47 protein-coding genes and 1 tRNA gene (2 of these 48 only partly in view) are annotated in these 57,671 nt (G+C 35.3%); 40 read left to right on the plus strand and 8 right to left on the minus strand.

Annotation, left to right across the window (positions count from 1 at the left end):
* On the minus strand, positions 1 to 77 hold the 5' end (the start) of the coding sequence (locus BUC31_RS06520) for a glycosyltransferase family 117 protein (protein WP_073242338.1). It extends 3,247 nt beyond the left edge of the window; 77 of the gene's 3,324 nt are visible here — the first part of the coding sequence; it begins with the start codon at positions 75 to 77; its stop codon lies beyond the left edge, outside the window.
* A gap of 168 nt (positions 78 to 245) precedes the next feature.
* Here BUC31_RS06520 and BUC31_RS06525 point away from each other — a divergent pair.
* Together BUC31_RS06525 and BUC31_RS06530 are read left to right on the plus strand one after the other, a co-directional pair.
* Positions 246 to 316 (plus strand) — tRNA-Gln (locus BUC31_RS06525).
* A gap of 325 nt (positions 317 to 641) precedes the next feature.
* The gene (locus BUC31_RS06530; protein ID WP_244534010.1) at positions 642 to 902 is read left to right on the plus strand and encodes a hypothetical protein; all 261 of its coding nucleotides are present in this window, start codon (positions 642 to 644) and stop codon (positions 900 to 902) included.
* Between the two features lie 46 nt (positions 903 to 948).
* Here the strand turns inward: BUC31_RS06530 and BUC31_RS06535 are convergent, their stop codons facing one another.
* Positions 949 to 2,274, minus strand: coding sequence for a cation:proton antiporter domain-containing protein (locus tag BUC31_RS06535; protein ID WP_073242341.1), 1,326 nt, complete (start codon positions 2,272 to 2,274; stop codon positions 949 to 951).
* 221 nt (positions 2,275 to 2,495) lie between these two features.
* Between BUC31_RS06535 and rimP the strand changes: the two genes are divergently transcribed.
* The 3 genes from rimP to infB are packed head-to-tail and all read left to right on the plus strand — an operon-like array spanning position 2,496 to position 7,088.
* The gene (gene rimP / locus BUC31_RS06540) at positions 2,496 to 2,957 is read left to right on the plus strand and encodes a ribosome assembly cofactor RimP (protein ID WP_073242343.1); all 462 of its coding nucleotides are present in this window, start codon (positions 2,496 to 2,498) and stop codon (positions 2,955 to 2,957) included.
* Positions 2,958 to 2,969: 12 nt separating this feature from the next.
* On the plus strand, positions 2,970 to 4,202 hold the full coding sequence (gene nusA / locus BUC31_RS06545) for a transcription termination factor NusA (RefSeq protein WP_073242344.1): 1,233 nt from the start codon (positions 2,970 to 2,972) through the stop codon (positions 4,200 to 4,202).
* Positions 4,203 to 4,244: 42 nt separating this feature from the next.
* Entirely contained in the window at positions 4,245 to 7,088 is a 2,844-nt protein-coding gene (infB, locus tag BUC31_RS06550; RefSeq protein WP_073242346.1) for a translation initiation factor IF-2, read from the plus strand.
* Positions 7,089 to 7,145: 57 nt separating this feature from the next.
* On the opposite strand, the gene BUC31_RS06555 is transcribed toward infB, so the two are convergent.
* Positions 7,146 to 7,517: an SPOR domain-containing protein gene (locus BUC31_RS06555; protein WP_073242347.1), complete on the minus strand. Its 372-nt coding sequence runs from the start codon at positions 7,515 to 7,517 to the stop codon at positions 7,146 to 7,148.
* A gap of 232 nt (positions 7,518 to 7,749) precedes the next feature.
* Here BUC31_RS06555 and BUC31_RS06560 point away from each other — a divergent pair, with 232 nt between their 5' ends.
* From BUC31_RS06560 to BUC31_RS06600, 9 genes are all read left to right on the plus strand, one after another.
* Entirely contained in the window at positions 7,750 to 9,120 is a 1,371-nt protein-coding gene (locus BUC31_RS06560) for a c-type cytochrome (RefSeq protein ID WP_073242349.1), read from the plus strand.
* 35 nt (positions 9,121 to 9,155) lie between these two features.
* The gene (locus BUC31_RS06565; RefSeq protein WP_073242351.1) at positions 9,156 to 12,278 is read left to right on the plus strand and encodes a TAT-variant-translocated molybdopterin oxidoreductase; all 3,123 of its coding nucleotides are present in this window, start codon (positions 9,156 to 9,158) and stop codon (positions 12,276 to 12,278) included.
* A 32-nt stretch (positions 12,279 to 12,310) separates the two neighbouring features.
* Positions 12,311 to 14,056, plus strand: coding sequence for an NrfD/PsrC family molybdoenzyme membrane anchor subunit (gene nrfD, locus BUC31_RS06570; RefSeq protein WP_073242353.1), 1,746 nt, complete (start codon positions 12,311 to 12,313; stop codon positions 14,054 to 14,056).
* A 2-nt stretch (positions 14,057 to 14,058) separates the two neighbouring features.
* The gene (locus BUC31_RS06575; protein ID WP_073242355.1) at positions 14,059 to 14,589 is read left to right on the plus strand and encodes a DUF3341 domain-containing protein; all 531 of its coding nucleotides are present in this window, start codon (positions 14,059 to 14,061) and stop codon (positions 14,587 to 14,589) included.
* Between the two features lie 2 nt (positions 14,590 to 14,591).
* Positions 14,592 to 15,152: a c-type cytochrome gene (locus BUC31_RS06580; protein WP_073242356.1), complete on the plus strand. Its 561-nt coding sequence runs from the start codon at positions 14,592 to 14,594 to the stop codon at positions 15,150 to 15,152.
* A 15-nt stretch (positions 15,153 to 15,167) separates the two neighbouring features.
* A complete protein-coding gene (locus BUC31_RS06585) occupies positions 15,168 to 16,502 on the plus strand; it encodes a quinol:cytochrome C oxidoreductase (RefSeq protein ID WP_073242358.1) in 1,335 nt (444 codons plus the stop codon).
* Between the two features lie 31 nt (positions 16,503 to 16,533).
* Complete coding sequence (locus tag BUC31_RS06590; protein ID WP_073242360.1) at positions 16,534 to 17,637, plus strand: cytochrome c oxidase subunit II; 1,104 nt, start codon at positions 16,534 to 16,536, stop codon at positions 17,635 to 17,637.
* A 59-nt stretch (positions 17,638 to 17,696) separates the two neighbouring features.
* Positions 17,697 to 19,526 carry a cytochrome c oxidase subunit I gene (locus BUC31_RS06595; RefSeq protein WP_073242362.1) on the plus strand — a complete coding sequence of 610 codons (1,830 nt, stop codon included), beginning with the start codon at positions 17,697 to 17,699 and terminating at the stop codon, positions 19,524 to 19,526.
* Between the two features lie 133 nt (positions 19,527 to 19,659).
* Entirely contained in the window at positions 19,660 to 20,487 is an 828-nt protein-coding gene (locus BUC31_RS06600; RefSeq protein ID WP_073242364.1) for a GIN domain-containing protein, read from the plus strand.
* Here BUC31_RS06600 and BUC31_RS06605 read toward each other — a convergent pair.
* A complete protein-coding gene (locus tag BUC31_RS06605; RefSeq protein WP_073242366.1) occupies positions 20,484 to 22,751 on the minus strand; it encodes an acyl-CoA dehydrogenase family protein in 2,268 nt (755 codons plus the stop codon). The two genes, BUC31_RS06600 and BUC31_RS06605, sit on opposite strands and share 4 nt — an antisense overlap.
* 130 nt (positions 22,752 to 22,881) lie before the next feature.
* Between BUC31_RS06605 and ruvB the strand changes: the two genes are divergently transcribed.
* The 26 genes from ruvB (at position 22,882) to tsaB (ending at position 54,161) form a co-directional block, all read left to right on the plus strand.
* A complete protein-coding gene (gene ruvB / locus BUC31_RS06610) occupies positions 22,882 to 23,904 on the plus strand; it encodes a Holliday junction branch migration DNA helicase RuvB (RefSeq protein WP_073242368.1) in 1,023 nt (340 codons plus the stop codon).
* 2 nt (positions 23,905 to 23,906) lie between these two features.
* Positions 23,907 to 24,827, plus strand: coding sequence for a tRNA epoxyqueuosine(34) reductase QueG (gene queG, locus BUC31_RS06615; protein ID WP_073243796.1), 921 nt, complete (start codon positions 23,907 to 23,909; stop codon positions 24,825 to 24,827).
* A gap of 168 nt (positions 24,828 to 24,995) precedes the next feature.
* On the plus strand, positions 24,996 to 26,315 hold the full coding sequence (locus tag BUC31_RS06620) for an MFS transporter (protein WP_073242370.1): 1,320 nt from the start codon (positions 24,996 to 24,998) through the stop codon (positions 26,313 to 26,315).
* A gap of 118 nt (positions 26,316 to 26,433) precedes the next feature.
* Positions 26,434 to 28,728, plus strand: a complete 2,295-nt coding sequence (locus tag BUC31_RS06625; RefSeq protein ID WP_073242372.1) for an NADP-dependent malic enzyme — start codon at positions 26,434 to 26,436, stop codon at positions 28,726 to 28,728.
* A 73-nt stretch (positions 28,729 to 28,801) separates the two neighbouring features.
* Positions 28,802 to 29,383, plus strand: coding sequence for a Holliday junction branch migration protein RuvA (gene ruvA / locus BUC31_RS06630; protein ID WP_073242374.1), 582 nt, complete (start codon positions 28,802 to 28,804; stop codon positions 29,381 to 29,383).
* Positions 29,384 to 29,388: 5 nt separating this feature from the next.
* Positions 29,389 to 36,567, plus strand: a complete 7,179-nt coding sequence (sov, locus tag BUC31_RS06635; RefSeq protein ID WP_073242376.1) for a T9SS outer membrane translocon Sov/SprA — start codon at positions 29,389 to 29,391, stop codon at positions 36,565 to 36,567.
* Positions 36,568 to 36,702: 135 nt separating this feature from the next.
* On the plus strand, positions 36,703 to 37,083 hold the full coding sequence (gene gcvH / locus BUC31_RS06640) for a glycine cleavage system protein GcvH (protein ID WP_073242377.1): 381 nt from the start codon (positions 36,703 to 36,705) through the stop codon (positions 37,081 to 37,083).
* Between the two features lie 37 nt (positions 37,084 to 37,120).
* Positions 37,121 to 37,468: a VanZ family protein gene (locus BUC31_RS06645; RefSeq protein WP_073242379.1), complete on the plus strand. Its 348-nt coding sequence runs from the start codon at positions 37,121 to 37,123 to the stop codon at positions 37,466 to 37,468.
* A gap of 62 nt (positions 37,469 to 37,530) precedes the next feature.
* Positions 37,531 to 38,235 (plus strand): energy transducer TonB, encoded by a 705-nt coding sequence (locus BUC31_RS06650; protein ID WP_073242381.1) that lies wholly within the window; start codon positions 37,531 to 37,533, stop codon positions 38,233 to 38,235.
* 280 nt (positions 38,236 to 38,515) lie between these two features.
* On the plus strand, positions 38,516 to 39,418 hold the full coding sequence (gene cyoE, locus BUC31_RS06655; RefSeq protein ID WP_073242383.1) for a heme o synthase: 903 nt from the start codon (positions 38,516 to 38,518) through the stop codon (positions 39,416 to 39,418).
* Between the two features lie 2 nt (positions 39,419 to 39,420).
* Complete coding sequence (locus BUC31_RS06660) at positions 39,421 to 40,002, plus strand: cytochrome c oxidase subunit 3 (protein ID WP_073242385.1); 582 nt, start codon at positions 39,421 to 39,423, stop codon at positions 40,000 to 40,002.
* A 96-nt stretch (positions 40,003 to 40,098) separates the two neighbouring features.
* Positions 40,099 to 41,073 carry a cytochrome c oxidase subunit 3 gene (locus BUC31_RS06665; protein WP_073242387.1) on the plus strand — a complete coding sequence of 325 codons (975 nt, stop codon included), beginning with the start codon at positions 40,099 to 40,101 and terminating at the stop codon, positions 41,071 to 41,073.
* A gap of 53 nt (positions 41,074 to 41,126) precedes the next feature.
* Positions 41,127 to 41,510, plus strand: coding sequence for a cytochrome C oxidase subunit IV family protein (locus BUC31_RS06670; protein ID WP_073242389.1), 384 nt, complete (start codon positions 41,127 to 41,129; stop codon positions 41,508 to 41,510).
* Positions 41,511 to 41,635: 125 nt separating this feature from the next.
* Positions 41,636 to 42,265: a thioredoxin domain-containing protein gene (locus BUC31_RS06675; RefSeq protein ID WP_073242391.1), complete on the plus strand. Its 630-nt coding sequence runs from the start codon at positions 41,636 to 41,638 to the stop codon at positions 42,263 to 42,265.
* Positions 42,265 to 42,996, plus strand: a complete 732-nt coding sequence (locus tag BUC31_RS06680) for an SCO family protein (RefSeq protein WP_073242393.1) — start codon at positions 42,265 to 42,267, stop codon at positions 42,994 to 42,996. Before BUC31_RS06675 ends, BUC31_RS06680 begins: the two co-directional genes overlap by 1 nt.
* A 9-nt stretch (positions 42,997 to 43,005) precedes the next feature.
* Positions 43,006 to 43,539: a DUF420 domain-containing protein gene (locus BUC31_RS06685; RefSeq protein WP_073242394.1), complete on the plus strand. Its 534-nt coding sequence runs from the start codon at positions 43,006 to 43,008 to the stop codon at positions 43,537 to 43,539.
* A complete protein-coding gene (locus tag BUC31_RS06690; protein WP_073242396.1) occupies positions 43,529 to 43,744 on the plus strand; it encodes a hypothetical protein in 216 nt (71 codons plus the stop codon). The genes BUC31_RS06685 and BUC31_RS06690 overlap by 11 nt, the downstream gene beginning before the upstream one ends.
* 112 nt (positions 43,745 to 43,856) lie before the next feature.
* Positions 43,857 to 45,104, plus strand: a complete 1,248-nt coding sequence (locus BUC31_RS06695) for an ABC transporter permease (RefSeq protein WP_073242398.1) — start codon at positions 43,857 to 43,859, stop codon at positions 45,102 to 45,104.
* A 38-nt stretch (positions 45,105 to 45,142) separates the two neighbouring features.
* The gene (locus BUC31_RS06700) at positions 45,143 to 46,399 is read left to right on the plus strand and encodes an ABC transporter permease (RefSeq protein ID WP_073242400.1); all 1,257 of its coding nucleotides are present in this window, start codon (positions 45,143 to 45,145) and stop codon (positions 46,397 to 46,399) included.
* 30 nt (positions 46,400 to 46,429) lie between these two features.
* Positions 46,430 to 47,548, plus strand: a complete 1,119-nt coding sequence (locus tag BUC31_RS06705; protein WP_073242402.1) for an efflux RND transporter periplasmic adaptor subunit — start codon at positions 46,430 to 46,432, stop codon at positions 47,546 to 47,548.
* 90 nt (positions 47,549 to 47,638) lie between these two features.
* The gene (locus tag BUC31_RS06710) at positions 47,639 to 48,340 is read left to right on the plus strand and encodes an ABC transporter ATP-binding protein (RefSeq protein WP_073242403.1); all 702 of its coding nucleotides are present in this window, start codon (positions 47,639 to 47,641) and stop codon (positions 48,338 to 48,340) included.
* Positions 48,333 to 49,562 (plus strand): ABC transporter permease, encoded by a 1,230-nt coding sequence (locus BUC31_RS06715; protein WP_073242405.1) that lies wholly within the window; start codon positions 48,333 to 48,335, stop codon positions 49,560 to 49,562. Before BUC31_RS06710 ends, BUC31_RS06715 begins: the two co-directional genes overlap by 8 nt.
* A 1-nt stretch (position 49,563) precedes the next feature.
* Positions 49,564 to 50,820 (plus strand): ABC transporter permease, encoded by a 1,257-nt coding sequence (locus BUC31_RS06720; RefSeq protein ID WP_073242407.1) that lies wholly within the window; start codon positions 49,564 to 49,566, stop codon positions 50,818 to 50,820.
* 44 nt (positions 50,821 to 50,864) lie between these two features.
* Complete coding sequence (locus BUC31_RS06725) at positions 50,865 to 51,989, plus strand: efflux RND transporter periplasmic adaptor subunit (RefSeq protein ID WP_073242408.1); 1,125 nt, start codon at positions 50,865 to 50,867, stop codon at positions 51,987 to 51,989.
* Between the two features lie 67 nt (positions 51,990 to 52,056).
* Positions 52,057 to 53,397, plus strand: coding sequence for a TolC family protein (locus tag BUC31_RS06730; RefSeq protein ID WP_073242410.1), 1,341 nt, complete (start codon positions 52,057 to 52,059; stop codon positions 53,395 to 53,397).
* A gap of 83 nt (positions 53,398 to 53,480) precedes the next feature.
* Positions 53,481 to 54,161, plus strand: coding sequence for a tRNA (adenosine(37)-N6)-threonylcarbamoyltransferase complex dimerization subunit type 1 TsaB (gene tsaB / locus BUC31_RS06735; protein WP_073242412.1), 681 nt, complete (start codon positions 53,481 to 53,483; stop codon positions 54,159 to 54,161).
* Between the two features lie 65 nt (positions 54,162 to 54,226).
* Here the strand turns inward: tsaB and BUC31_RS06740 are convergent, their stop codons facing one another.
* The 4 genes from BUC31_RS06740 to BUC31_RS06755 all read right to left on the minus strand — a co-directional run.
* On the minus strand, positions 54,227 to 55,051 hold the full coding sequence (locus BUC31_RS06740) for a mechanosensitive ion channel family protein (protein ID WP_073242414.1): 825 nt from the start codon (positions 55,049 to 55,051) through the stop codon (positions 54,227 to 54,229).
* 76 nt (positions 55,052 to 55,127) lie between these two features.
* On the minus strand, positions 55,128 to 57,179 hold the full coding sequence (locus BUC31_RS06745) for a thioredoxin domain-containing protein (RefSeq protein WP_073242416.1): 2,052 nt from the start codon (positions 57,177 to 57,179) through the stop codon (positions 55,128 to 55,130).
* A gap of 66 nt (positions 57,180 to 57,245) precedes the next feature.
* Positions 57,246 to 57,446: a dodecin family protein gene (locus BUC31_RS06750; RefSeq protein ID WP_027064938.1), complete on the minus strand. Its 201-nt coding sequence runs from the start codon at positions 57,444 to 57,446 to the stop codon at positions 57,246 to 57,248.
* A gap of 71 nt (positions 57,447 to 57,517) precedes the next feature.
* Positions 57,518 to 57,671, minus strand: partial view of a NifU family protein gene (locus BUC31_RS06755; RefSeq protein WP_073242418.1) — the 3' portion only. Its footprint extends 758 nt past the window's final position; the window shows 154 of its 912 coding nt (coding positions 759–912); its start codon lies beyond the right edge, outside the window — the gene reads right to left on this strand; it ends in the stop codon at positions 57,518 to 57,520.

Raw genomic sequence — 57,671 nt, forward strand, 5'->3', positions numbered from 1 at the left:
TAGTATGTAATAAGTGCTATGAAAAATACGGACCATCCTAATATAGTGTCCCACTTGTGGTAGTTCTTTGAAAACATGAAGCTTGGGTTAAACCTAAGTGGCGAATTTACTAATTAATATAGAAAGGAATGAACTATTTTTATAAACCTTTAACATAGGTAAAGTAGATTTTTTTCATTTTTACTTTAAAAAATGTTTGGTGAAACAAAACTTTGTTTTAAATTTGCAGCCTCTTAAAAAGGTATTGGCCCATGGTGTAATGGTAACACTTCGGTTTTTGGTACCGTCATTCAAGGTTCGAATCCTTGTGGGCCAACTAAGAGAGCAAATATAATCCCGATGTCATTTGATATCGGGATTTTTGTTTTTTATGATTTAAATCATTTTATTTTAATTTGAACTGTAAGACCTTCGCTATTCATTCATATTTAAAAGCTGAATATGTAGAAATGATGAACTGTATGTAAGTATTTTTGTACATTTAGTCCGATAACGTTACAAATTCATCGGAAAAGAAACCATTTCGATCGTGTTATTATATACTTTGGTACCCTAAAGAACTTAACCCTATGAAACTCTCTCCAAAAGTTTTAAAGATATTATTGATTGTTGTTTTGCTTGGATTTGGAATTGGATTCTATATGCAAGACGTAAAACATGAAGAAAGTACGGCTCATGCTTGGAAGGCGAATCGCTATAATTTAGATCGCTTTAATAAAATCATGGAGTACAATAACAAAATGAACTCTTCTAACTGGAGAGTATTAAAAGATAGTATAGATCAGCAGTTAGATACCCTTATGATACTTCGTTTTCGTAAAGAAGTAGATAGTTTGGATGATGCTGAACCACAAGCATACAGCGATCAGGTTGAAGTGCATGCTTCATTTATGCCTCAATAACTCTTTCAATTTTGTATTATAATTAGTACTGCTTTGTAATCCCTTTTTAGATAGTATCCTCAGGGCTTATTTGTTCTGGGGTGTCATTTTTAGGTTCGATCAGTTCTTTGTTTTCCGACTGTCTAATTGCATCTTCAGCTAAATTCCTTTCTGCAATCTCTTCGTCAATTTCATCTAGCATAGTGCCCATTTTTCGTTTATCGCGAATCATGGCCCATGTCATTACTAAACTGGTAGCAATTATTACGAACAGTAGAATGCCAGATTCGAAACCTTCAATTTGTGCTTCCATTGGTATTGCGTAGAATAGTAATACCGTGATCAATCCTCTTGGGGCGATAAATAATTGTGGAAGCATATCCTTGCCAACAAAAACAATAAGTACTAAAAAGCGTATGATATAAATCGATGCTATAATCAGTAAACTGACAATGGCTACGTTAACGCTTAGCAGTGATGATAATACAATGGTGATACCAAATATTACAAAGAAAAAAGTACGGACTACGAATGCTGTTTCTAGAGTAACAATATGAAGTTCATGGTAAATTTGTTGCATTCGTTCATTTTCTAGAAAAATCTTTGTTTTCCCTGGAAAGAACAAATTTACATTCTTAACAATTAGACCAAAAACAAGTATAATGATCAAAGAAGATAGATGCATTTTTTTTCCAATTGCATAAAGAAGTAGTAGAACGGAAATAAGTAAGAATAGTTTGGCTTGGCTTTTAATACGTTGAAAGACTAATATTATGGCGTAGCTAGCGACCAAAGCAATAACTATAGTAACAACCAGATTTATTCCAAAACCCACAGCCCCTGTATCTTCTGCAGGGTTTAGTTTTCCTGTTAAAAAGTAAAACATCATGATACCCATGATATCAGAAAAGGTACTTTCATAAATATGGAATTCTTTTTTCTCTTCGCTCAATCCGCCTACGCTAGGTATAATTATAGCACTAGATAATATGGATAATGGTGTAGCGTATAGCCATGCAGATTGCATGGTCATATTAGGTATAAATTGATTTAGAATTAAAGCGGCGACATAAGCAGATCCTACTAAACCAATTAGCGCAATTGCCATAGATTTTAAAATTGGCCATAACTTTTCTTTCTTTAATTCTAATTCTAAAGCTGCCTCTAAGACAATCATTATTAGTCCTACTGTTCCAAGAATTTCTAACGAACCTTTAAAGTCTGGTATTTCTGGTATAAAAAATTCAAGTCCTATTTTGATGAGAATACCCAAGACAATAAGCATGAGCACAGCCGGTATATTGGTTTTTTTAGAGATGCCGTTAAAAAAGAATGATAATACTACAATTAAGGACGCACCTATAATTAGATTGTAAGATGAAAGAATTTCCATTAGTGTTATTTTGGTTGGTGTTAGGCTAAAAATAAGATAATTTCTAAAAGCGCATATTTTTTGTTGTACTTATTATTTATTTTGATTGTTTTCATAGTGAATGAATTAGGTGTAAATAGACTATTGTAGGAAAATAAATTTATTGTATATTTGCAAAGCTGAAAGGATATAAAAGTATTCATGAGGGGACAATTAGTCCCCTCTTTTATTACTTATTATTTATGCTAAAGGAAAAAGTAAAAGAATTATTGGAACAAGGTCTTCAAGAAGATCCCTCCCTGTTTTTAATCGATTTCACTATGGGTGCTGATAATAGCATTCATGTTGTAATAGACGGTGACTATGGAGTTACGGTTAATGATTGTATAAAAATAAGTAGGGCTATTGAAAATGATTTAGATCGTGAAGAACACGATTTTTCCCTTGAAGTTGCCTCTGCAGGTGCAGCGGCTCCGTTGGTTATGCCTCGTCAATATGTGAAGAATATTGGTAGAAAACTTGAAGTTCGTACAAACGACGATAAGTTTGAGGGAAATTTGACCGCTGTAAATGATGATTCTATTGTTTTGGAGTGGAAAGCTAGAGAGCCTAAGCCGATAGGTAAAGGAAAAGTGACCGTTCAGAAAAAAGAAGAAGTAAATTTTTCAGATATTATTAAAGCAAAAGTTGTATTAAAATTTTAATTGTAATTACCAATGGAAAATATTGCGTTAATTGAATCTTTCTCAGAGTTTAAGGACGATAAGTTCATAGACAGGGTAACATTGATGGCCATTTTGGAAGATGTTTTTAGAAATGCGCTTAAAAAGAAGTTTGGTTCAGATGATAACTTTGATATCATTATCAACCCAGATAAAGGTGATTTAGAAATTTGGAGAAACCGTATCGTTGTAAACGATGGTGAGGTTGAAGAGCCGAATGAAGAAATTTCATTAACTGCTGCTCGTAAAATTGAGCCAGATTTTGAAGTTGGTGAAGATGTGTCTGAAGAAGTGAAGTTGATTGATTTAGGAAGAAGGGCTATTTTGGCATTACGTCAAAATCTTATTTCTAAAATTCATGAGCATGACAATACAACTATTTATAAGCACTTTAAAGATTTAGAGGGCGAAATATATACGGCAGAGGTTCATCACATTCGTCATAAAGCTATTATTTTGTTAGATGACGAAGGTAATGAGATAATCTTGCCAAAAGATAGGCAGATACCTTCAGATTTCTTCCGTAAGGGAGATAATGTAAGAGGTATTATTGAAAGTGTAGAATTAAAAGGTGCTAAACCTACCATAATAATGTCTAGAAGTTCACCTAAATTCTTGGAGCAATTGTTCTTTCAGGAAATACCTGAGGTGTTCGATGGATTAATTACTGTTAAGAAAGCGGTTAGAATACCAGGAGAAAAAGCGAAGGTTGCTGTAGACTCTTATGATGACCGTATTGATCCGGTAGGTGCCTGTGTAGGTATGAAAGGATCTAGAATTCATGGTATTGTTCGTGAATTAGGTAATGAAAATATAGATGTTATCAACTGGACGGCTAACCCTCAATTGTTAGTTACTAGGGCATTGAGTCCTGCAAGAGTTTCTTCTGTTAAGTTGAATGAAGAAAAGATGACAGCGCAAGTTTACTTGAAGCCAGAAGAGGTTTCTAAAGCTATTGGTAGAGGTGGGCATAATATTAGATTAGCTGGTCAATTAACTGGTTATGAGATAGATGTGTTCCGTGAAGGAGTAGAGGAAGATGTTGAATTAACAGAGTTCTCTGATGAAATCGATGCTTGGATTATAGAGGAATTCAAGAAGATCGGATTTGATACAGCACGTAGCGTCTTAGAACAAGATGTTAACGATTTAGTGAAGCGTACAGATTTAGAAGAGGAAACTATTTTAGAAGTTGTGCGTATCCTAAAAGAAGAATTAGAAGATTAGCTATATATTAGCACTTAAATAAAAGAACGGGAATCAGTATTTATGGCAGACAATGCAAAAATAAGGCTTAATAAAGTTCTACGTGAACTTAATATTTCCTTGGATAGGGCAGTGGACTTTCTTAACGGAAAAGGACATGATGTGGAAGCGAGGCCTACCACAAAAATTTCCGATGATGTTTATCAAGTTTTGCTTGACGAGTTCCAGACGGATAAGAGTAAAAAGGTAGCTTCAAAGGAAGTTGGCGAGGAAAAGCGTAAGGAGAAGGAGGCAATTCGAGTTCGATTAGAAAAAGAACAAGAAGATCGTCGCTTGTCCCGTGAGCGAAGAAACGCTGAATCAGAAGAGAAAGCTTTGGTTGGTAAGGTTGAACTTTCCGGACCTAAAATGGTCGGTAAAATAGATCTTAATCCTAAGAAAAAAGTTAAGGAAGAACCTGTTAAGGCGACTCCGAAAGCTGAGGAAAAGGTTGCTCCCAAAGTAGAAGAAAAAGCTGCGCCTAAGGTTGAGGTTAAGGAAACTAGAAAGGTAGTCTTACAGGGTCCTAAGATAGTTTCTCAACCGATAAAGAAGCCAGAGGTAAAGAAAGAAGAACCTAAAGTTGAAGCTCCAAAAGCGGCTGCGCCTAAAGTTGAGGAAACTAAGAAGCCAGAAGTTAAAAAGGAAGTTGCTAAAGTAGAGCCTGTAGCTGAAGTTGCTCCAGAGCCTGAAGCTCCAAAGACTATTGAGACTCAATATCAGAAACTATCAGGTCCAAAAATTGCAGGAGAGAAAATCGATCTTAGCAAATTTGAGAAACCTAAGAAAAAGAAGGAAGATAAAAAACCTGCTGCTGGTGCTGTTGATCGTAAAAAGAGACGTAGAAGAATTGTTACAAAAAATCCTTCTGGTCCTGGTCAAAGTAGAAATACTGGTAACACTGGTGATAGAAATAAAGGTAGAGGAAGATTTGCACCTGTTGCAAAGGTAGAGCCTACTGAAGAAGACGTTCAAAAACAAGTACGTGAAACCCTAGAAAAACTTCAAGGTAAATCTAAGAAGGGTAAAGGGGCTAAGTACAGAAGAAGTAAAAGAGATCAGCATCGTGAGCAGACTGAGAAAGATCTAGAACAACAGGAATTAGAGAACAAAGTACTTAAGGTTACTGAGTTCGTTACTGCAACTGAGGTTGCGACTATGATGGGTGTTTCTACGACCGAAATTATATCTGCTTGTATGTCATTAGGATTAATGGTAACGATGAATCAGCGTTTAGATGCTGAAACATTATCTATTGTAGCTGACGAGTTTGGTTATGAAGTTGATTTCGTTACTGCTGATATTGAAGAAAGTATAGTTGAAGAAGTTGATGCTCCTGAAGATTTAAAATCAAGAGCGCCTATTGTTACTGTAATGGGTCACGTGGATCATGGTAAAACATCTTTGTTGGATTATATCCGTAAAGAAAATGTTATTGCCGGTGAAAGTGGTGGAATTACACAACATATTGGTGCATATGGTGTAACTCTTGAGAATGGAGAGCGTATTGCTTTCTTAGATACACCTGGTCACGAAGCGTTTACCGCTATGCGTGCAAGGGGTGCTCAAGTTACAGATATTGCAATTATTGTAATTGCGGCAGATGATGATATTATGCCACAAACGAAAGAAGCAATTAGCCATGCACAAGCTGCTGGTGTGCCAATCGTTTTTGCAATAAACAAAGTAGATAAGTCTACTGCTAACCCAGATAAGATTAAAGAAGGTTTAGCACAAATGAACTTACTGGTAGAAGATTGGGGTGGTAAAATACAATCACATGATATTTCTGCTAAAACTGGTTTAGGTGTTAAAGAATTATTGGAGAAAGTTTTACTTGAAGCAGAATTGTTAGAGTTAAAAGCAAATCCAGATAAGCATGCTACAGGTACTGTGGTAGAAGCTTTCTTAGATAAAGGTAAAGGTTATGTGTCTACTGTATTAGTTCAGTCGGGTACACTTAAAATAGGTGATTATGTATTAGCTGGTACCACAAGTGGTAAAATTAAGGCAATGCAAGATGAAAGAGGTCATACTGTTAAGGAGGCTGGGCCGTCTACACCAATATCTATTTTAGGTCTTGATGGTGCTTCGCAAGCAGGTGATAAGTTCTATGTGTTAGAAGATGAACGTGAGGCAAAACAAATTGCTTCAAGAAGATCTCAATTACAACGCGAGCAGTCTGTTAGAACACAACGTCATATAACACTTGATGAAATCGGAAGAAGAATTGCATTAGGTGATTTCAAAGAGCTTAATATTATCCTTAAAGGTGATGTTGATGGTTCTGTTGAAGCCCTTACGGATTCTTTCCAGAAATTATCTACCGATGAAATTCAGGTAAATATTATTCATAAAGCAGTTGGTCCTATTACAGAATCAGATGTGTTGTTAGCTTCGGCTTCAGATGCTGTTATAATTGGTTTTAATGTTAGACCAATGGGTAATGCTAAGGCAATCGCTGAAAAAGAGGAAATTGATATCCGTATGTATTCTATTATATATGCAGCGATTAATGATCTTAAAGATGCGATGGAAGGTATGTTGTCTCCTGAAATGAAGGAAGAGATATCTGGTACTGCTGAGATTAGAGAGACATTTAAGATTTCTAAAATTGGTACCATTGCAGGTTGTATGGTAACTACTGGTAAAATATTTAGAAACTCTAATATTAGGTTGATACGTGATAGCGTAGTAATTTACACAGGTACTTTGACTTCTTTAAAACGATTTAAAGATGATGTTAGAGAGGTAGCAAAAGGATATGACTGTGGTCTTCAGATCAAGAACTATAATGATATCAATGAAGGTGATATTGTTGAAGCATTCCAAGAGGTTGCTGTGAAGAAGAAATTGAAGTCTAAATAGAATTTCAATAAAAGAGTTTTTTAAATCTCTTTAAAAATAAAGCAAAAAAAAATCGACCTATTTGGTCGATTTTTTTGGTTTTAATAACATTGCGTCAGGATACTTAATTCGTACCTCATTAAACTTTCTCTCCGCATCTAACTTAGAAGTGAATCTGCCTACTCTTACTCTGTAAGTAGGTGAGTCAAAATCTATTTTTGATGACAAATCAGGAAAATCTTCCTCAACATTTGCTTTTATTCTTTGTGCTTTGGCGTAATTTCCAAAACCAACCTGTATTCTGTAATATTCGTTATTACTTAGTGAGGATTTGTAGATTTCTAACAATTGATCAATCTTTGGGTTTTGTTCAATGTTCACATTTGCACCTTGCGCATAGCTAAATTGAGCAAAACAAGCAAAAACCACGATGGTACTTAGAATTTTCATAACCTATTTTTAATTTTATTTTCGTTATTGACAAAAGTAATTTATTAAGGATCAAACAAATAAATCAGGATCTATTTAGAATATTTCTAAATTGTAAATTATAGATACATTAACATTTTCCAAATAAAGTCTATGTCGTATTTTTGTCTTCGATTTAGGCATTTGGTGGATTGTAATTGGTTTCATCTATGACCAAAATCATGCCAAGATTCCGATAGAAATATTCGATAATATGAAAAAGGTTCCAAACCGAAATCAGTTTTCTAAAATTTTAGGTTTATCCCTAATAGTTTTTTTGCTTTTTGTAAGTCCGTTAACAGCGCAGGATACTCCTGTTGCCGACGCTTCAGCTACTGAGGTGGCTGCTGGTGCTGGGGATGCAAAAAATGGTAAAGCATTGTTCAATCAGAACTGTGCGGCTTGTCATGCGTTGAATCGTAAGATGACCGGACCTGCATTAGAAAATGTAGAAAGTAGATTAAGTGAAGATGAAGGTTTAGATAAAGATTGGTTGTATGCTTGGATAAAAAATAGTCCTGGTGTTATCAAGTCAGGTGATGCTTATGCTAATAAGCTTTATGCTGAGTACAATCAAGCGGCAATGACTGCTTTCCCAACTTTGTCTAATAGTGATATTGATGATATATTAGCGTATACCGCTGCGGCTCCGGCTGCTGCGCCAGCTCCTGCTGCAGGTGATGTTCAAGCTGCTGCTGCAACTACAGGTTCTTCTGGTGTATCTAACGAGATTATATTGGGTGCCTTGGTGCTTGTGTTTGGTCTGTTAGTGGTTATGTTGTTGTTGGTAAATAAAACTTTGCAACGAATAGCTCAGGCAAACGGTATCGTTCTTGAAAAAGATAACGCTGCAAAAAGAACTCCGATTTGGAAAGCATTTGCTCAAAATCAATTTTTGGTTTTAGTTACTGCAATTATCTTGTTATTAGGTAGTGCGTATTTTGCTTATGGTTGGATGATGCAGGTTGGTGTTGATCAAGGTTACGCGCCTATTCAGCCAATACACTATTCTCATAAAGTACATGCTGGTGATAATAAAATTGAATGTAAGTATTGTCACTCTTCAGCTAGGGTTTCTAAGCATTCAGGTATTCCTTCGTTGAATGTATGTATGAACTGTCATAAATCAGTTTATGAGTATACTGGTAATCCTGAAGGTCCTTCGCAAGAAGATTTAGAGAACGGTTACACAAACGAATTCTATACTGGCGAGATTAAGAAATTGTACAAAGCAGTTGGATGGGATGAAGAAACTCAAAGTTATACTGGTGATAGTCAGCCTGTAGAATGGGTTAGAATTCATAACCTTCCTGATTTTGCTTATTTCAATCACTCACAGCACGTTTCTGTTGCAGGTGTTGAATGTCAAACTTGTCACGGTCCTGTAGAGGAAATGGAAATTATGTATCAATACTCTCCATTAACAATGGGCTGGTGTATTGATTGCCATAGAGAAACAAATGTGAAAGTTGAAGGTAATGAGTACTACGAGAAAATTCATGCTGAGCTTTCTAAGAAGTACGGTGTAGAGAATTTAACAGCTGCTCAATTGGGTGGACTGGAATGTGGTAAATGTCACTATTAATAATAATTTAAAGAAGCTAATTACAGATAATACGTATGGCATCAAACAAAAAATATTGGAAAAACGAGGCGGAGTTAAATCCTAACGATTCCATTGTTGAGGCGCTAAAGCAGAATGAATTTGTAGAGCAGATTCCTGTGGATGATTTCTTGGGTGACAAGGAAACTTTGTCCTCTACAAGTACAAATCGTAGAGATTTCTTGAAGTATGTTGGGTTTAGTACCGCAGCTGCTTCTTTAGCAGCATGTGAAGGTCCGGTTGTAAAATCGATTCCTTATGTGGTATTGCCAGAAAATATAGTTCCAGGGGTTGCTAATTACTATGCAACAACTATTGCTAACGGATTTGATTTTGCAAGCATATTAATTAAGACGCGAGAGGGTCGTCCTATAAAAGTTGAGAATAACACCTTAGCTAAAATTGGAGGTTCTGCTAATGCGAGAATTCAGGGTTCTGTTCTTTCTTTGTACGATAGTACTAGATTGCAAGGACCGTTGGCAAATGGCGAGCCTGTTGAATGGGATGTGTTGAATGCAGCGGTAAAAGCTAAAATGGCCGGACTTAAAGGTTCTGCTAAAAAAATAGCTGTACTTACGCAAACATATGCTAGTCCGTCAACGGATCGTTTAATGTCAGATTTAGTTGCGGCTAATGAAAATGTTGTTCATGTTACTTATGACGCAATTTCAGAAGATGCAGCGTTAACTGCTTTTGAAAATAAATATGGAGAGCGTGCTTTAGCGGATTATGATTTCGAAAAAGCTGGACTTATTGTTTCTTTTGGAGCGGATTTTATTGCTGATTGGCAAGGTGGTGGATATGATGCCGGTTATTCTAGGGGTCGTGTACCAAAGAATGGTAAAATGTCAAGACATGTGCAGTTAGAGGCGAATATGTCATTAACTGGTGCTAATGCAGATAAGCGTGTGGCTATGAAGCCAAGTGTGCAAAAAGTTGTTTTGGCTAAATTATATGGAAAACTAAATGGCACTTCGGTAGGTGGTAGCACTTCTGAGTATGATGCCTTGGTTGATTCTATAGCTGTAGAAATAAAGAAAGCAGGTTCTAGTGCGGTTGTTATAACTGGTTTAGATGATATTAATGCTCAGGCGGTTGTTTTAGCTATTAACGAAATGTTAGCTAGTAAGGCATTTGATGCTGCTGCTCCTAAGTATATTAGAAAGGGTAGTGTTAAGGCTGTAAATGCTTTGATTGCCGATATGAAAGCTGGTAGAGTTGGTGCTTTGTTAATGGACGGGGTTAATCCTGTGTATTCTTTGCCTAATGCAGCAGATTTTAAAGAAGGTTTGTCTAAAGTTGACCTTACAGTTGCATTTTCAACTAATTGGAATGAAACTACCGAAGCGGTGGAGTATGTAGGGGCAACAAACCATTACTTAGAGTCTTGGGGAGATGTTCAGATTAAGAAGGGGCATTATAGTTTAATGCAGCCTACAATTAAAGAATTATTTGATACCAAGCAGTTTCAAACAGTAATTTTAGGATTACTTGGAAGCGAGCAAACGTATTACGATTATATAAAAGATACTTGGTCTTCTTCTGTTCTTAACGGGGCTAGTTGGAACCAAGCATTGCAAGATGGTGTCTTTAGTGCAGATACCATGGTAGTTGCTGCTGAAGGTGTTACGCAGAATGTGGCGCCTGTAGTAGAAGACGCTGCAGAGGTTGTTGTCAATACTTCTATGGCTTCGGCTATACGTAGTTTGGCAAATACTACTAGTGATGGTATGGAGCTTACTTTGTATTCAAAAGTAGGTATGGGTGATGGTCAGCAAGCAAGTAATCCTTGGTTGCAGGAATTCCCTGATCCAATTACAAGAGTTTCTTGGGATAACTATGTTACTATTTCTAAAGCAGATGCTGTTGAGCTAGGTGTAGAGAATGTAAATGTCGCTAATGGCGGTATGGATGGTAACTATGTGAAACTTACCGTAAATGGAGTAAGTATAGAGCAAGTTCCTGTTGTTGTTCAACCTGGTCAAGCAAAAGGTACAGTTGGTCTTTCTTTTGGTTATGGTAAGAAAGTAGGATTGAAAGAAGATATGCAGACTGGGGTAAACGCCTTTACTTTGTATGATGGTTTCAGTGCAACACAATCTGTAAGTGTAGAGAAAGTAGCAGGTAACCACGAGTTTGCTTGTATTCAATTACATAAAACCCTTATGGGTAGAGGAGATATCATAAAGGAAACAACTTTAGAGATATTCAATACTAAAAATCATTCTGAGTGGAATGAGGTTCCTATGGTTTCTTTGGATCACCAAGAGGTACCTGCAACGTCTGTTGATTTGTGGGATAGCTTTGATCGTACCATTGGGCATCATTTCAATATGTCGATCGATTTAAATGCGTGTACCGGTTGTGGTTCATGTGTTATTGCTTGCCATGCTGAGAATAATGTACCAGTAGTTGGTAAAGCTGAAGTAAGAAAGTCAAGAGATATGCACTGGTTGCGTATTGATAGGTACTATTCTTCAGAAGAAACTTTTGAAGGTGATAATGCTAAGAAAGATGGTTTTGATGGTTTATTTGGTGATGCAGGTTCTTTAGGAGGTTTTGGTGAGTTAGAAGATCCTTCTGCTAATCCTCAGGTTGCTTTTCAGCCTGTAATGTGTCAACATTGTAACCATGCGCCTTGTGAAACTGTTTGTCCTGTAGCGGCAACATCTCACGGTAGACAAGGTCAAAATCAAATGGCTTATAACAGATGTGTAGGAACAAGATATTGTGCAAACAACTGTCCGTATAAAGTGCGTAGATTTAACTGGTTCTTGTATAATAACAATGACGAGTTCGACTTCCATATGAATAACGATTTGGGTAAAATGGTATTGAACCCAGATGTAAATGTTCGTTCTAGAGGTGTTATAGAAAAATGTTCTATGTGTATTCAAAAAACACAAAAAACTATTCTTGATGCTAAGAGAGATGGGCGTATTATTGCTGACGGAGAATTCCAAACAGCTTGTTCTTCTGCATGTAGTAATGGAGCCATTGTATTTGGTGATATTAATGATGAGAAGAGTAAAGTAGCAGAATTAAAAGCGAGTGACCGTATGTACCATTTATTGGAGCATGTAGGTACTCAACCAAATGTTTTCTATCACGTTAAGGTTAGAAACACCAACGAAGCATAAACAATAGTAGAAAGTAATTATAACAAAAGTCTATGGCGTCGCATTACGAAGCACCTATACGTAAACCCCTAGTTATTGGGAACAAAGGCTACCACGATGTAACTGTGGATATTGCCGCTCCAGTAGAAGGAAGAGCAAACAAGCACTGGTGGATAGTTTTTTCCATTGCCTTAGTGGCATTTCTTTGGGGAGTAGGTTGTATTATTTATACGGTCTCTACCGGTATCGGTACTTGGGGTCTTAACAAAACTGTAAACTGGGCTTGGGATATTACCAACTTCGTTTGGTGGGTAGGTATCGGTCACGCCGGTACATTAATTTCAGCAGTACTATTGTTATTCCGTCAGAAATGGAGAATGGCTATTAACCGTTCTGCAGAGGCAATGACAATTTTCTCTGTTGTTCAAGCAGGTTTGTTTCCAATTATTCACATGGGTCGTCCTTGGTTAGCGTATTGGGTACTTCCAATTCCAAATCAATTTGGTTCATTATGGGTAAACTTTAATTCACCACTTCTTTGGGATGTATTTGCGATTTCAACGTATCTATCTGTTTCTTTAGTGTTCTGGTGGACAGGTCTTCTTCCTGATTTTGCGATGATTCGTGATAGAGCTGTTTTACCTTTTCAAAAGAAGATATATAGTTTGTTAAGTTTCGGTTGGACTGGTCGCGCTAAAGATTGGCAACGATTCGAAGAAGTGTCATTGGTTCTTGCAGGTCTTGCAACACCTTTGGTATTATCAGTACACACCATTGTATCTTTTGATTTTGCTACCTCGGTAATACCAGGTTGGCATACAACTATCTTTCCACCGTACTTCGTTGCTGGGGCAATCTTCTCTGGTTTCGCAATGGTGAACACATTATTGATTATAATGAGAAAGGTGTGTCATTTAGAAAATTACATAACTATTCAGCATATTGAATTAATGAATATCGTAATCATGCTAACAGGTTCTATTGTAGGTTGTGCCTATATTACGGAGCTATTCATGGCATGGTACTCAGGTGTTGAATACGAGCAGTATGCATTCTTGAACAGGGCAACCGGACCTTACTGGTGGGCTTACTGGTCAATGATGACTTGTAACGTATTCTCTCCACAATTCATGTGGTTCAAAAAATTAAGAACTAGTATCATGTTCTCTTTCTTTATTTCTATTGTGGTAAACATAGGAATGTGGTTCGAAAGATTCGTGATTATTGTAACTTCTTTACATAGAGATTACCTTCCATCTTCTTGGACAATGTTCTCACCAACATTTGTTGATATCGGTATCTTTATTGGTACTATAGGTTTCTTCTTTGTATTGTTCTTATTATATGCTAGAACATTCCCTGTAATTGCACAGGCAGAAGTTAAGTCTATCTTGAAAGCATCAGGTGAGAAGTATAAAACATTAAGAGACTCTGGAAAGCCAATGTATCAAATTACAAAGTTAAAAGCAGAAGTTAAGGAGCCAATTACCGATGATGTTTTAATGGGTGAAGTAGTGCCTGCGGTAGGAGATAAAATAGGGGTTTCTGATCTGTTAAGTGCAGTGGGTACATTTGATGCAACCACACAAGAAGCTGATAATTTGAAAAAAGTTAAAGGTATCGGTCCTCAAATGGAGGCTACTCTAAACGAAATAGGAATTTACACATTTGCTCAAGTAGCTAGAATGACCGAGAGTGAATACAATTTGTTAGACTCTATTACAGGTTCTTTTCCAGGAAGAGCGCAACGTGATGACTGGGCAGGGCAAGCAGCAATTTTATTAAATAACAAAAGATAAATATGGCATCTAAAGTTATACACGCTTTTTACGATGATGATGATGTGCTAATGCTTGCCGTTAAAAGGGTTAAAGCAGCAAAGCTTCATATTGAAGAGGTATATTGTCCTTTTCCTGTACACGGATTAGACAAAGCAATGGGGTTAGCTCCAACAAGATTGGCGATTACAGCTTTTTTATATGGTTGTGTTGGTATTACCGTGGCAACTCTTATGATGAATTATATCATGATAGAAGATTGGCCTCAAGATATTGGCGGTAAGCCAAGCTTTAGTTATCTTGAGAATATGCCTGCATTTGTGCCTATTATGTTCGAATTAACGGTTTTCTTTGCAGCTCACTTAATGGTTATTACTTTTTATCTAAGAAGTAGATTATGGCCTTTTAAAGAAGCTGAAAATCCTGATGTTAGAACTACGGATGATCATTTTTTAATGGAGATTGAAATCCATGACAACGAGCAAGAATTAAGAGATTTATTAATTGATACTGGTGCAGTAGAAATTAATGTTTCAGAAAAAAACAGTCATTAAATATGAACAGTTTTAAGAAATTAGCAATACTATTCGGTTTAGCAATCGTAGTGACTTCATGTCAGAGTAAAGGTTCTCGGAATTATCAGTACATGCCTAATATGTATGAGTCTGTTGGTTATGAGACTTATGGTGAGGCAGACTTATTGCCAAATCAATCAGAGGCAATGTTGCCACCTGCGAATACTATTAATAGAGGTTGGTTACCTTACGAAATTGAAAATTCACCTGAAGGGAAAGAGTTATCAAGATTACAAAGTAGTCCATTAGATTCAATAAATGTTGAAACTAACTTGGCTAAAGGTGGTCAACTATATACCATTTACTGTGCAATTTGTCACGGTGATAAAGGTGATGGTAAAGGAACACTTGTAAAAAGGGAGAAGATATTAGGAGTACCTAGTTATGCTGATCCAGTAAGAAACTTGACAGTAGGATCTACATATTATACAATTCATTATGGATTGAATTCAATGGGGTCTTATGCATCTCAAATGAATACTGAAGAGATGTGGCAAGTATCTGAGTATGTAATGACACTGAAACAAGATTTAACCAAATAATAGGTAAACAATACTATGTATACGTTTTCAAATAGACTTAAAATAGCTTCCTTCGTTCTAATGATAGTAGGTGCATTAGGAATTCTTGGAGGATTTGTTATGGCTCCTGGAACTATAGCAGAGGCGAAAGAAATGGTTGCAAGTCATGACGGAGGTCATGGTGATGCCCATGGAGTAGAGGCTGAACATGTAACGAAAGAAAATGATCATGCAGTTGCTGAAGCTCATGGAGAAGAACACGATTCTTCTCATGATCAGCATTTGTTAGATCAATTACAGAATAGACCTTGGGCGGCATTATATGTTGCAGCATTCTTCTTTTTTATGATATCATTAGGGGTGTTGGCTTTTTATGCTATACAACGTGCTGCACAGGCAGGTTGGTCTCCATTGTTATTTAGAGTAATGGAAGGGATTACTTCTTACTTGGTTCCTGGTGGAATTATCGTATTTGTGATATTGCTTCTTTCTGTACTTCATATGAACCACTTGTTTATTTGGATGGATGAAACAGTGGTTGCTCATGATGCTTTACTTCAAGGTAAAGCGGGATATTTAAATCCTACATTTTTCTTAATTAGAGCAGCTATATTTTTAGCAGGTTGGATTGGATATAGAGAATACTCTAGAAAATTATCTATTGCTCAAGATGCCTCAGATGATAATTCAAACTTTAAATTGAACTTTAGAATATCTGCTGGTTTCTTAGTATTCTATCTTATATCTGAGTCTATTATGTCTTGGGATTGGATTATGAGTGTTGAGCCACATTGGTTTAGTACATTGTTTGGATGGTACATTTTTGCTAGCATGTTCGTATCTGGTATTACTGTTATCGCGATGGTTACAATCTACTTGAAATCTAAAGGTCATTTGCCAGACGTTAATAATAGTCATATTCATGATTTGGCTAAATTCATGTTCGGTATTAGTATCTTTTGGACATACCTATGGTTCTCTCAATTCATGTTAATTTGGTATTCTAACATACCTGAAGAGGTAACGTATTACGTAACTAGAATTGCTGACTATAGATTACCTTTCTTTGGTATGGTGGCTATGAACTTCTTGTTCCCTGTTCTATTATTAATGAATAGTGATTATAAGAGAATCAATTGGTTCGTAATTTTAACAGGTATAGTAATCCTTGCAGGTCACTATATGGATATCTTTAATGCCATTATGCCATCTACAGTTGGTGATAACTGGTTTATTGGTATTCCTGAAATTGGTTCTGTATTATTTTTTGCAGGTCTATTTATATTCTGGATATTCAGAGCGATTTCAACACAACCGCTGCAACCAAAAAGAAATCCTTTTATTGAAGAAAGTAGACACTTTCATTACTAGTAATTAAGTAAGTATAACATTTATATATACAATGACGACATTATTAACTTTAGCTGTACTTGTTCTTGTAGCCATTGCCATTTGGCAATTGACTAAAATATTTGAATTATCTCAGCTTAAAACAGAACAGCACCAAATAGCAACGGATAGCGATAATAAGAATAACGGATACATGTTATTCGCATTCTTGGTATTCATCTACGGAATTACAATTTTCAGTTTCTGGAAGTACGGTAAATTTTTACTACCTGAAGCTGGTTCTGCTCATGGTGAAGAGTATGATAGCTTGATGTTAGTATCAATGGTTATTATATTTATAGTACAGACATTAACACAGGCATTATTACATTATTTCGGTTATAAGTATTCTGGTCAGAAAGGTCAGAAAGCATTGTTTTACGCTGATAATGATCGTTTAGAGTTCATCTGGACAATCATACCTGTAATTGTACTAGCCGGTCTTATACTTTGGGGATTATACACATGGACAACCATTATGGATGTTAATGATGAAGATGACCCAATTATAGTGGAGTTATATGCACAGCAATTTAACTGGACTGCTAGATATGGTGGTGGAGATAATGTTTTAGGTGGTGCTAACGTTAGAATGATCGATATAGATAAAGCAAATGTGTTAGGTTTGGATGAATCTGATACTTATGGGCATGACGATGTTATTGTTAAAGAATTGCATTTGCCGGTAGGTAGAAAAGTGAATTTTAAAATGCGTTCTCAAGATGTATTGCACTCTGCTTATATGCCTCACTTTAGAGCACAGATGAACTGTGTACCAGGTATGATTACTGAATTCTCGTTTACACCGATTTACACAACTGAAGAAATGAGAATGAATGAAGATGTAGTGGATAAGGTGAAGAGAACTAATAAACTTCGTGCAGAGAAAGCTGTTAGAACAGGAGAGGCGATTGATCCTTGGGAATTTGATTATATCTTGCTTTGTAATAAGATTTGTGGAAAATCACATTACAATATGCAGATGAAGATAATTGTAGAAACTGAAGAGGAGTACAATGAATGGATGAAAGGTCAGTCAACATTTGCTGAGACGGTAATGAAGGATGAAACTAGTCCTGCATTTAATACTGTAAGTTCAGTTTCAATAGGAGAGTAGTTTTATACTCAAGTCAACAAAGCTATAATAAGAAAATTAATATAAATAAGATTACGATTATGTCAGCAACAGCACATGCACATGTAGATGATCACGCACACGACGATCATGGACATCATCATAAAGAAACTTTTGTAACAAAGTATATCTTTAGCCAAGACCATAAAATGATTGCCAAACAATACCTTATAACGGGTGTATTGATAATGGGTTTTATTGGTATTGCAATGTCATTATTATTTAGAATGCAATTGGCGTGGCCAGGTGAGGCATTTCCAATATTTGAGGCTCTTTTAGGAAAATGGGCTCCAGGTGGAGTTATGGATGCTGATGTTTATTTAGCTTTAGTAACAATGCATGGTACTATCATGGTATTCTTTGTACTTACAGCAGGTTTAAGTGGTACGTTTAGTAACTTATTGATTCCGTTGCAAATTGGTGCTCGAGATATGGCATCTGGTTTCCTTAATATGGTATCATTCTGGTTGTTCTTTGTTTCAGCGGTTGTAATGGTTATTTCATTATTTGTTGAAGCAGGTCCGGCAGCAGCTGGATGGACAATTTATCCACCTTTAAGTGCATTACCAATGGCACAACCTGGTTCTGGTTTAGGTATGACTTTATGGTTGAGTTCAATGGCGATTTTCATTGCATCATCTCTTATTGGATCTTTGAACTACATAGTAACGGTTATAAACTTAAGAACTAAAGGAATGTCAATGACAAGATTGCCTTTAACTATATGGGCTTTCTTTGTAACAGCTATTATTGGGGTAGTTTCTTTCCCAGTTTTATTGTCTGCAGCATTATTACTGATTATGGATAGAAGTTTTGGTACTTCTTTCTTCCTTTCAGATATATTTATTCAAGGTGAGGTTTTACATTATCAAGGTGGTTCGCCAGTATTATTTGAACATTTATTCTGGTTCTTAGGACACCCGGAGGTTTATATTGTGATTTTACCAGCAATGGGATTAGTATCTGAGATTATGGCTACTAGTGCGCGTAAACCTATTTTTGGTTACCGTGCTATGATTGCTTCCATACTTGCAATTGCTTTTCTTTCAACGATTGTTTGGGGTCACCATATGTTCATTTCTGGTATGAATCCATTTTTAGGATCTGTATTTACATTTACAACTTTATTAATTGCGATACCTTCAGCGGTAAAAGCATTTAACTGGATTACAACACTCTGGAAAGGTAATTTGCAATTAAATCCTGCAATGCTATTTAGCATTGGCTTTGTATCTACATTCATAACAGGTGGTTTAACAGGTATTGTTTTAGGAGATAGTACATTGGATATAAATGTTCATGATACCTATTTCGTAATTGCTCACTTCCACTTAGTAATGGGTATCTCTGCATTATATGGTTTGTTTGCTGGTGTTTACCATTGGTTCCCTGTAATGTTCGAAGGAAAACTTTTAAATAAAAATCTAGGTTATGTGCATTTTTGGGTAACTGCGGTAGCTGCTTATGGTGTATTCTTTCCAATGCATTTTGTTGGTATGGCAGGCGTACCAAGAAGATATTATGAAAACACGGCGTTTCCAATGTTTGATGAACTAGCAGATATACAAGTATTAATGACCGTATTTGCTATTATTGCAGGTGCTGCTCAATTAGTGTTCGTTGCAAACTTTATTTATAGTGTATTCTATGGTAAGGTTGGTCCAGTTAACCCTTGGAAATCTAATACGTTAGAATGGACTGCGGAACAGAAGCATATTCATGGTAACTGGGCAGGTCCAATACCAGAGGTTCATAGATGGTCTTATGATTATAGTAAAGTTGATGAGAATGGAGAATATTACATTCCAGGTCAAGATTACATTCCTCAGCATATACCGCTACAGGAAAATGAAGAAGAAATGAGTCATTAACCTTCAATAATTTATATAAGAGCCCAACTAGTAATAGTTGGGCTTTTTTTTGCAATCTTCTTAAGATATTGCTAAGTTGTTTTATTATTACATAAAATTAAATACCTTCAATTTTTAAATAGAAGTTTAAATTATGAAAAAGTTCACCCTACTTGTTATTGTATTATTTATTTCAGTTAATGGTTTCTCTCAACGTAAACCAAAGATAAAAGGGAATAAAAATGTCATTGAAGTAAGAGAAGATTTAGAACCTTTTACAGCGATTGAATTAGTAGATGATTTGGATATCGTGATTCAGAAATCTACTACTGAAGGTTATGCTTTGGAGCTAGATGATAATTTATTGGATGTTCTTAAGTTCAAAGTAGATGATGGTGTTCTTAAAATATCATCATTCTATAATATCACATCAAAGAAGAAACTAGAAATCACTATTTTCTTTCAAGAATTAAGTAGTATAAAAATGCTCAATGGTAAAATTAGCATGAAAGATGTTATTTCTACCAATCGTCTAAGAGTACAAACTTTTGGTACTTCTAGGTTAGAATTAAACGCTACTGCAGATATTATGGATATTACAATGGAAGAAATAAGTTCTGGTGATTTTAATTTAGCAAGTGATTCATTGAATATAACCTTAAAGGATAGAATAGATGTAAAATTGTATAGTACAGGAGCCAGCAACAATATTTACATGTATAAAAATGCTTCAGCGAAAGTAGAGGGTAATGCAGATTACTTAATGGCGAAAATGTACGGTAATAGCTCTTTAAAAGCAGCTGACCTGCAAGCTAACTATGTGCTTCTAATTACTGAAGATTCGCCAGATATTGAAGTCAGAGCATTAAAAACTTTACAACTTAGTTCAAAAGGAGGTACTAGAACAAAATTATATGGTGAACCACAAATTACCATTCTAGACTTTCTAGATACCTCGCGATTAGAAAAGGAGCGAAACTAATTCGCTATAGGTGCTGTCATTAAATGATTAGGTATGCCAAAACCATCTACAAGACTATTTAAATGTGGTCTTAGCTCGGTACATAGACGTTCAACACGTTGGCGTATAGCTTTTGACTTGGTTCCACTAATGTAGCCTTGTTCTAAATACCAAGAAGCATCTTTTCTTATTTCGGAAAGTGCGTATAAAGTTCCTAATTTTTCAAATAGTTCTTTGTATTCTGGGTCAGTAATTGTGCTTGTATGCTCTATAAATGATTTATAAGCCAGTTCGGCACTATATGCCTTGCCTAGAGTCATTAAATGAGTTTGAACCTTTAAAAATGCTTGATAAGACGGAATACCTTTTTTAATATATCCCCTAATGCGCATAGCAATTGTATAGGTAAGTCTTCTTGTTCTATGCTCAAAGGCATGAACATGAAACTTTGGATTGTATAAATGGTCTTTATCTGTCTTGTTCGTGTATAGCGGATTTATGGTAGAAAGCTTATCACTTAGTTGAGAGCTTAACAATTTTAATACCGTTGAAAAGCCTGCGCTATTAAATTCAGCTTTAAAATCTGAAAGTACGCCTTTAGCTGCTAGTTGTAAGAGTACATTGTTGTCGCCTTCAAAGGTGGTGAATATATCTACATCGCCTTTTAGATCTGCAATTCTGTTTTCTAACAGATAGCCTTTTCCGCCACAGGCTTCACGACATTCTTGAATAGCATCGTTAGCATACCAGGTAATAATAGATTTAAGACCTGCCACCTGTGTTTCAACTTGTCTTTTGTCTGGTTGAGTTTCATCGCAGTAAAGCGTCATCATTTTATCTAATGTAATGTGATATACATATGCACTTGCGACCAGCGGAGTTAGACGTAATTGATGTGATGGATAATCCATCAATAAGTCTTCTTGTATTTTTACACTATCATTGAATTGTCTTCTTTTTAAAGCATGTTTGATAGCTACGGTTAGCGCATATTTGGCTCCGCCTAAACCTGCTCTCGCAACACAAATTCTACCACCTACTAAAGTACCCAGCATGGTAAAGAATCGTTTGTTCGGATTTTTAATTTCTGAATAGTATTCTCCATTACCTAAAATGGTTCCGTACTTGTTTAGTAAATTTTCTTTTGGTACTTCAACTTGATTAAACCAAATCTTCCCATTATCAACACCATTTAGACCAAGTTTATAACCGTTGTCTTCAACTCTTATACCTGGTAGTAGCTCATGCTTTTCATTTCTAAGTGGTACTAGAATCGCATGAACGCCTTCATTTTTGCCATTAATAATGAGTTGGGCAAATACAGATGCCATTTTTGAATGAATAGCATTGCCAATATATTCTTTATTGTCATTTTTTCCAGGGGTATGTATGACAATAGTTTCTGTTTTCTTATTGTAGGTTGCTGTAGTTTTTATTCCGCGAACATTAGACCCGTGTCCTGTTTCTGTCATGGCAAAGCATCCTAGTAATTCAGCTTTCCCTGTATCGGTTAAATATTTATCATGGTGTTTTTTGGTTCCCAGTTTTTGAATGCTTCCTCCGAACAAGCCAAATTGTACGCCAAATTTTATAGCTAAGCTTCCGTCTGCCCACATCATATTTTCAAAAATGGTAGCATAGCCTTCCATATCATTGGTGCCGCCATATTCTTTTGGGTACGCCATTGCGCCATATCCTTTATCCGCTAGAAATTCTACTTGTTTTAAAACATGATTTCGAAATTCTTCTTTGTTACGGTGAACTTCCCATGAAAAAATTGGGTCGTTAAGTACAGAAGATCTAAAAGAATCTATAGCTTCTGCATGTTTTCCTTTTAAGATGGAGTCTATAACTTGTGCTGAATATTGTGAAGACTTTTTTTCTAAGTCTATATGTACGTCAAATAAGTGATTGTAATGATTGGGTTGAATGCCCAAGTTTATTTCAATCTCTTTAATTTGATTATTGAACAAGATGTCATTATGATAATGCGATGCTACTTTTTGGCTGAATGCCGTTAGGGGATATGTTTCATGTTCTACCAACTTTACATTGCTATTAATAATCAATTGTTTCCAAGACTTAAATAACTCGTTTTTTGGTGGATTTTTGACATTCATCCATGCTTTAAGTTGTTTTTTATCATCGCCAGATAATGTGCTATCGTTAGAAATAGCATTCTCAATTACATTTAATTCTGATGCCGACAATAGGTCATCTGACCAGATTATATAAAAGACCGGAATATATTGTAAAACTTGTGCAGTGTAATTTTCTTTTGTCATGCCATGAAATTACAATTTTTAGTTAGATTTCTTATATGTATTTAACGCTTCATTTAGGTATTCTGATAAATTCAATTAGCTATTAGTTTCCGAGTAAAGTTATCTCGTGTTTGTCTATCTTTGTTAGTGTATGAACGAGTATTTAGACCCATCTACTGATGGTTTCTCTAATGAGGAACTAGACATTGAAAGAGCATTAAGACCCATAAATTTTGACGATTTTACAGGTCAAGAACAAGTGCTTGAAAACCTTAAGGTTTTTGTGGAAGCTGCAAATAGAAGAGGAGAGGCATTGGATCATACCTTGTTTCATGGTCCTCCCGGTTTGGGTAAAACTACGTTGGCAAATATTCTTGCAAATGAATTGGGTGTAGGGATTAAGATTACTTCAGGTCCTGTTTTGGATAAACCTGGCGATTTAGCCGGACTCTTAACCAACTTAGATGAGCGAGATGTTCTGTTCATTGATGAAATTCACAGATTAAGCCCTATTGTAGAAGAATATTTATATTCTGCAATGGAAGATTATAAGATTGATATCATGCTAGAATCTGGACCAAATGCGCGGTCTGTTCAAATAAATTTGAATCCGTTTACTTTGATTGGTGCTACCACCCGTTCTGGATTATTGACTGCGCCAATGCGTGCTCGTTTTGGTATTCAAAGTAGATTACAATATTATTCTACCGAATTGCTTTCGACTATTGTTGAACGTAGTGCAGAAATTTTACGTGTACCCATTACTCTAGATGCAGCTATAGAAATTGCCGGTAGAAGTAGGGGAACACCTAGAATATGTAATGCGCTATTAAGAAGAGTGCGTGATTTTGCAGAGATAAAAGGAAATGGTTCTATAGATATGGAAATTTCTAAATTCAGCTTAAAGGCATTAAATGTAGATGCTCATGGGTTAGATGAAATGGATAATAAAATACTGACCACGATAATTGATAAATTTAAAGGCGGACCTGTAGGTATTAGTACTTTGGCAACAGCTGTTTCCGAAAGTGCAGAAACTATTGAAGAAGTTTATGAGCCCTTTTTAATTCAGCAAGGGTTTATTATGAGAACTCCTCGTGGACGTGAAGTAACCGAATTGGCTTACAAACACTTAGGAAGAATAAAAGGAGGAATTCAACCTGGTTTATTTTGAGTATAGACATAAAATCTAAGTGGACAAATAGTATTAAAACCGAAGCCAAACGCCTCGGTTTTTTATCATGCGGCATATCCAAATCAGATTTTTTAGAAGAAGAAGCTCCTAGATTAGAAAAATGGCTTAATAAAAATATGAATGGCGAAATGAGCTATATGGCGAATCATTTCGATAAAAGGTTAGATCCGAGATTATTGGTCGAAGGTTCAAAATCGGTTATTTCTCTACTATTAAATTACTATCCAGAGGAAACACAAACTGATGATTCTTACAAGATTTCTAAATATGCCTATGGTCAGGATTATCACCATATCATCAAAACAAAATTAAGACAGTTACAAGAATTTATTACTGAGGAAATAGGTGAGGTCAATGGTCGCGCTTTTGTAGATTCTGCGCCGGTTTTAGATAAAGCTTGGGCAGCGAAAAGTGGTTTAGGGTGGATAGGTAAGAATAGCAATCTACTGACACAACAAGTAGGTTCTTTTTACTTTATAGCAGAGTTGATAGTTGATTTAGAATTAGAATATGATAATGCGGTAACAGATCATTGCGGTACCTGTACCGCTTGTATAGATGCATGCCCAACACAAGCAATTGTTGATCCTTACGTGGTAGATGGTAGTAAGTGTATTTCTTATTTTACGATTGAGTTGAAAAATGAACTTCCAAACGAAATGAAAGGCTCTTTTGATGATTGGATGTTTGGCTGTGATGTTTGCCAAGATGTTTGCCCTTGGAATCGTTTCTCGAAACCACATAAGGAACCATTATTTAACCCGAACCCAGACCTGCTTAGTATGACTAAAAAAGACTGGGAAGAAATAACTGTCGATGTCTTTCAAAAGGTGTTCAAGAAATCTGCTGTGAAGAGAACTAAGTTTGACGGACTCACAAGAAATATTGAGTTTTTGAAATAATTGAAACTTCTCAATCGTTTTCGTTGGTTTTTCTGAATAGTAATGTACTAGAACAATCTTAATTATATTATATTGGTAGTCGTTCAAAATTACATTTTCCGAAATAATACCATAGGTTTTGTGAGAATGTACTAAAATGTATCACCAATTAAATAACAGATCTCGTACATGAAATTCAATAAACCTAGTCTTAGTTTCTGGCAGATATTTAATATGAATGTTGGGTTTTTAGGAATCCAGTATAGCTTCGGATTACAGCAAACCGCTATTAATCCTATTTTCTTATACCTAGGTGCGCCAGAAGATATGCTTCCTATTTTAAATATTGCTGGTCCTGTAACAGGATTAATTGTACAGCCTATAATTGGAGCTATTTCAGATAAAACATGGTCAGAACGATGGGGTAGAAGAAAGCCTTTTTTCTTGATTGGGGCAATTTTGGGTAGTTTATGTTTATTCGCCTTCCCAACGAGTCCCGTTTTATGGTTTGCCGTTGGTTTACTTTGGATCCTTGATGTAGGTAATAATATGGCAATGGAGCCTTATAGGGCTTTTGTTGGTGATAAGCTTCCTGAGAAACAATTAAGTTTGGGTTATCAAATGCAAAGTTTGTTTGTGGGTGCAGGGATACTTTTAGCAAATGGATCTATAGTACTATTCCAATATTTATTTGGAGGTGAATCTGTTGAAGTTGCTGGAACGATACCTACTTGGTTGTACTACTCATTTTATATTGGTGCAATTCTTTCTATTACAACTATCCTTTATTCAGTTTTAAAAACTCCGGAAATTCCGCCTTCATCAGAAGAGTTGAATGCGATTAATACTGCAAAAGCTAAACCGTTAACTGAGCGTATTGCTTTGCCTTTTAAGGAAATTGCAGAATCTATAAAGAAAATGCCCAAATTCATGTGGAGAGTTGGGGCTGTATATTTATTTCAGTGGTATGCTCTATTTATTTACTGGCAATATACTACACCGCTGTTTAAATTGACAATGGGCTACTCTACAGGTGAGGCTGCTTCTCAATCTGCACAAATGAGTTTAACTTATAATATAGTTACCATGGTGGTTGCTTTGGCGTTAGTGCCTTTAACATTGAAATTTGGTGGCAAAAAAATATATGCATTAAGCTTGTTCGGTACCGCTATTTCATTATTTACTATACCGTATATCACTGATCCGATTTTGGTTCTGGTGCCAATGGTTCTTTTTGGTATTGGTTGGGCGGCAATGATGGGTATTCCTTATACTATGGTGTCAAAAGTAGTTCCGCAAGAAAGACGTGGTGTTTATATGGGTATCTTAAATATGATGATCGTAATTCCTATGGGTATTGAGACGCTGACATTCGGACCTATTTATAAATATTTGCTTGGTAACAATGCTATTAACGCCATGTTGTTTGCTGGAGCATTTTTTGCAATCTCTGGTTTTTTAGCATTACGTCTTAATGTGACAAATAAAGAGAAGGTGTCTGAATTGTAATTTTATATGCTACTTTGAGCATATAAAATAGAACAATATATTTTGTTTACATAAATACGGATCTGCTTAACGCTTTCTTACAGAATACCTTTAAATTTGTTTTTTTAAATAGAAGAGTATGAGCAATGAAAAGCTAAGAAGAGAAGCACTTATTTATCATGCAAAACCACAGCCTGGTAAGATAAAAATAGTTCCAACAAAACCATATAGTACACAACGTGATCTTGCTCTGGCTTACTCGCCTGGTGTGGCAGAGCCATGCTTAGAAATAGCAAAGGATAAAGAAAACGCATATAAATATACCTCTAAAGGTAATTTAGTTGCCATTATTTCTAATGGTACTGCTGTATTAGGATTAGGAAATATTGGTCCTGAGGCATCAAAACCTGTAATGGAAGGTAAAGGTCTTCTTTTTAAGATTTTCGCTGATATCGATGGTATTGATATTGAAGTGGATACAGAAGATGTAGATAAGTTTATTGAAACTGTAAAGATGATTGCCCCAACTTTTGGTGGAATTAATCTTGAAGATATAAAAGCCCCAGAAGCTTTTGAAATTGAACGCAGATTAAAAGAGGAGTTAGATATTCCTGTAATGCATGATGATCAACATGGTACTGCTATAATTTCTGCAGCTGCTTTATTAAATGCTTTAGAGATTTCTAATAAGAAAATGGACGATGTACGCATCGTTATCAGTGGTGCAGGTGCTGCGGCTGTTTCATGTACTAAATTGTATAAAGCATTTGGTGCAAAGGCAGAGAATATAGTAATGCTTGATAGTAAGGGTGTCATTAGAAAAGATGCTGATAACTTATCGCCAGCAAAGAAGGAATTTGCTACCGATAGAAAAATAAACACGCTTGATGAAGCTATGGTTGATGCCGATGTATTTGTTGGTTTATCTATAGCAAATGTAGTAACTCCGAATATGTTACTCTCAATGGCTGAGAACCCTATTGTCTTTGCAATGGCAAATCCGGATCCAGAGATAGCTTATGATTTAGCAGTTGCTACCAGAAAAGATATTATAATGGCAACGGGAAGATCTGATCATCCTAATCAAGTAAATAACGTGCTTGGTTTTCCGTTCATATTTAGAGGTGCTTTAGATGTTAGGGCTACTGCTATAAATGAGGCTATGAAGATGGCAGCAGTAAAAGCTTTGGCAGATTTAACAAGACAACCTGTGCCTGAGCAAGTGAATATTGCATACGGTGAAACAAGATTAACTTTTGGTAAAGAGTATATTATACCTAAGCCTTTTGATCAGCGATTAATATATGAAATACCACCTGCTGTTGCTAAAGCGGCTATGGAGAGTGGTGTAGCCAAAGCTCCGATTGATGATTGGGATAAATATAGAGAAGAGCTTATGCTTCGTTCAGGTAACGATAATAAAGTTGTTCGATTGTTGCATGGTAGAGCACGTAGTAATGCTAAAAGAATAGTATTTGCTGAAGCTGATCATTTAGATGTTTTAAAAGCGGCACAAATAGTTCATGAAGAAGGTATTGCTATTCCTATTCTTTTGGGTAGAAAAGATATTATTCTTGAATTGAAGAAAGAGTTGGAGTTCGATGCTGATTTGGTGATTATTGATCCTATCTCAAAAGAATTCGATGAACGTCATATTCGCTATGCTACAAAATATTGGGAAAGTCGTAAACGAAGCGGTGTAACTTTTTACAGTGCAAAAATAAAAATGCGTGAGCGTAATTATTTTGGTTCGATGATGGTTCTTGAAGGTGATGCAGACGGAATGATCTCTGGTTATTCAAGAGCTTATCCTACGGTAGTAAAACCAATTTTAGAAGTTATTGGTAGAGCAAGTGGAGTTAAAAAAGTGGCAACCGTAAATATTATGATTACCGATAGAGGTCCATTATTTTTAGCGGATACCTCTATTAACATAGAGCCAAATGCAGAAGAACTTGCTGATATTGCGCAAATGACAGCAAACGTTGCTTCTAATTTTGGTTTTGATCCTGTATTGGCAATGTTAAGCTATGCTAACTTTGGGTCTTCAACGCATCCTAATGCTAGAAAAGTTAAAGAAGCTGTTCATATTCTTCATGAGACCAAGCCTGATTTGGTGGTTGATGGTGAAATACAAATGGATTTTGCTTTAAACAGAGAACTTCATGAGAGTAAGTTCCCATTTTCTAAACTAGCTGGTAGAAAAGTTAACACTTTAATCTTTCCGAATTTAGAATCGGCGAATATTACCTATAAACTTTTAAAGGAGCTGAACAGTTCAGAGTCTATAGGTCCGATTATGGTCGGTTTAAGAAAAGCGGTTCATATTATGCAATTAGGTGCTAGTGTAGACGAAATAGTAAACATGGCGGCTGTTGCTGTAATTGATGCTCAAGAGCGCGAAAAGCGCAAGAAAGCTAAAGGTTCAAAATAATATTTAATTAAATAATAACTCAAATAGGGAAATTGGTAGACATACTTCTTTCCCTTTTTAATTTTAAAAAACCATGATACATCACTTAAGAGGAAAACTAGTAGAGAAGAACCCAACTCATGTTATTATCGAATGTGGTGGTGTGGGCTATTTTGTAAATATTTCTTTAAACACTTTTTCAAAGCTGCCAGAGCAAGAAAACATCTCAGTTTTTACGCACCTTCAAGTGAAGGAAGATTCTCACACGCTGTTTGGGTTTGTAGAAAAATCTGAACGTGAAATATTCCGATTATTGCTATCTGTTTCAGGTATTGGATCAAGTATAGCCAGAACCATGCTTTCATCTATGTCTCCTTCTCAGGTAAGAGATGCCATTGCTAACGGAGATGTTGCATCAATACAGGCCGTAAAAGGTATAGGAGCCAAAACCGCACAACGTGTAATTTTGGATCTTAGAGATAAGGTATTAAAAGTTTACGATATAGATGAACTTTCACTAAGTATAAACAATACAAATAAAGATGAAGCGTTATCTGCTTTAGAAGTTCTAGGCTTCGCACGTAAACAATCAGAGAGGGTTGTCGATAAAGTGCTTAGTCAAGATGCTTCTCTAAGTGTCGAGAATATAATTAAACTCGCGCTCAAAAATTTGTAATAAGTTTGAAAAACGGGGTAACTAAATTTCTTAAAATTTCTTTTAAGCACATCTTTGTATTCTTTATGTTTTTGGGTTCCATGACAACTGTTGTGGCGCAAGAAACAGAAGAACAGGAAATTGATTCGGTAAAAACAGGGTATGATCTGGGGAGAATTCTAATTGAAAATCCAGAAAGTATTGTGTCTAGGTATATTTATGACCCAGAACTTGATCGATATATCTATAATGAGAGTGTGGGCGATTTTAATATCGGTTATCCTATAATTCTTACACCAGATCAATATTTTAAATTGATTAGGGAAGAAGGAATAAAATCATATTTCAAAGAAAAATCTGACGCATATTCAGGTAAAAAAGAAGGTAGTGAAGAAGCTCGTAAAAATTTACTTCCTAACTTTTATGTAAATAACGATTTCTTTTCAACCATTTTTGGTGGTAATACTATAGAGATAATTCCACAAGGATCTGTTGCGATGGATTTAGGTGTTATCTGGCAGAAAAATGATAACCCATCTTTATCACCAAGAAACAGAACGAATCTTTCCTTTGATTTTGATCAACGTATTAGTCTTAGTATGTTGGGTCAAATAGGGGAGCGTTTACAGGTAACCGCCAATTACGATACAGAAGCAACTTTCGATTTCCAAAATATTGTTAAGTTAGATTATACACCAACAGAAGATGATATCATTCAATCTATAGAAGTTGGTAACGTAAACATGCCACTTAATAGTTCTCTAATTTCTGGTGCACAAAGTTTATTTGGTGTAAAAACGAAGCTGCAATTTGGTAAAACTTCGGTAACCGCTGTTTTTTCTGAGCAACGCTCGCAAAATAACACTGTGGTTGCGCAAGGTGGTGGTACATTAAATGATTTCTCTCTTACAGCTTTAGATTATGATGAAAATAGACACTTCTTCTTGGCACAGTACTTTAGAGATAATTATGATGAAGCACTTTCTTCTTATCCTTATATAAAGAGTCAGGTACAGATTACCCGAATTGAGGTTTGGATTACAAATAGATCTCAACAGACATTAAATGTACGTAACGTTGTGGCAATTCAAGATTTAGGTGAATCAGATATCACGAAAACTAGAGTTGGACAGAATAGCGGTAGTGGAAGCGGTTTCTTTAATAATCCTGCAGATTTAAGACCTAGAAACAACGCCAATGATTATGATCCCGCTTTGATATTGACCAATAATGGTGCGTTAAATGATAATATTAGGGAGATTGCAACGGTAGAAAGCGGATTCAATGCTGGTAGTTTCGCAGGAGGATACAATCCTAATCAAGGTTTTGATTATGCGTATTTAGAGAATGCAAGAAAGTTAGAACAAGGTAGGGATTTCGATTTCAATACACAGTTAGGTTATATTTCTTTAAACCAACGTTTAAGTAATGATGAGGTTTTAGGTGTTGCTTATCAGTATACATTTCAAGGTCAAGTATACCAAGTTGGTGAATTTGCAAATGGCGGTATTGAAGCTACTACAGTTACGCAGACTGTAAATACAGTTATTGAAAATAATACCTTAATTCTTAAACTTCTTAAAAGTAATATTACCAATATCACTGATCCTATTTGGGATTTGATGATGAAGAATATTTACGCAACTGGTGCATATAGTTTAAGCGAGGAAGATTTTAAAATGAATATTTTATATTCTGATCCTACGCCAAGAAACTATATTACTCCTATTGAAGAAGGTCCTGGATCTGGTTGGCCAGAAGGGTTGGAAGAAAGTATTCTTTTGAATGTCTTTAATTTAGATAGATTGAATGTTTATAATGATATTCAACCTGGTGGTGATGGCTTCTTTGATTTTATAAGTGGACAAACTATAGATGTGCAGAATGGTCGCATCATATTTACCACAGTAGAACCTTTTGGGGAGTCCTTGTACGAAAAACTACAGAATGGTAACAGTGGTCAGTATGATGTTACTTCTGGCTATAATGCGAACCAAGAGCAGTATGTATTTAGAGATATGTACTCTTTAACTAAAACAGCGGCACTTCAAGATCCTGAAAAAAATAAATTCATATTAAAAGGTTCTTATAAATCAGAGGGTAGTAATGGTATTTCTATTGGTGCTTTTAACGTACCTCAAGGTTCGGTAACGGTTACTGCAAATGGTAGAACCTTACAAGAGGGTATCGATTATACGGTAAACTATCAATCGGGTACCGTACAAATATTAGACCCTAGTTTAGAAGCTTCTAATGTGCCTATCAATATATCGGTAGAAAACAATGCGGTATTCGGACAACAAACACGTCGTTTTACGGGTGTAAATGTAGAACATCAATTTAATGAGAAATTTGTTTTAGGTGGTACATTGTTAAACCTTAACGAAAGACCATTAACGCAAAAATCTACCTACGGAGTAGAATCTGTAAATAATACCATATTCGGGTTAAATACTAATTTCTCTACAGAGGTGCCTTTCTTGACCCGTATGGTCAATAAATTACCAAATATAGATACTGATGTGCCTTCTAATATTTCTGTTAGAGCAGAGATGGCAGCTTTAATACCTAGTTCACCTAAAAATGCTGATTTTGAAGGCGAGACTACAACATATTTAGATGATTTTGAAGGAGCACAGGCACTGATAGATATTAGAGCTTCTCTTGGGTGGTCTCTTGCTAGTATGCCATTAGAATTTGGTAACTCGGATCAGCCATTTGGTAGTTCACCTGAAGACTTAAATAACCTATTGAACGGTTATGGTAGAGCTAAGTTGTCTTGGTATACTATAGATCCAATATTCTTTACCACACAAAGACCTGCTGAGATTAGCGATGATGATATTTCAACAAACGCTACTCGGAGAGTGTATATCGATGAAGTTTTTCCTGAGACTGATGTTGCTCAAGGGCAAACACAGGTACAGTCTACTTTAGACATGGTGTATTATCCAACCACTAAAGGTCCGTATAATAACAATCCTGATTTTGAAACTCAAGCGCCTACTGATAAGTGGGGTGGTATGATGCGTTCATTAAGCAGTACAGATTTTGAACAAAGTAATGTTGAATTTGTTCAGTTTTGGGTAATGGATCCCTATGTTGATGGTATTGCAAACGGACCAGGTGAATTGGTTTTTAACCTAGGTAATATTTCTGAAGATATTTTACGTGATGGTAAAAAGCAATATGAAAACGGATTGCCTGGAGTAAATAGTAATGATTTTGTTTCACCTACTTCTTGGGGTGAAGTACCAGCAACACAATCATTGGTGTATGCTTTTGATGCTGATGAGAATAATAGAGGTTTACAAGATATTGGTTTTGATGGTTTAGATGACGTACGTGAAGCTGATGTGTATACGAATAACGGTGGTGATGATCCTGCTTTAGATAACTACGGGTATTACCTAAATAGAGAAGGTAGTATTCTAGATAGATATATAGATTTTAATAACCCTCAAGGTAACTCACCTGTTACGGTGACCAATACAGATAGAGGTTCTACTACATTGCCAGATGTGGAAGATGTTGATAGGGATTTAACCATGAATACGGTTAATAGTTATTACGAATATCGTATTTCAATAAAGCCAAATACTACAATTAATGACGAGTATGTAACTGACATTATTGAAGGTACGGCAAGTGGAGATATTAGAATACCTAATGGCGACGATGTAAACTACCGATGGATCCAATATAAAATTCCGTTAAGTGACTTTACTGATGCAGTAGGTGGTATTACAGATTTTAGGTCTATTAGTTTTATGCGTATGTATATGACTGGGTTTAACAGTCCTACAATTTTACGTTTTGCTACTTTAGATTTAGTTAGAGGAGATTGGCGTACGTATACTAGTACTTTACAAGATAAGAATATTGATAGTGACCCATCTGATGATGGTACAACCTTAGATGTAAATACAGTAAATATTGAAGAGAATAGCAGTAGAACGCCAATACCTTATGTATTGCCACCTGGTGTTATTAGGGAACAATTAAATAATAACAATACCATTATACGCCAGAATGAGCAGTCTCTTTCGTTAACGGTGTCTAATTTAGAATCTGAAGATTCGCGTGGAGTATTTAAAAATTTGAATGTTGATATTCGTCAATATGAGAAAATGAAAATGTTCATACATGCCGAAAAAATTATAGATAGTGATTATGCAGATACTTCTACACCTTTAGTTGGTTTCTTACGTATGGGTACAGATTTTACCCAAAACTACTATCAAATAGAATTACCATTAGAGTTCACACCTTTTACTGCGGTTGCAGATGATGAGGTTTGGCCAGAGAATAATGAAATGAATATTCTTCTTAGTGATTTAACAAAGGTGAAATCGCAATGGATAGCAGACGGCGATCTTAGTGATGTTCGTTTCTTTGAAATTGAAAACGGCGAAGTTATGCCTGTAGGTGAGTTTGATGTTCGTACGCCTGGTAGAGTTCGTATTGGTATAAAAGGTAATCCTTCTTTAGGTAGTATACGTACTATGATGGTAGGGGTTAAGAATCAAGATATTTTACCGGCAAGAGGTGAGGTTTGGTTCAATGAACTTCGTTTAGCTGGTTTAGATAATAATGGTGGTTGGGCTGCAATTGCTGCGATTGATGGTAATATTGCCGATTTCGCCAATTTTAGTGCCACTGGTAGTAAAAGTACTTCTGGTTTTGGTTCTATAGATCAAATGCCGAATGAACGTGCTCGTGAAGATGTTATTTCATATGATGTAGTTACCAATGTTAATGTTGGGCAATTACTTCCTAAGAAATGGGGTATTCAGTTACCGTTTAATTATGGGATATCAGAGCAAATGATAACTCCAGAGTTTGATCCTGTATATGATGATTTAAAACTAGAAGATAGAATTGCGGCTGAAGCTACTCAAGAGGGTAAAGATGATGTTTTGGAGCAAGCTGAAGATTATACAAAACGGACTAGTATCAACCTAATTGGTGTTCGTAAAGACCGTGGCGAAGAAGCAGATGCTAACTTCTACGATATCGAAAACTTTACATTTAACTATAGCTATAACGAAACTGATCATAGAGATTTTGAAATTGCCGAGCTAAAAGAGCAAAATGTGAATACTGGTTTTGTGTACAATCACAGTTTTGAACCGGTAGAAGTTGCTCCGTTTGCTAAAAAAGATTCACTTTTTACAGGTAAATACTGGAAATGGCTAAAAGATTTGAACTTAAATTTGTTACCGTCCAATGTTGGTGTAACCTCTAATATTAATAGACAGTTTAATGCACAACGTTTTAGAGATGTGTATACTGATGGTGAAGATAGAATTTCATTACCAGAGTTGCAGCAGCGTAATTATTTATTTAATTGGCAGTATGCTATTAACTATAATTTGACAAAATCGTTGCGATTAAATCTTACTGGATCTAATAATAATATTGTTAGAAATTATCTAAACGAAAATGAGCCTTTAGAATCTGTAGATAGAATAAGAAATGAATTAGGCTTGTGGGACGGCTTTTTTGATGTAGGTGAACCGAATAGACATTCTCAACAAATGCAGTTGAATTATGAAGTGCCTTTTTCTAAGATACCTGCTTTAGACTTTATAAGTACGCAATATTCCTATACCAGTAATTTCGATTGGCAAAGAGGTGGTGATGCATTGTTTGAAGTAGCCGGTGAATATATTAATACGGTACAGAATGCCAATACGCATACGATAACATCGTCTTTAACAATGCAAAAGTTCTATGACTTAATCGGACTTAAAAAACGAGAAGCTCCAAAAGCATCTACTAAAGGTCCAATACGTAGAGATAAATCGGGTGCATTATCTGAAGATCAAGAGAAAATTAAAGGCAAGACCAGTGATTTGTTCAATACGGTTGTAGATGTGGTTACCATGGTGAAAAGATTAAACTTTAACTATAGTGAGAATAATGGTACTGTGCTTCCGGGGTATACGCAATCTGTTGGGTTCGTTGGTACAACTAAACCTACAATTGGTTTCTTATTCGGTAGTCAGTCAGATGTCCGTTACGAAGCGGCTAGAAATGGTTGGCTTACAGGTTTCGAGCAGTTTAATGAGCAATTCATCCAAAGAACAAATAAACAATTGAATATTACTGCAACTGCGCAACCAACTAAAGATATTACAATTGATTTGGTGGCAGACAGACAATATTCAGACAGTTATCAAGAGAATTTTAATGTGGTTGACCAAGAGTATAACCTACAATTAGGTAATAACTACGGTAGTTTTAGTATTTCAACAATGATGATTGGTACTGCTTTTGGTAAGAGTGATGAATTTGACTCAAGTACTTTTCAAGAGTTTAAAGACAATAGAATTACAATTGCTAATAGAATAGCGGTAGAGCAAGGTATACCTGTAGATGCGAATGGTGAGTTTCCTGAAGGATATGGAAAAACACAACAGAGTGTCTTGTTACCTGCATTCTTTTCAGCGTATACTGGGCAAGATGCTGAACGTGTAAACTTAGATACGTTTAGAGATATTCCAATACCTAACTGGAGTATTAAGTATACAGGTTTAATGAAGAGCAAGTGGTTTAAAAAGAAATTCAAACGTTTTTCTTTAAGTCACGGGTATCGCGCATCATATAGTATTAACTCATACCAGACGAATTTAGAGAAGGTGCAGTTGATCAATGATGGTCAAGATCCTGTTAATGCTGAGAATCTTGATATTTTACCAGATTTAATTTTAAACAACGTGGTATTAACGGATCAGTTTAATCCGTTAATTCGTGTAGATTTTGAAATGAAGAATTCTGTTAGTGTATTAGCAGAAGTAAGAACAGATAGAGCATTATCATTAAGTTTTGATAATGATTTAATGACCGAGATCAATGGAAAAGAATATACGGTTGGTTTAGGGTATCGTTTTAAAGATGTAAAATTTGTAACCAATATTGGCGGTAATAAAACAAGATTGAAGGGTGACTTAAACTTAAAAGCCGATGTAACCTTACGAGATAATATTACTATTATTAGAAATTTAGATATCAATAACAATCAAATAACTTCTGGTCAGAATTTAATGTCGTTGAAGTTTACAGCAGATTACGCATTAAGTAAGAACTTAAATGCATTGTTCTTTTACGATCATTCGTTCTCTCAATTTGCAGTCTCGACCGCTTTTCCACAAACAACTATAAATACCGGATTTACAATTCGCTACAATTTTGGTAACTAATACGGTTATTTTGTAAAAGTTAGTTACATATTTTATGTACTCTTCTTAAACATATGATAACGTTAATAAATGTTTTGATAACCTAATTTGAAAACTTTACATTTGCCGAAGTAAAAAAAATAATAAACAATTATAATGAATATACCAGCTGAATTAAAATATACGAAAGATCACGAGTGGGTTAAGATAGAAGGTGATGTTGCTACTGTAGGTATTACAGATTTCGCACAAGGTGAATTAGGTGATATTGTTTATGTAGAAGTAGATACCCTTGATGAAACATTAGATCGTGAAGCAATTTTTGGTACGGTAGAAGCTGTAAAAACTGTTTCTGACTTATTTTCTCCATTATCTGGTGAAATTGTTGAGTTCAACGAAGCACTAGAAGACGAGCCAGAAAAAGTAAATTCTGATCCTTATGGTGACGGTTGGATGGTGAAAATTAAATTTAGCGACGCTAGTGAATTGGAAGATTTGCTTAGTGATGCTGCATATAAAGAGACAATAGGTGGTTAAAAACACTATTTATAAAGTACTTTTCATAAGCTGGATGATGTTTGTAACATTTTCCAGCTTATTTTCTTTCTCGGGAATTGGTACCTCAAGATTCAATATTCCACATATGGATAAGGCTGTGCATTTCACGTTCTATGCCGTAATGGTAGTGCTGGGTTACTTGGCAATTCCTAAAAGCAAAGAAGAGGGTATTGGTAGGTCTAAGTTATTGTGGTACATAGTTTTATTTGCTGTATTGTACGGCATAATTATTGAAGTAATACAGCATGTAGCTACCGCTGATAGACACGGGGATCCGCTAGATGCACTTGCAAATTCTACCGGAGCGATTGTTGGAATGTTGGCTGTTAGATTTCTATTTTTTCGGGTGCCCTCGTTAAAATGAAAATTTTAGTTGCATTTTTATGGATTAATTAGTTAAATTAGCAATCACTAAATTGAATATATATGGAACCTAAAAAGAATCCAAAGGCGGATTTAACAAAGAACAGCAGTCTTTATTTCGTTATCGGTTTATTCGTAGTAATGCTATTTACTTTCGTAGCATTTGAATGGAAAACTTATGATGAGGTAAATGATTATGATATTTCTATGAATGTGGATGATCTTTTAGATGAAGAGGTTCCAATGACAGAACAAATCAAAACTCCACCACCTCCACCACCACCAGCTGCACCTGAAATTATTGAAGTTGTAGAAGATGAAGAAGAGGTTGAAGAAACTGTAATCGAGTCTACTGAAACTAGTCAAGAAGAAGAAATCGTTGAGGTTGACGATGTTGTTGTTGATGAAATTGAAGAAGATGTAGATGTACCTTTTGCTGTTATTGAAGATGTACCTGTTTTTCCAGGTTGTGAGAACGAGAGTGATAAAAGAGCTTGTTTTAACAAAATGATTCAAAAACACATTGGTAAAAACTTCCGTTACCCAGAAATTGCTCAAGAAATGGGTGTTCAAGGTAGGGTAAGTGTAATGTTCGTAATTCAAAAAGATGGTAGTATTGGTAACGTTAGAATGCGTGGACCAGATAAGAACTTAGAAAAAGAAGCTGCTAGAATTATTAGTAAATTACCTAAAATGACACCTGGTAAGCAGAGAGGTAGAGCAGTACGTGTTCCTTTTAGTATTCCAATTAACTTTAAATTACAATAGTATTTATTTACTGTTTTAATCATATAGAAAAAATCCCGAGCAATTTGCTCGGGATTTTTTTTTGCTTTCAACTTTCACTAGAGATTGATACTTCTATAATACGGGAGTCTTATCTAGATATTGAAAGTTGAAAACTACGTACTGTACCGTAATTAATTCAGTCATTTAATAGTAGTATTTGTAGTTTGGTTTTTAACAGGGTCAATAATACTAGAAATAAAGCTTTTAGGTTGCAGAAATATGACTTGGGGGTTATCTTTGCAGATCTATAAAAAGGAGTATGAAAACGGCTGTTGGTTCGGAAAAGGAAGGTGCATTTGCATTGATTTTTGCCGATTTTAAGGAGATTACCAAAGCTAGATTAGCTATTAGTGTCGTTTTTTCTTCGATAGCAGGATACTTTTTAGGCGCTTATGAAATACAATGGTTTCAAGTTCTGCTTCTTGCTTTTGGTGGGTATTGTATGGTTGGTGCCAGTAATGCGTATAATCAAGTTATAGAAAAAGATTTAGACGCATTAATGAAGCGTACTAAAAATAGACCTATTCCTACAGGTCGTATGTCCGTTAATACGGCAATGACTCTAGCTATTGTACTAACATTGCTCGGTATATTGTCTCTCTATCTTTTGAATCCTAAAACAGCAATGTTTGGGGCTATTTCTATATTTCTATATACCAGTGTTTATACCCCTCTAAAAACAATAACTCCGCTTGCCGTGTTTGTAGGTGCAATACCTGGGGCAATACCTTTTATGTTAGGTTGGGTGGCTGCTACTGATGATTTTGGTATAGAGCCTGGCACACTATTTATGATTCAATTTTTCTGGCAGTTCCCTCATTTTTGGGCATTAGGGTGGATGTTAGATGATGACTATACAGCTGGTGGATTTAAAATGTTACCTACAGGAAAGAAAGATGCAGCAACTGTATTACAGATAATAATGTATACTATTTGGATGATGGTAGTTTCAATAATTCCAGTTTTTGGTATTACAGGTAGACTACAATTATCAGTAGTTGCTGCAGTACTAATCTTTTTGATGGGCGCAGTTATGTTAGGTTTTGCATTTCAATTGTACAGAAAACGCGATAATGTTTCGGCAAGAAAATTAATGTTGGCAAGTGTCAGTTATATTACGCTGATGCAAATAGTTTACGTAATAGATAAATTTTTAGCTTAATTATGGATTTAACACAAGGTACGGCGGCAGAGAAAAATGCAAGAGCAAAGAAGATGATGCTTTGGTTTGGTATTATCAGTCTATTAATGGGTTTCGCAGGGTGGACAAGTGCTTATATAGTAAGTAGTTCAAGGGAAGACTGGTCTAGTGATATAACGCTACCAAATTCCTTTCTGTATAGTACTATCGTTATCATTATTAGTAGTCTTAGCTATATGATGGCAAAGAAAGCAATTAGAGAAGGTGAAAATGCAAGCGGTACTAAATGGCTATTGGCAACGTTAGGTTTAGGAGTACTTTTTATTTTTCTACAATTTTCGGGTTTTTCTCAATTAGTATCAGAAGGGTACTACTTTACAGGACCTACAAGTAGTATAAAAGTATCTTATGTCTTTTTAATTGCAATGGTGCATGTGGTGCATGTTGTGGCGGGTATGATATCTTTATTGGTGGTGTTATACAATCAAAACAAAGGAAAATATAGTAAAGAGAACTATTTAGGTGTTACCTTAGGGGCAACATTCTGGCATTTCTTAGATTTATTATGGGTCTATTTGGTGTTATTTATGTTCTTTGTGAAATAAAAAGAGTATCAAAGTCAGTTTTGAGTCAAATTGCGTTTTTAAATAGTTCAAAAAAATGTAAATTTGCTAAAGTTTTATTAAAACGATAATTAGTATATGAATTCTACGGTGACTACGGGAACGGAAACAAGCGTATGGGGTGGTGGCAATCAGCCTCTAGGAGCAAGCTACGGCAAATTAATGATGTGGTTTTTCCTTGTATCGGATGCGTTAACTTTCTCTGGATTTTTAGCAGCATACGGCTTTTCAAGATTTAAATTTATTGAAACATGGCCAATAGCGGACGAAGTGTTTACACACGTTCCTTTCTTTCATGGAAATTACCCCATGATTTATGTTGCACTTATGACTTTTGTTTTGATTATGTCATCTGTAACTATGGTTTTAGCAGTTGATGCTGGTCATAAAATGAAACAGAATGCAGTTACATGGTACATGTTCGCTACTGTTATTGGAGGTATCATCTTCGTTGGTTCTCAAGCTTGGGAATGGGGTACTTTTATTAAAGGTGACCATGGTGCTTTAGAAACTAAAGGTGGTAGAATATTACAATTCGTAAAAGCTGATACAGGTGAGAGGGCTTCGTTAGCAGATTTTGCAGCTTCTATACCTAGTGATAGAATTATACATGAAAGAAAAAACGGACTTTGGTTTTTTCAGGAGCCAACATTAACTAGTGTTTCACTAGAAGATGTAGTTGAAGGTTTTAAAGCTGATTCTAATATTTTGATTAGAACTGAACAAATTAATGAAGAAGGTGAGAAAACACTTTTAGATAGAAAAGCCTCATTAGCAAAATTGGCAGATGCAACACAAGTTGTTGAAGGTGCTAATTTGATTCATAATGAATATGGAAGTAGACTTTTTGCTGACTTCTTTTTCTTTATTACAGGTTTTCACGGTTTCCACGTATTCTCGGGTGTAGTAATTAATATCATCATTTTCTTTAATGTTGTTATTGGTACTTATGAGAGAAGAGGTCATTATGAAATGGTAGAGAAAGTCGGGTTATACTGGCACTTTGTAGATTTAGTATGGGTATTCGTATTTACCTTCTTCTACTTAGTATAATTCAATTAAGAAAAAACAGCATTACTGAAAATAGAATTTTAGATTAAAGTAAAATGGCAGACGGACATAAATTAGAAATTTTTAGAGGACTTGTAAAGTTCAAATCTAACACACAGAAAATCTGGGGAGTATTGGCTTTTTTAACGCTTATAACTGCAGTAGAAGTAGTTTTAGGTATTATTAAACCAGCATCATTAACTGATACCTATGTATTGGGTATGAAATTGATCAACTGGGTTTTTATTATATTAACCTTAGTTAAAGCCTATTATATTGCTTGGGATTTTATGCATTTACGTGATGAGAAGTCTTCATTAAGAAGAGCAATTGTTTGGACACCAATATTTTTGGTTATTTATTTGACATTTATTCTGCTAGTAGAAGCCGATTATATTTATAACGTATATAAAGATGGCTTTGTAAGTTGGAACTTCTAAGTTATAATTAACAGTATTAAGAGACGGTTTTATAACCGTCTTTTTTATTTTTGTATAGTTTGTAATTTATTGATTATATCTATTGTAACTTATTAAATAGTTTCAATAACTAGTCTTCCCCATTTATGAAAAAGACCTTTGTTCTTGTTGTCTTATTTGTGCTGCCAATTGTGGCATATTTATTCTTTGCTTCTGGTGTAACTAATTTTGGTAAGCTATCTCAGCTAACAAAAAATGTTCATGAAATAGATTTCTCTGATGAAGCTAGATTTAAAGGTAAAATTACCATATTAGGTTTCTTAGGTTCTGATGTTGAAGGTAGAAAAGGTAATGCATTCAATATAAATCAAAAGATATATAAACGCTTCTACGAGTTTAAAGACATCCAATTTGTTATGATGGTTGCCAACGATACAAAAGATGAAGTCGAAGCACTTAAAACGGAGCTGGCTACCCTTGCAGATAATGATAAGTGGAATTTTGTGCCTGCTGACGATACTCAAATTAAAAATCTTTTTAATAGTTTAAAAACTGACATTGTATTAGATACTAAAAATAGTACTCCGTATGTTTTTATAATCGATAAGGACTTAACATTAAGAGGTAGGTCAGATGATGAAGATGATGGTACAAAATATGGTTTCGATTCTAACTCCGTTTCAGATTTGAATAATAAAATGATCGATGACGTAAAAATCGTATTGGCCGAATACAGACTTGCATTAAAAAAGAATAATACTGATCAATCTAAATAATGAATAAGAAGTATACATATGTTTGGGTTTCGCTTATTGTCCTAATTTTTGGCATTATCGTAGTGCCAAGAATTGTAGAAAGATTGTCTTCTGGGTCTGTAGTTGAGAACGATCGTTTAAACGTTTCTGGTGAAAAGAGTAGCGATAAGCTTGGCTATATATTGTTAGATGGTAAGCGAAGAAAAGTGCCTGCTTTTGAGTTTATAAACCAAGATAGTGTTGTTGTTTCTGATGAAGATTATTTGGGTAAGGTGTATGTTGTAGATTTCTTTTTTACCAGATGTCCAAGTATTTGTCCTGTAATGACAACAAACTTAGTAGATGTACAAAAGTATTTTAAAGAAGCCGATGACTTTGCAATAGCATCTTTTAGTATTACACCAGAGTTTGATACACCACAGGTGCTAAGAAATTATAAAGAGAAATATCAGATTCAAGATAAAAACTGGAATCTAATGACCGGTGATCATGATGATATTTATGAATTGGCAAATGCTGGTTTTAATATTTTTGCAGCTGAAATGCCAGATGTTCCTGGCGGGTTTGAACATTCAGGTTTATTTGCCTTGGTAGATAAAGAAGGTTACTTACGATCAAGAATTGATGACTTTGGTAACCCAATAGTATATTACCGTGGTGCTATTTTAGAAGAAAAAGGAGTTAATGATCACGGTGAAACGGAAGAAATAGGGATTCTGAAAATTGACATTCAGAAATTATTAGAAGAATAAGTTTTAGGTATGCAAGGGAGCGTTAAAGACGAGAAAAAGTTTAATAAATTAATTGCAGTAGTTTCTGTTATTATACCAATTGTGGTAGCCATTCTTTTTGGTGTTAAGTTGCCAAATGTTGAGCCACTTTCATTTTTACCTCCAATCTATGCCGCAATAAATGGAATTACGGCTGTACTACTTTTAGTAGCTGTATGGGCTATTAAAAAGGGCAATCAAAAGTTGCATCAGAATTTAATGACAACCAATATTGTGTTGTCTTTACTATTTCTGATTATGTATATTGCCTATCACATGACATCAGATTCTACTAGTTATGGTGGTGTAGGGGCAATTAAATATGTTTATTATTTTATTTTAATTACTCATATCGTACTTTCCATAGCACTAATTCCATTAGTGCTTAGAACATATGCTATGGCATATTTAAAGAAGTTTGAAGATCACAGGGCATTGGCGAAATATACATTTCCTATTTGGTTGTATGTTGCCGTTACCGGTGTTGTAGTTTATTTAATGATATCTCCATACTATGCATATTAAACATATATTATTGGTAGTAGTTTTCTTTCTGTTGATTCCAATAGATGCTGAAGCGCAATGTGCAATGTGTAGAGCGGTCTTAGAAAGTGAATCTTCTGGTAAGGCAGCTGAAGGTATTAATAATGGTATCGTTTATTTGATGGCAGTTCCGTATGTTTTGGTAGCCGGTCTTTTCTATTTTATCTACAAAAAGATGAGACCTTAATTTTATTTTTTAATTTTTTTACACAAATAGTGTAACATTCTTCCATTTGGTTAGTCTTATGATTGTGTGATACTTGTATCGCATTCATCAATCAAACTAATCAATCAATCTTATGTTCGACTTAGAACGTTGGCAAGAAATTTTCGATACTATTCGCAAAAATAAGTTACGCACTTTTCTCACAGGACTTTCCGTTGCTTCGGGAATTTTCATTCTAGTTATTTTATTAGGTTTTGGTCAAGGCATGCAAAATGGTATTGCTAAAGAGTTTGAGCAAGATGCTGCTACAAGTGTTTGGGTCTGGCCGGGTGTAACCACTATTGGTTATAAGGGTATGAACCCAGGTAGACCTATTCAATTTCGTAATGAGAATTACGACATGGCAGGTGTATTGTTTGAGGATCAAATTGAGAATAAATCCCCAAGGTTATTTGTAAGAGATGTTTTTGTAAACTATGGTAGCGAGTCTTTAGCTTATAATGTACAGGGTGTTTCTGATCAATTTCAATTTATCGAAAATGAGTTTATGACCTTAGGTAGATTCCTTAATCAACAAGATGTTGATGCTAAAGCTAAAGTTGCCATCATCAGTAATAAGATCAATCGAGAAGTATTTTCAGAATTAGAAAGTCCTATAGGAGAGTTTTTAGACCTATCTGGTATCCCTTTTAAGATTGTTGGGGTATACGGTGATATTGGTGGCGAACGCGAGGAAGACCGTATTTATATTCCTGTAAGTACTGCACAACAGGTTTTTAATGGAGCGGATCACTTAAATAATCTTTCCTATACATTACCTCCTGTAGAAGATTTTGAAACTGCCGTTGCACAATCTATCAAATTTAAGAACGAATTAAAATCGTATTTACAAAAAGCACATACGGTGGCACCAGAAGATACTAGTGCCATACAAGTATATAACCCTATGGAAGAGGCTAAGCGCTTTTATGCACTAATGGGTGGTATCAAATTCTTCTTTTGGTTTGTTGGGGTTTGTACTATTATCGCTGGTATTGTTGGTGTTAGTAATATTATGTTGATAGTAGTTAAAGAACGTACCAGAGAAATTGGTATTCGAAAAGCACTTGGTGCTAAACCATGGTCTATTGTTGGAATGATTTTGCATGAAGCAATTTTTATAACTGCAATCGCGGGTTTCACGGGACTCATTTTAAGCATGGGGCTTTTGGAAATTGTGGGACCGCATGTAGAGGTTGATTATGTGCTAAATCCCTCAGTGAATTTCAATGTTGCCTTAACTACTGTGTTTGTGTTGATTTTTGCAGGTGCGATAGCAGGATTTTTCCCTGCATGGCGAGCGGCTAAAATTCATGTGATAGAAGCATTAAGGGACGAGTAGTAAAAAATAAAAAAAGCATAATTAATTAAGATATAACCATGTTCAATAGAGACCGTTGGAAAGAAATCTTAGAAGTATTATCTAGTAATGTATTTAGAACATTGGCTACTTCTTTTGGTGTGGGCTGGGGTATTTTTATTCTGATTATATTACTTGCTGCAGGTAAAGGCTTGGAAAATGGTATTCGTGCCGATTTCGGAGACATCGCTACCAATACCATGTTCATGTGGTCACGTAATACTACCATGTCATATAAAGGGCTGCCAAAAGGAAGACGTTTTAGTTTTAAACTAGAAGATGTACAATCTATAAAAGATAATATTCCTAATTTAAGATTCATCTCTCCTAGGAATCAGTTGGGTGGATTTGGAGGAGGTAATAATGTCGTTCGCGGATTAAAAACAGGTGCTTTCAACGTCTACGGAGATTATCCAGAGATTATCCGGCAAGAACCTATGACCATAACATCTGGTAGGTTTGTAAATCATAATGATATTCAAGACAAAAGAAAAATTGCGGTAATAGGTGTTGGCGTACGAAATGAACTTTATGATCGAGGTGAAAAAGTACTTGGAACCTATATTAAAATTCAGGGAGTCAATTTCATGGTTGTAGGTACCTATCAAAAGAAAGATGATGGCGGTGGTGAAGAAGGTCAAAAAGAAATTTATGTGCCATTTACTGCATTCTCGCAAGCTTTTAATATGGGTAACGATGTCGGGTGGATGGCAATTACAGCACTAGATGGTAGTTCCATTTCTAATCTCAAAGAGGAAATTGTAAATGTCGTTAAGGAGAATAGAAAAGTTCACCCCGATGATAAACGTGCCGTCGGGTATTTTGATTTGTATGAACAGTATAATCGAGTAGAAAGTTTATTCGGTGCATTACGTTGGGTAGCTTATTTTGTAGGAGTACTTGTATTATTATCTGGAATTATTGGTGTTAGTAATATTATGCTAATTGTCATTAAAGAACGAACAAAAGAAATCGGTATTCGTAGGGCTTTGGGCGAGGCACCATGGTCCATCAAAAAACAAATTTTAATGGAGTCTATTTTCCTAACTATCATATCCGGAATGATCGGCATTGTTTTCGGTGCAGCATTTATATATGGCGTTAATGCGGTGCTTGATTCCGTGGGTCCGGTAGACATGTTTGTGAACCCTAGTGTAAGTTTGGGTGTGGTAGTCAGTGCACTTGTTATTTTAATATTTTCAGGATTGTTAGCTGGCTTCATACCTGCACAGAGTGCCATCAAAATAAGACCAATTGAAGCTTTAAGAACAGAATAAAATTATCATCAAAATATAACCAATCAAAAAATGAAAAAGTCAACAACAATTATCATCCTGCTTATTATAGTGCTTGCCTTTGGCGGGTCTATGTTTTATTTGTATTCAAAAAATGCAGAAGACCCAGTGGTGTATCAAACAGAAGAACCTTCTAAACAGACCATTATTAAAAAAACCATGGCTACGGGTAGTATTCTTCCATTAGAAGAGGTGCTTATAAAACCAAATATATCTGGAGTTATAGAGAAGATTTTTGTGGAAGGCGGCGACTATGTAAAATCTGGCGATTTGCTTTGTACCATTAAAGTAGTTCCAAATCTAAGCTCTTTAAATGATGCCAGGAATAATATTAATGAAGCTAAAATAAACCTAGATGATCAATTACGTAATTTAGATCGTCAAAAAGGATTGTTTACCAAAGGGGTAATTTCTAAAGTAGATTTAGAGCGTGCTCAGCTCAGCTATGATCAGTCGAAACAATCTTACGCAGCTGCTAATAAAAGATATGATATAGTAAAAACGGGTACTACTTCTGGTTTCGGTAATGCCGCAAATACACAAATTAGAGCAACGGTTAGTGGTATGGTACTCGAAGTACCTGTAGAAGTAGGTAATCAGGTTATTGAAAGTAATAACTTTAATGAAGGTACTACTATAGCAGCTATTGCAGATGTTGATAAAATGATTTTTGAAGGTAAGGTCGATGAGTCTGAAGTTGGCAAAATTAAAGAGAATCTTCCGTTAGAAATTACCGTTGGTGCAATAGAAGATAAAGTGTTCGATGCTGTATTAGATTATATAGCCCCTAAAGGAAACGAAGAGAATGGTGCTATACAGTTTGAAATAAAAGGGACGCTTAAGAAACAAGACTCCGTATTCATTAGAGCAGGTTTAAGTGCAAATGCATCTATAATTTTAGCGCGTGCGGATAGCGTTTTAGCTGTGAAAGAAGCTTTGGTGCAATTCGATGTTAAAACCAAAAAACCATTTGTAGAAATTGCAACTGGTGATCAAGAATTTGAAAGAAGAGATATTGAATTAGGTATCAGCGATGGAATTCATGTTCAAATAAATTCAGGCATTAAAGAAGGTGATAAAATTAAGGTATGGAACGAGGTAGTGCCCGACGAGCTTGCTGAAAATGAATAAAGTAAAAAAATAATCAATTGATGTAACAAATTATACACTAGGTAGTCTAATGAATAGGCAGTGTAAAAATTGTTCAAAACAACAACCAACATGATTCAAATCAAAGATCTTCACAAGTCCTATAAAATGGGCAAGAATTCTCTTCACGTTCTTAAAGGAATAAATTTTAATGTTGAAGAAGGGGAGTTAGTAGCTATCATGGGCTCTTCTGGTTCGGGTAAATCTACCTTATTAAACATTTTAGGAATGTTGGATAGCTCTGATTCTGGAGAGTATATTTTAGATAATGTTCCAATCAAAGATTTAAACGAAACTAAAGCTGCTAGATACAGAAACAAGTTTTTAGGTTTTGTTTTTCAATCGTTCAACCTTATTAATTATAAAAGTGCGGCAGAGAATGTTGCCTTACCATTATACTACCAAAAAGTACCAAGAAAAGAACGTCAAGAAAAAGCTTTAAAATATTTAACTCAAGTGGGTTTAAAGGAATGGGCAGGTCATTTACCTAGCGAACTTTCTGGTGGTCAAAAACAACGTGTCGCAATAGCAAGGGCATTGGCGGCAGAGCCTAAAGTTTTATTGGCAGATGAGCCAACAGGTGCTTTAGACAGTAAAACTTCTTATGAGGTTATGGACTTGATTCAGAAAATCAATGATGCCGGTAATACTATTTTGATAGTTACTCACGAACCTGATATTGCCGATATGTGTAAGCGTATAGTTCATTTAAAGGATGGGGTAATTATAGAGGATAAGAAAATAGAACAAGTAAGAGCCGAACAATATGTTTGATAGAGACATTTGGCAAGAAATATATCATAGTATAAGCAACAACAAGCTTAGAACTTTCCTTACCGGGTTTTCGGTAGGTTGGGGTATATTTATTTTAGTATTGCTATTGGCATCTGTAAAGGGAATGCAAAACGGATTCACACTTCAATTTAGTGATGATGCTACCAACTCCATTTTTGTTAGAACAGGTACTACTTCATTGGCCTATGGCGGATTTGAAGCTGGGCGGAGAATTCAAATGACGAATGATGATATTGAATATATCAAAAGAAGTTTTCCTAACGACGTAGAATACATTAGTCCGAGAGTTTATCAAAATACATCGGCACGTTATAAGAGCGAAACGGGTAGTTATAATATACAGGCAGTTTACCCAGATCACCAAGCTATTGAAAAGACTATTGTAAATAAGGGTCGATTTATAAATACTAATGATTTAATGAATGCCTCTAAAGTTGCCGTTATCGGTAGAAAAGTAGAGGAAGATTTATTTAAGAACGAAGATGCTTTAGGCAAGTTCGTTGAGTTCAACGGACTGCCTTTTAGAGTCATCGGTACTTTCACTGATGACGGTGATGATAATGCAGAGCGAAACATCTATGCACCTACCAGTACATATCAAAAAATGTATGGGCAAACAGATCACATTGATCAGATTGCTTTAACCTACAACCCTAATTACGATTTAACAGAGGCACTAGCGTTTTCAGATAGGTTAGAAAATGTATTTAGGAGGCGTTTTAAAATTGCGCCCAAGGATCAATCAGGTATTAGAATCTTCAACTACGCAGAGGTTTTTGAAGATATCAGCAACTTTACAGGTGGTTTAGATATCGCTGTAATTATAGTGGGGCTTTTAATATTACTATCTGGTATTGTAGGTATCGGTAATATTATGGTGTTTATAATTAAAGAGCGTACAAAAGAAATTGGTGTACGTAAAGCTTTGGGTGCTGAGCCGTGGTCGATTATAAAATTAGTCTTGTTCGAATCTGTTTTTATAACTGCCTTATCCGGATTTATAGGATTAGGAATTGCAACGGGATTATTGGCAGCTATCGGTCCTAGTATTAAAACAGGTGCTTTTGCCAACCCGTCTGTTAGTATGTCAATGGTTGTAACCGCAACTATAATATTGATTGTTGCAGGAGTTTTAGCAGGATTAATTCCGGCAATGAAAGCGGCAAGAGTAAAACCAATTGTAGCATTAAGCGATAAATAATATGTGGATATTTGATAGAGATTTATGGTCAGAGATTTTTGCCACATTAGGTAAGAACTTGTTTCGGACTTTTTTAACCATGTTAGGGGTTATTATAGCGATGATAATTCTTGTGCTATTATTAGGTGGTGCAAATGGAATGAGTAACGGCTTTCAAAAAATATTCGCTGGTACGGCATCTAACAGTCTGTTTGTATGGAGTCAAAGTACCTCAGAGCCTTATAAAGGATTTGAAAGAGGGCGAAGAATTCAATTTAAACTTGAAGATGCTACCATTTTAAAAGAACAGATTCCAGAGATAGAAGTTCTTGCCCCACGTATAGAACTTGGCAATCATAGGGGGGTGGTTACAGTATATAGAAATGGTTTGACTAGTGGTTCGGCAGTATATGGTGATTATCCGAATGTGGATGAAATCATGAAGAAGAAACTAGTAGAGGGTAGGTTTCTGAATGAAAATGACATGACCGAGTCTAAAAAGGTGTGTGTTATTGGAGAAGAAACGTATAAACTTTTATTTGAAAAAGGCGAAAATGCCATAGGGGAAGATGTTCGTATTAACGGAGTGTTCTTTAATATTGTCGGAATATATAAGCCAAACCAAAACATCAATATTGACGGGGAGAATTCAGTGTATATTCCTTTTTCAACATTTCAAAAAGCATTTGGTTCTGGAGATAGAATGGGATGGATGGCAATTTCGGTTCAGTCAGATACTAAAGTGCCTGTAGTTGAAAGTCAGATAAAACGGCTGTTGAAAAACAAGTATGATATCAACCCTATAGACGAACGTGCTATTGGTAGTTTTGATATGTCTGAAGTTTTTAATAATGTATCTGCATTTACGGGTGTATTACAAGGCGTGTCATTCTTTGTCGGAATTTTGACCTTACTGGCAGGTGTTATTGCTATTAGTAATATTCTTTTAATTACGGTAAAAGAACGTACAAAAGAAATAGGCATAAGACGTGCTTTAGGTGCAACACCAAAAGTGGTAAAAAGACAAATTGTACTAGAGTCAATAGTAATTACGGTATTTGCTGGCTTTGTCGGTTTTGCAATTGCAATAGGTTTTCTGGCGATTGCGAATAATATGATAGGCGAAAATAGTGATATGCCATTTTATAATCTTATGATTAGTATACCACAGTTTTTAGGTTCTTTTATTTTAATGGTTGGTCTGAGTGTTTTAATCGGATTGATACCTGCGAATAGAGCTATTAGAATAAAACCAATTGACGCCTTAAGAGAAGAGTAACAGACCAAACAACAAAAGAATAAATAACAATCAAATAGTTGAGCATGAACAAGTATGTAAAGTACGTATTAATAGGAGTAGCAGTTATTGGGATACTGGCTGCAGTAGTCTATTTTTTAAAGAAGAATAGTACTCCTTTAAAAACATATGAAACGGAAACCGTTGAAAAAAGAGATATTACCAATAAGGTTGTTGTTACCGGTAAGGTAATACCACAAGATGAAATTGAGATCAAGCCTCAAATTTCTGGTATTATACAAAAGGTATATTTAGAAGAAGGAGTTCAAGTAAAAGCAGGAGATTTAATAGCTACCATAAAAGTTGTACCTAATGAACAATCTTTAAATCAGGCACGTGGTAGGGTAAACAATGCTAAAATATCTTTGAGTAATACAAAGATTGAATATGACCGTAATAAAACACTTTTTGATAAAGGGGTGATTTCTAGTCAAGACTTTAATGCATTACAATTGCGATTTGATCAGGCAACTCAAGAACTACAAAACGCTCAAGCAGACTATCAGATTATTAGAGTAGGTTCTGCAGGAGGTTCCTCTAGTGCAAATACCAATATTAGAGCAACAGTTACAGGAACGTTATTGGAGATTCCGGTAGAAGTAGGGGATCAGGTTATTGAAAGTAATAATTTCAATGACGGTACTACCATCGCCTTTATTGCTGATATGTCTAAAATGATTTTTGAAGGTGAAGTTGATGAAGCTGAAGTAGGGAAACTTAAGGTGGGTATGCCTTTAGAAATTAGCATGGGTGCTTTGCAAGATGAAAAATTCAGTGCAAAATTAAAGTTTATAGCACCTAAAGGTGTGGAAGAAGAAGGAGCTGTTCAGTTTAAAATTGAAGGTGATTTAGTGGTATCTGATAGCACTAATATTAGAGCGGGATATAGCGCAAATGCAGCCATTGTTTTAGAAGAGAAAAAAGATGTGCTTTCTATTAAGGAAGCTTTGTTACAGTTTGATAAAGAAACCAATAAGCCCTATGTAGAAGTGGAGACTGGTGATAATGAGTTTGAAAAAAGAGAGCTAGAACTAGGTGTAAGTGATGGTATCGACGTAGAAATTATTTCTGGAATCGATGAAAACTCTAAAATAAAAATCTGGAACAAGTTAGAAGCCAAGAGTGACGATAATGATCCGGATGAGGATTAAGAATAATCAATCAAATCAAAAAACGAATCGAGCAACCTAGATATAGGTTGGTTTAAAAAAGAATAAAATGAAAGTAAAAATCACTGGATTACTACTGATATTTTCTGTTGTGGTAGGGATGGCACAACAAAAGAAATGGACTCTAGAGGAGTGTGTGTATTATGCTGTAGAAAACAACCTTACGGTAGCGCAATATGAATTGGATTTAGAGAACGCTAAAATCGATCAGTCTGATGCTCTTGGGGCATTATTGCCAAATTTAAATGGAACTTTGCAGGCATCAGCAAATACAGGTCTTGCTTTAGATCCAACTACCAATAATTTGGTCTCTGCTACGATTTTTTCAGCTCAAGGAGATTTAACTTCATCGGTTACTTTGTTTGATGGTCTTAGGAATTATAACCGTATCGAACGGGCAAAATTGAGTGGTATAGCAAATCAATATCGTTTAGATGATATTAAGGATGATATTAGATTAAGTGTGGCAAATGCTTATCTGCAGGTATTATCCAATAAAGAATCGCTAAAAGTTTTTAAAGCTCAGTTGGCTGTTACTGAACAAGATTTAAAGAGGACTAATGAACTGGTAGAATCAGGTGTTGTTGCTCGTGGTGACTTATTGGAGTTAGAAGCTACGGCCGCTGGTCAGGAACAGCAAATTATAAATTCTCAGAGTTTGATTTTAATATCAAGAATCAATTTAGCACAAATGCTAGGGATAACAGATTACGAAAATTTCGATATAGCAGAAGAAGAGTTTGATATTCCTCCATCTGATATTTTAGACAACTCTGCTAAAGTAATTTTTGATAAAGCTCTGACCTTCAGAAATGATATTAAATTTGCTCTTTCTGGTGTAGAATTAGCTGAAAAGGATTTGGAAATTTCTAAAGGGGCTAAATATCCAAGTATAGGAGCGTTTATAAACTATAATACTAGATATTCCGATCAAAATAATGATCCATTTACAGGTGAGAAAATTCCATTAAAAGATCAATTATATATCAATGATGGTATTTCCTATGGGGCACAAATGAGTATTCCGATTTTTAATGGATGGAGCGTTAGAAATAGTATAAAGCGTTCTCAAATTAGTGTCGATATTGCGAGAATCGAATATGAAAGAACTATGTTACAATTGGAGACTGATGTGAACCAAGCGTATGTAGATGTTACTAGTTTTTATAAAGCTTATGAGGCAGCACAGAAAACTTTAGAAGCAAGAAGTCTTGCGTATCAATATTCTAAAGAACGTTTTGATGTAGGATTAATGAACTCGTTCGATTTTAGTCAGGCACAATCTAGAGTTGATAATGCCGAGGCAGAATTAATTAGAACAAAATACGATTACATATTCAGATTAAAAATATTAGAATTCTATTTCGGCATACCTATTTCTTTGGAATAGTATATAATGTATATAAGTTAAAAGCCTGTAACATTTTATCGTTACAGGCTTTTTCATTTTGTAGTAAGTAATACCTTTGCACTATGGGCTTAATATTGAATTTAGAAACATCATCTACAAATTGTTCGGTTTGCGTCGCTAAGGACGGAGAAATTCTTGCGATTAGGGAATTAAATTCAGCGAACTATTCGCATGCAGAAAAACTTCATATTTTTATAGAAGAAGTAATGCAGGAGGCATCTGTTCAAATGCAAGATTTAGAGGCTGTAGCGGTCAGTAAAGGTCCAGGTTCTTATACAGGGTTAAGAATTGGAGTTTCAGCGGCTAAGGGCTTATGTTACGCTTTAGGCATTCCATTAATTTCTGTTGCTACATTAAAAAGCATGGCATCTCAAATTCAGATTAAAGAAAATGAAGTTTTGATTCCGGTGTTAGATGCTAGACGTATGGAGGTTTATTCTGCAGTGTTCGATGCTGAATTAAGTGAGATTAGAGAAACAAAGGCAGAGATAATAGAAGAGAGCTCTTTTCAAGAATATATAAATGCTAAGCACGTTCATTTTTTAGGAAGTGGAGCGGAGAAGATAAAAGAGCTTTTTCCGGATGATACAATAACATATCATTGCGAGATTGTACCTTCTGCAAAAGAAATGGCTTTCATTTCTTCAAATAAGTATCAACTAAATGATTTTGAAGATGTTGCATATTTTGAGCCATATTATTTGAAAGATTTTGTGATGCAAACCAAGAAAGCGAAAGCATAAAAATGATGTAAAATAAAAAAGCCCTTGAGAAATCAAGGGCTTTTTTATTCGCTGTGAATTGTAAATTAACTTTTCATCTGTGTAACTACTCTTTGTGGGAATGGTATTTCTATACCTGCAGCATCAAAACGATATTTTATTTCTTCTAAAACGAAGAAATGCGCAGCCCAAAAATCACCGTTATTTGCCCAAAAACGTAACGTTAGATTTACCGAACTATCTCCTAATTCACCTACATATACTTCAGGAGCTGGAGTCTTATGTATAGTTTCATACTCATTGCATATAGCTAATAGAATTTCTTTAGCTTCTTTAATATTTGAACTATAACCAATACCAACATCAATTTTATCTCTTCTAGTATCTTGAGCGTTGTAGTTTGTGATTGTATTGTTAGATAGTTGACCATTTGGTATTATCGCAATTTGATTACCAAAGGTGCTTACTTTTGTAGTAAATATTGAAATTTCTTTTACCGTCCCATCTACACCTTGAGCAGAGATAAAATCTCCTATTCTAAAGGGTTTAAATAATAAGATAAGAACACCACCTGCGAAATTTGCCAATGAACCTTGTAGAGCTAAACCAATAGCTAAACCTGCAGATGCTAATATAGCAACCAAAGAACTTGTATGTACTCCTAGTTGGGTAATTACCAATACGAAGAGTATTATTTTTAAAGCTATACTAATAAAGCTCTGTAAGAATGTTTCTAGTGCTAAGTCATAGTCTTTAGTTGCGAAGAATTTACGAATCATTTTATTTATGAAACGTATAAGATAGGTGCCGGCAATTAATAAAAATATTGCCCATAATACACTTGGTAGTACCGCCCATAGCCAAGCTATCGCATTATCTGCATGCTCTTGCAGATTCATTATTTTATCCATCATAACTTTTATTTTTTTAAACTGCCATCTTAACCAGAAACTTATAACCTATAATTGATAAGAGGCTGAATAATTGTTAAATTATAGATGAAACAAGATCTAAAGCTTTGCTAGGTTCTTCTACGGGCATTTGACAGCTACCGTGATTACAAACGTAGATGAGCGTCTTGTTCATTACATACCTATTCATTAACAATGGTAAGTTGCTAGTTTTAGCATTTGAAGCAGCAAATATAGCATTTGGGAGATAGTTCTTCATGAGGGTTTTGCATATGAGTTCAAAGTTTTCACCGATAACGACCAATTCATAGAAATTCTCACTCATTAGCTGTGCTAAGTGAAGCCAATTAGCATGATTTTGCGGATTCTCAGTGACAGATGATTTCATAGTTTTCATCATTTTATGCAAACGACTATCGAAATTATCTTCAGGAAAATACTTTGAAAGCTTATGTAGATTATGTGCCATCATTGAATTAGAAGACGGAATTACGTTATCTGCAACTTCCAAAGTTCTTCTAATAAGACGGTTTTCGTTATTAGATGTAAAAAAGAATAGTCCCGTGTCAGAATCTGAGAAATTTTCAATGACATATTTTGTTAACTCTAGACTATGATCAAGCCATTTTTCGTCAAAAGAAACTTCATATAGCCCAATAAAGGCATCGATAATAGATGCGTAATCTTCTAAAAAACCATGAATAGTACTTTTTCCATTCTTGAAGTTGCGGTATAAACCACCATCTTCAGTAATCATATGCTTTAGAATAAAATTAGCATTATTAATAGCAAGGTTTAAATACTTATCGTCTTCTAGATATCTATAAGCATCTGTAAGTCCTTTTAATGTTAAGCCGTTCCAAGAGGTTAAAATTTTATCATCTAATCTTGGTTTGTTTCTTTTTTCTCTCTCTACCTTCAATAAAGAAAGGCATTTAGAGATGATTTGCTGTAACTCTACTTTAGTTATAGAATGATTCATTGCAATAGCTAACGCTTCTGAATCTCTTATAAGCACATAATTCTCGTCTTCCCAATATCCATAAGAGTTAATACTGAAGTAATCACTGAAAACAGGGTAATCGTCTTTTAATAGTTCTTTTAGTTGGTCTTCTTGCCAAACATAAAATGCACCTTCTACTAACTTATTATCATCAGTTAAACTATCAGCATCTAAAGAAGAGTAAAATCCGTTGCTTATATCTAATAATTCTTCCTCTAGGAAAGCGATACTTTTTTCTACTATTACTTTATAGAGGTTATTGTTAGTGTTAGCATATGCATTTGCGTAAAGACTAATCAATAATCCGTTATCATATAACATTTTCTCAAAATGGGGTACGTGCCATTTAGTATCAACAGAATACCTAGAGAACCCACCGCCAACATGATCAAATATACCGCCCCAGGCCATTCTTGTTAGGGTAGTGTTTACATATTCATTTACAGTATTATCTTGTTTTGCGTGAGAATAGTATTGTAAAAAGTTGAGGTTGGTAGGCATCATAAATTTTGGTGCCCGTTTATATCCTCCTAAAAACGTATCAAAGTATTTGGCCCAATCACTAACCATCAAATCAATTTCAGAAGCTTCAATTGTATCTTGATTTTCACCTTTTGTTATAGCATTGATTTCTTTTAGCCCTGTTGCCATGTTTTCGGCATACCCAATAATCTTATTGGGGTCATCAACATAAAGCTGTTGCAGTTGATTCAATGCTTGTATCCATTCTTGTTTTTTGACGAAGGTTGCGCCCCAGAAAGGTCTGCCATCGGGTAGCGCAAGAATATTTAAAGGCCAGCCACCACTACCTGTCATCATTTGTAATGCATCCATATAAATATGGTCAATATCTGGACGTTCTTCCCTGTCCACTTTAATATTTATAAAATGGGCATTCATTGTTTTGGCAACTTCTTCATCTTCAAAACATTCATGTTCCATAACGTGGCACCAATGACAAGCGGCATAACCAATGCTAATAAGTATTAGTTTTTGCTCTTCTTGTGCTTGTTTTAAAACGTCATCATTCCACGCTTCCCAATTAACCGGATTATGTGCGTGCTGCAGTAAATATGGACTGCTTTCTTTAATTAGATTATTAGTATGCTTTTGTGGGGTAGGCATTGGGTGTATTTTAGTTTTAAAACAAGAAAAGCGCCATTTGGCGCTTTTAATCCTGTAAGGTAATTGTTATTTCACTTCAAAAGTGATTTTCACATTTACTCTGTAATTTTTGATTTTTCCGTCTTCAACAGTAGCACTTTGTTCATTGATGTAAACTGACTTAATATTCTTTACTGATTTAGATGCTTCAGAAACTGCTTTTTTAGCTGCGTCTTCCCATCCGTTGTCAGAATTTGCTAATATTTCGATTACTTTTAAAACTGCCATAATTAATGATTTTTAGATTTATTTAAAGTTACAAAAATTGAAGGCAATGTTTAATTCATTTCAATAATTAATTAACCGTTAAGCGCAACTACCTCATTTACTTTGTCTCCCATCATATTTTTTAGCATCGTCTCAATACCGTTTTTCAAGGTAAATGTTGATGATGGGCAGCCACTGCAAGCTCCTTGTAAAATTACATTAACCGTTTTGCTTTCTACATCATAT

This window comes from Maribacter aquivivus, from assembly GCF_900142175.1.
Classification (GTDB): domain Bacteria; phylum Bacteroidota; class Bacteroidia; order Flavobacteriales; family Flavobacteriaceae; genus Maribacter; species Maribacter aquivivus.

Excerpts from the sequence above, each read along its gene's own strand:
- ruvB (WP_073242368.1), top strand. The coding sequence starts at position 22,882 with ATGAACGAGTATTTAGACCCATCTACTGATGGTTTCTCTAATGAGGAA.
- infB (WP_073242346.1), top strand. The coding sequence starts at position 4,245 with ATGGCAGACAATGCAAAAATAAGGCTTAATAAAGTTCTACGTGAACTT.
- BUC31_RS06580 (WP_073242356.1), top strand. The coding sequence starts at position 14,592 with ATGAACAGTTTTAAGAAATTAGCAATACTATTCGGTTTAGCAATCGTA.
- BUC31_RS06690 (WP_073242396.1), top strand. The coding sequence starts at position 43,529 with ATGCATATTAAACATATATTATTGGTAGTAGTTTTCTTTCTGTTGATT.
- BUC31_RS06530 (WP_244534010.1), top strand. The coding sequence starts at position 642 with ATGCAAGACGTAAAACATGAAGAAAGTACGGCTCATGCTTGGAAGGCG.
- BUC31_RS06725 (WP_073242408.1), top strand. The coding sequence starts at position 50,865 with ATGAACAAGTATGTAAAGTACGTATTAATAGGAGTAGCAGTTATTGGG.
- BUC31_RS06590 (WP_073242360.1), top strand. The coding sequence starts at position 16,534 with ATGACGACATTATTAACTTTAGCTGTACTTGTTCTTGTAGCCATTGCC.
- BUC31_RS06605 (WP_073242366.1), bottom strand. The coding sequence starts at position 22,751 with ATGACAAAAGAAAATTACACTGCACAAGTTTTACAATATATTCCGGTC.
- gcvH (WP_073242377.1), top strand. The coding sequence starts at position 36,703 with ATGAATATACCAGCTGAATTAAAATATACGAAAGATCACGAGTGGGTT.
- BUC31_RS06670 (WP_073242389.1), top strand. The coding sequence starts at position 41,127 with ATGGCAGACGGACATAAATTAGAAATTTTTAGAGGACTTGTAAAGTTC.
- BUC31_RS06665 (WP_073242387.1), top strand. The coding sequence starts at position 40,099 with ATGAATTCTACGGTGACTACGGGAACGGAAACAAGCGTATGGGGTGGT.
- BUC31_RS06660 (WP_073242385.1), top strand. The coding sequence starts at position 39,421 with ATGGATTTAACACAAGGTACGGCGGCAGAGAAAAATGCAAGAGCAAAG.
- BUC31_RS06560 (WP_073242349.1), top strand. The coding sequence starts at position 7,750 with ATGAAAAAGGTTCCAAACCGAAATCAGTTTTCTAAAATTTTAGGTTTA.
- nusA (WP_073242344.1), top strand. The coding sequence starts at position 2,970 with ATGGAAAATATTGCGTTAATTGAATCTTTCTCAGAGTTTAAGGACGAT.
- BUC31_RS06565 (WP_073242351.1), top strand. The coding sequence starts at position 9,156 with ATGGCATCAAACAAAAAATATTGGAAAAACGAGGCGGAGTTAAATCCT.
- BUC31_RS06650 (WP_073242381.1), top strand. The coding sequence starts at position 37,531 with ATGGAACCTAAAAAGAATCCAAAGGCGGATTTAACAAAGAACAGCAGT.
- BUC31_RS06680 (WP_073242393.1), top strand. The coding sequence starts at position 42,265 with ATGAATAAGAAGTATACATATGTTTGGGTTTCGCTTATTGTCCTAATT.
- rimP (WP_073242343.1), top strand. The coding sequence starts at position 2,496 with ATGCTAAAGGAAAAAGTAAAAGAATTATTGGAACAAGGTCTTCAAGAA.
- BUC31_RS06710 (WP_073242403.1), top strand. The coding sequence starts at position 47,639 with ATGATTCAAATCAAAGATCTTCACAAGTCCTATAAAATGGGCAAGAAT.
- BUC31_RS06750 (WP_027064938.1), bottom strand. The coding sequence starts at position 57,446 with ATGGCAGTTTTAAAAGTAATCGAAATATTAGCAAATTCTGACAACGGA.
- ruvA (WP_073242374.1), top strand. The coding sequence starts at position 28,802 with ATGATACATCACTTAAGAGGAAAACTAGTAGAGAAGAACCCAACTCAT.
- BUC31_RS06675 (WP_073242391.1), top strand. The coding sequence starts at position 41,636 with ATGAAAAAGACCTTTGTTCTTGTTGTCTTATTTGTGCTGCCAATTGTG.
- BUC31_RS06535 (WP_073242341.1), bottom strand. The coding sequence starts at position 2,274 with ATGGAAATTCTTTCATCTTACAATCTAATTATAGGTGCGTCCTTAATT.
- tsaB (WP_073242412.1), top strand. The coding sequence starts at position 53,481 with ATGGGCTTAATATTGAATTTAGAAACATCATCTACAAATTGTTCGGTT.
- BUC31_RS06685 (WP_073242394.1), top strand. The coding sequence starts at position 43,006 with ATGCAAGGGAGCGTTAAAGACGAGAAAAAGTTTAATAAATTAATTGCA.
- BUC31_RS06720 (WP_073242407.1), top strand. The coding sequence starts at position 49,564 with ATGTGGATATTTGATAGAGATTTATGGTCAGAGATTTTTGCCACATTA.
- BUC31_RS06730 (WP_073242410.1), top strand. The coding sequence starts at position 52,057 with ATGAAAGTAAAAATCACTGGATTACTACTGATATTTTCTGTTGTGGTA.
- BUC31_RS06620 (WP_073242370.1), top strand. The coding sequence starts at position 24,996 with ATGAAATTCAATAAACCTAGTCTTAGTTTCTGGCAGATATTTAATATG.
- BUC31_RS06705 (WP_073242402.1), top strand. The coding sequence starts at position 46,430 with ATGAAAAAGTCAACAACAATTATCATCCTGCTTATTATAGTGCTTGCC.
- BUC31_RS06625 (WP_073242372.1), top strand. The coding sequence starts at position 26,434 with ATGAGCAATGAAAAGCTAAGAAGAGAAGCACTTATTTATCATGCAAAA.
- BUC31_RS06740 (WP_073242414.1), bottom strand. The coding sequence starts at position 55,051 with ATGGATAAAATAATGAATCTGCAAGAGCATGCAGATAATGCGATAGCT.
- cyoE (WP_073242383.1), top strand. The coding sequence starts at position 38,516 with ATGAAAACGGCTGTTGGTTCGGAAAAGGAAGGTGCATTTGCATTGATT.
- BUC31_RS06585 (WP_073242358.1), top strand. The coding sequence starts at position 15,168 with ATGTATACGTTTTCAAATAGACTTAAAATAGCTTCCTTCGTTCTAATG.
- BUC31_RS06745 (WP_073242416.1), bottom strand. The coding sequence starts at position 57,179 with ATGCCTACCCCACAAAAGCATACTAATAATCTAATTAAAGAAAGCAGT.
- BUC31_RS06700 (WP_073242400.1), top strand. The coding sequence starts at position 45,143 with ATGTTCAATAGAGACCGTTGGAAAGAAATCTTAGAAGTATTATCTAGT.
- BUC31_RS06695 (WP_073242398.1), top strand. The coding sequence starts at position 43,857 with ATGTTCGACTTAGAACGTTGGCAAGAAATTTTCGATACTATTCGCAAA.
- nrfD (WP_073242353.1), top strand. The coding sequence starts at position 12,311 with ATGGCGTCGCATTACGAAGCACCTATACGTAAACCCCTAGTTATTGGG.
- BUC31_RS06645 (WP_073242379.1), top strand. The coding sequence starts at position 37,121 with ATGTTTGTAACATTTTCCAGCTTATTTTCTTTCTCGGGAATTGGTACC.
- BUC31_RS06600 (WP_073242364.1), top strand. The coding sequence starts at position 19,660 with ATGAAAAAGTTCACCCTACTTGTTATTGTATTATTTATTTCAGTTAAT.
- BUC31_RS06575 (WP_073242355.1), top strand. The coding sequence starts at position 14,059 with ATGGCATCTAAAGTTATACACGCTTTTTACGATGATGATGATGTGCTA.
- BUC31_RS06715 (WP_073242405.1), top strand. The coding sequence starts at position 48,333 with ATGTTTGATAGAGACATTTGGCAAGAAATATATCATAGTATAAGCAAC.
- BUC31_RS06555 (WP_073242347.1), bottom strand. The coding sequence starts at position 7,517 with ATGAAAATTCTAAGTACCATCGTGGTTTTTGCTTGTTTTGCTCAATTT.
- BUC31_RS06595 (WP_073242362.1), top strand. The coding sequence starts at position 17,697 with ATGTCAGCAACAGCACATGCACATGTAGATGATCACGCACACGACGAT.